The 44751-nt window shown below is 65.1% G+C and carries 34 protein-coding genes and 2 pseudogenes; 18 read left to right on the plus strand and 18 right to left on the minus strand.

From position 1 onward, the window contains the following. Positions 1–520: 520 nt before the first annotated feature. Positions 521–1798: a M20 metallopeptidase family protein gene (locus tag QWI33_RS25805; RefSeq protein ID WP_289959723.1), complete on the plus strand. Its 1278-nt coding sequence runs from the start codon at positions 521–523 to the stop codon at positions 1796–1798. Between the two features lie 247 nt (positions 1799–2045). Here QWI33_RS25805 and QWI33_RS25810 read toward each other — a convergent pair whose 3' ends face one another. Further along, positions 2046–3263 carry a glycosyltransferase gene (locus QWI33_RS25810; protein ID WP_289959724.1) on the minus strand — a complete coding sequence of 406 codons (1218 nt, stop codon included), beginning with the start codon at positions 3261–3263 and terminating at the stop codon, positions 2046–2048. 904 nt (positions 3264–4167) lie between these two features. On the opposite strand from QWI33_RS25810, the gene QWI33_RS25815 reads away from it, so the two are divergent. Further along, a complete protein-coding gene (locus tag QWI33_RS25815; RefSeq protein WP_289959725.1) occupies positions 4168–4767 on the plus strand; it encodes an NADPH-dependent FMN reductase in 600 nt (199 codons plus the stop codon). A 67-nt stretch (positions 4768–4834) separates the two neighbouring features. Here QWI33_RS25815 and QWI33_RS25820 read toward each other — a convergent pair whose 3' ends face one another. After that, positions 4835–5062 carry a hypothetical protein gene (locus tag QWI33_RS25820; RefSeq protein ID WP_289959726.1) on the minus strand — a complete coding sequence of 76 codons (228 nt, stop codon included), beginning with the start codon at positions 5060–5062 and terminating at the stop codon, positions 4835–4837. A gap of 325 nt (positions 5063–5387) precedes the next feature. Between QWI33_RS25820 and QWI33_RS25825 the strand changes: the two genes are divergently transcribed. From QWI33_RS25825 to QWI33_RS25840, 4 genes are all read left to right on the plus strand, one after another. After that, complete coding sequence (locus QWI33_RS25825; RefSeq protein WP_289959727.1) at positions 5388–6092, plus strand: TetR/AcrR family transcriptional regulator; 705 nt, start codon at positions 5388–5390, stop codon at positions 6090–6092. A gap of 159 nt (positions 6093–6251) precedes the next feature. Continuing rightward, positions 6252–7439, plus strand: coding sequence for an alpha/beta hydrolase (locus tag QWI33_RS25830; protein WP_289959728.1), 1188 nt, complete (start codon positions 6252–6254; stop codon positions 7437–7439). A gap of 883 nt (positions 7440–8322) precedes the next feature. Continuing rightward, entirely contained in the window at positions 8323–8718 is a 396-nt protein-coding gene (locus tag QWI33_RS25835; protein ID WP_289959729.1) for a hypothetical protein, read from the plus strand. Between the two features lie 872 nt (positions 8719–9590). After that, on the plus strand, positions 9591–9860 hold the full coding sequence (locus QWI33_RS25840) for a transposase family protein (RefSeq protein ID WP_353895555.1): 270 nt from the start codon (positions 9591–9593) through the stop codon (positions 9858–9860). Positions 9861–9871: 11 nt separating this feature from the next. On the opposite strand, the gene QWI33_RS25845 is transcribed toward QWI33_RS25840, so the two are convergent. The 3 genes from QWI33_RS25845 to QWI33_RS25855 all read right to left on the minus strand — a co-directional run bounded on the left by QWI33_RS25845 (position 9872) and on the right by QWI33_RS25855 (position 12536). Continuing rightward, a complete protein-coding gene (locus QWI33_RS25845) occupies positions 9872–10360 on the minus strand; it encodes a lamin tail domain-containing protein (RefSeq protein WP_289959730.1) in 489 nt (162 codons plus the stop codon). A 284-nt stretch (positions 10361–10644) separates the two neighbouring features. After that, on the minus strand, positions 10645–11397 hold the full coding sequence (locus QWI33_RS25850; protein ID WP_289959731.1) for a GNAT family N-acetyltransferase: 753 nt from the start codon (positions 11395–11397) through the stop codon (positions 10645–10647). Positions 11398–11783: 386 nt separating this feature from the next. Continuing rightward, complete coding sequence (locus QWI33_RS25855) at positions 11784–12536, minus strand: class I SAM-dependent methyltransferase (RefSeq protein WP_289959732.1); 753 nt, start codon at positions 12534–12536, stop codon at positions 11784–11786. Between the two features lie 525 nt (positions 12537–13061). On the opposite strand from QWI33_RS25855, the gene lanKC reads away from it, so the two are divergent. Both lanKC and QWI33_RS25865 read left to right on the plus strand, forming a co-directional pair. After that, positions 13062–15761: a class III lanthionine synthetase LanKC gene (gene lanKC, locus QWI33_RS25860; RefSeq protein WP_289959733.1), complete on the plus strand. Its 2700-nt coding sequence runs from the start codon at positions 13062–13064 to the stop codon at positions 15759–15761. Continuing rightward, on the plus strand, positions 15758–17059 hold the full coding sequence (locus QWI33_RS25865) for an MFS transporter (protein WP_289959734.1): 1302 nt from the start codon (positions 15758–15760) through the stop codon (positions 17057–17059). The genes lanKC and QWI33_RS25865 overlap by 4 nt, the downstream gene beginning before the upstream one ends. Positions 17060–17077: 18 nt before the next feature. On the opposite strand, the gene QWI33_RS25870 is transcribed toward QWI33_RS25865, so the two are convergent. From QWI33_RS25870 to QWI33_RS25885, 5 genes are all read right to left on the minus strand, one after another. Then, entirely contained in the window at positions 17078–18538 is a 1461-nt protein-coding gene (locus tag QWI33_RS25870; protein WP_289959735.1) for a class I adenylate-forming enzyme family protein, read from the minus strand. Further along, a complete protein-coding gene (locus QWI33_RS25875) occupies positions 18535–19542 on the minus strand; it encodes a protein-L-isoaspartate O-methyltransferase family protein (protein WP_289959736.1) in 1008 nt (335 codons plus the stop codon). Before QWI33_RS25875 ends, QWI33_RS25870 begins: the two co-directional genes overlap by 4 nt. A gap of 182 nt (positions 19543–19724) precedes the next feature. Next, complete coding sequence (locus tag QWI33_RS29520; RefSeq protein WP_353895556.1) at positions 19725–19829, minus strand: class III lanthipeptide; 105 nt, start codon at positions 19827–19829, stop codon at positions 19725–19727. A gap of 149 nt (positions 19830–19978) precedes the next feature. Next, positions 19979–20794 carry an AfsR/SARP family transcriptional regulator gene (locus QWI33_RS25880; protein WP_289959737.1) on the minus strand — a complete coding sequence of 272 codons (816 nt, stop codon included), beginning with the start codon at positions 20792–20794 and terminating at the stop codon, positions 19979–19981. A gap of 89 nt (positions 20795–20883) precedes the next feature. Further along, positions 20884–22707, minus strand: coding sequence for a condensation domain-containing protein (locus QWI33_RS25885; protein ID WP_289959738.1), 1824 nt, complete (start codon positions 22705–22707; stop codon positions 20884–20886). A 359-nt stretch (positions 22708–23066) separates the two neighbouring features. Between QWI33_RS25885 and QWI33_RS25890 the strand changes: the two genes are divergently transcribed. After that, entirely contained in the window at positions 23067–23336 is a 270-nt protein-coding gene (locus tag QWI33_RS25890; protein WP_289959739.1) for an acyl carrier protein, read from the plus strand. Continuing rightward, entirely contained in the window at positions 23320–24990 is a 1671-nt protein-coding gene (locus QWI33_RS25895; RefSeq protein ID WP_289959740.1) for an AMP-binding protein, read from the plus strand. Before QWI33_RS25890 ends, QWI33_RS25895 begins: the two co-directional genes overlap by 17 nt. 28 nt (positions 24991–25018) lie before the next feature. Here QWI33_RS25895 and QWI33_RS25900 read toward each other — a convergent pair whose 3' ends face one another. Together QWI33_RS25900 and QWI33_RS25905 are read right to left on the minus strand one after the other, a co-directional pair. Further along, complete coding sequence (locus QWI33_RS25900) at positions 25019–26218, minus strand: M16 family metallopeptidase (protein WP_289959741.1); 1200 nt, start codon at positions 26216–26218, stop codon at positions 25019–25021. Between the two features lie 1258 nt (positions 26219–27476). Continuing rightward, entirely contained in the window at positions 27477–29354 is a 1878-nt protein-coding gene (locus tag QWI33_RS25905) for a DUF7380 domain-containing protein (protein WP_289959742.1), read from the minus strand. A gap of 419 nt (positions 29355–29773) precedes the next feature. Between QWI33_RS25905 and QWI33_RS25910 the strand changes: the two genes are divergently transcribed. Beyond that, on the plus strand, positions 29774–30232 hold the full coding sequence (locus QWI33_RS25910) for a hypothetical protein (protein WP_289959743.1): 459 nt from the start codon (positions 29774–29776) through the stop codon (positions 30230–30232). Between the two features lie 69 nt (positions 30233–30301). On the opposite strand, the gene QWI33_RS25915 is transcribed toward QWI33_RS25910, so the two are convergent. Continuing rightward, on the minus strand, positions 30302–34066 hold the full coding sequence (locus tag QWI33_RS25915; protein WP_289959744.1) for a hypothetical protein: 3765 nt from the start codon (positions 34064–34066) through the stop codon (positions 30302–30304). 437 nt (positions 34067–34503) lie between these two features. On the opposite strand from QWI33_RS25915, the gene QWI33_RS25920 reads away from it, so the two are divergent. Continuing rightward, the gene (locus QWI33_RS25920; protein WP_289959745.1) at positions 34504–35829 is read left to right on the plus strand and encodes a hypothetical protein; all 1326 of its coding nucleotides are present in this window, start codon (positions 34504–34506) and stop codon (positions 35827–35829) included. Between the two features lie 166 nt (positions 35830–35995). Continuing rightward, positions 35996–36316, plus strand: a complete 321-nt coding sequence (locus QWI33_RS25925; protein WP_289959746.1) for a transposase family protein — start codon at positions 35996–35998, stop codon at positions 36314–36316. 36 nt (positions 36317–36352) lie between these two features. Here the strand turns inward: QWI33_RS25925 and QWI33_RS25930 are convergent, their stop codons facing one another. Further along, entirely contained in the window at positions 36353–36886 is a 534-nt protein-coding gene (locus QWI33_RS25930) for a hypothetical protein (protein ID WP_289959747.1), read from the minus strand. Positions 36887–37462: 576 nt separating this feature from the next. Here QWI33_RS25930 and QWI33_RS29525 point away from each other — a divergent pair. Both QWI33_RS29525 and QWI33_RS25935 read left to right on the plus strand, forming a co-directional pair. After that, positions 37463–38000, plus strand: a pseudogene (locus QWI33_RS29525) (helix-turn-helix domain-containing protein). Between the two features lie 304 nt (positions 38001–38304). Then, on the plus strand, positions 38305–39012 hold the full coding sequence (locus QWI33_RS25935; protein WP_289959748.1) for a hypothetical protein: 708 nt from the start codon (positions 38305–38307) through the stop codon (positions 39010–39012). Positions 39013–39172: 160 nt separating this feature from the next. Here the strand turns inward: QWI33_RS25935 and QWI33_RS25940 are convergent, their stop codons facing one another. From QWI33_RS25940 to QWI33_RS25950, 3 genes are all read right to left on the minus strand, one after another. After that, positions 39173–39535: a hypothetical protein gene (locus QWI33_RS25940; protein WP_289959749.1), complete on the minus strand. Its 363-nt coding sequence runs from the start codon at positions 39533–39535 to the stop codon at positions 39173–39175. 86 nt (positions 39536–39621) lie between these two features. After that, the gene (locus tag QWI33_RS25945; RefSeq protein ID WP_289959750.1) at positions 39622–40524 is read right to left on the minus strand and encodes a hypothetical protein; all 903 of its coding nucleotides are present in this window, start codon (positions 40522–40524) and stop codon (positions 39622–39624) included. 239 nt (positions 40525–40763) lie between these two features. Further along, a complete protein-coding gene (locus QWI33_RS25950; protein ID WP_289956482.1) occupies positions 40764–41057 on the minus strand; it encodes a hypothetical protein in 294 nt (97 codons plus the stop codon). A gap of 123 nt (positions 41058–41180) precedes the next feature. Between QWI33_RS25950 and QWI33_RS25955 the strand changes: the two are divergent. Both QWI33_RS25955 and QWI33_RS25960 read left to right on the plus strand, forming a co-directional pair. Beyond that, positions 41181–42287 (plus strand): annotated as a pseudogene (locus QWI33_RS25955) (IS701 family transposase). Between the two features lie 161 nt (positions 42288–42448). Then, positions 42449–43075: a hypothetical protein gene (locus QWI33_RS25960; protein WP_289959751.1), complete on the plus strand. Its 627-nt coding sequence runs from the start codon at positions 42449–42451 to the stop codon at positions 43073–43075. Positions 43076–43383: 308 nt separating this feature from the next. Here the strand turns inward: QWI33_RS25960 and QWI33_RS25965 are convergent, their stop codons facing one another. Continuing rightward, positions 43384–43803 carry a hypothetical protein gene (locus tag QWI33_RS25965; protein WP_289953626.1) on the minus strand — a complete coding sequence of 140 codons (420 nt, stop codon included), beginning with the start codon at positions 43801–43803 and terminating at the stop codon, positions 43384–43386. A 121-nt stretch (positions 43804–43924) separates the two neighbouring features. Here QWI33_RS25965 and QWI33_RS25970 point away from each other — a divergent pair, with 121 nt between their 5' ends. Continuing rightward, positions 43925–44695, plus strand: coding sequence for a transposase (locus QWI33_RS25970; protein ID WP_289953625.1), 771 nt, complete (start codon positions 43925–43927; stop codon positions 44693–44695). Positions 44696–44751: the final 56 nt, after the last annotated feature.

Raw genomic sequence — 44751 nt, forward strand, 5'->3', positions numbered from 1 at the left:
CACGAAGCTGCGCACCGACCCGCTCACCGAACCGGCGCGGGGCCGATGCCCTCACCGAGGCGATCCCATCCCGAAACTGGTCCGTCCACCCGATCGGCAAGGGCAGCAGAAACCTGCACGAATACGCCTGCGGCTGGCTCGACCTCGCTGTCGCCGAAGAGGTCACCGGCCGCCCACATCCTGGCCTGGATCCGATGGCGACGCCGGAAGAACAAGGCCGCCAAGCGAAGCCACTACCGCCGCCGCGACCAGCCCGAACAACTCACGGATGGAGCACTAGTTCCTGAAACGACAGCGGCCTTCTCGCGCCGCCTGAAGCCAACCGTTACGAGGTCCGCGGCCAACACCCTGATCCACGTCACGCCTTGCCCGCTGAGGCCCGGGGCCAATGTCCCCTCCCGCGCGGGGGACAGCAGTCCTGCGGATGCGGGGGCTGGCATGACTGCGCCGCACTTTCGTCCACAGCAGAATCATCACTGTCAACACCCCGCGGCCCTGCCGCTGACAGTGAAGGAAACCCATGTCCCACTTCAAGCACACCGCTCTCACCCGGCGGGCCGTCTTCGGCGCGGCGACCGCCGCCGCCGTGGTCGCCGGCGACCCGGCCCACGCCGCAACCGCCGACGCCACCGGCTTGGCTCAACACCTGATCGACTCGACCGCCGCCCGCTTCGAAGCGGATCTCATCGCGCTGCGCCGCGACCTCCACGCCCATCCCGAAGGCCCGGGCGAAGAGACCCGCACCAGCGCGCTCGTGGCCGAGCTCCTGACCGCCGCCGGGCTCGCCGTCACCACCGGTGTCGGCGGCAACGGCGTCGTCGGCATCCTCAAGGGACACCATCCGGGCCGAACGGTGGCCTACCGTGCCGACATGGACGCCGTGCCGCCGCACGATCAGATCGGCGGCGGAGCCGACACGGCGCACCTGTGCGGGCACGACCTGCACACGGCCGTCGGCGTCGGCGTCGCACAGACCCTCGCGCGGTTGCGCCGCAGGCTGAGCGGCACCGTCGTATTCGTCTTCCAACCCGCCGAAGAGGATCTGACCGGCGCCCGCGCCATGATCGCCGACGGTATCCTGAACACCGGCCCCGAGGAGATCCACGCCCTCCACTGCGCGGCGATGCCCGTGGGCACCTTCGGGATCAACCCCGGCGTCGGGCTGCCCGGTCAAGACCGCGGCACCGTCGTCCTCACCGGCCCGGACGCGGGCGACCGAGCGGCCCGGCTGGCCGCCGACATCAACGGGCTCAGCACGGTTCCACTGCCGACGAGCTCCGAAGACCTTGAAGCGCTGGCCGAAGCGCTCCAGATCGAGGACGGCCCCCTCACGCAGTTCGTCACCGCTCAGGCCTGGGTCGAGAGCGAATCCGAGGACGGCGCCGAAGTCGGCCTCGCCTACCGCTGCTGGCCCCAGGAGCGCTACACCGAGGTCCGCGACGGCATCGCCGCACTCGCCGCCGCCTATGGCGTTGCGGCCGTGCACTTCCCGGCCGATCCCTTCCCCGCCATGGTCTGCCCGGAGACGGAGGCCCACGACCTCAAGCGCCACCTGCGCCGCGCGATGGGCCGGGACTCGGCGATCGTGATGCGCGCTTCGTTGCCCTTCAGCGGCGAGGACTTCGCACTGTTCCTCGAACAGGTCCCCGGCACCTACACGTACCTCGGCGTCCGCTCCCCCGGAGCCGACATCGCCACGTCCTTCCCCCACTTCGGCACGTTCGAACCCGACGAGTCCGCCATCGGCATCGGCGTCCGCGCCATGTCCGGCTGGCTCGCCGAACGCACGCGCTGCTGACGACTCCCCCGGCGGTGCTCCCGGCGATGCGAGCCGAGAGCCCCCGCTCCGCATCCGGGGCATAGCCGACGCACGAAGGCACGATCGGCGCCAAGGCGAGTGCGCTGACGCGATGCTCGACGGGCGGGGTGACCTCCGCGAGCTTGGAGTACATCGATGAAACGCGGATATGGCGGAAACTGCCGGAGTCGACTGCGCGCATGCTGAGGAGCCGGGCGGACCTGACTCCTCAGCATGTCCTCGGCGGTCAGCCGGCCATGTCGAGGACGAGGTCCGCTGCGATGTCGGCGCCGTCGGTGCGGACCAACGGGCCGACCTCGGCGGCGCGCGCCCGCGCCTCGGGCGCGAGCGCGATCCCCAGCGCGGCAGTGAGGGTCTCGGTAGTGGGCACAGGGCCGTCGTGGTGGGCGCCGATGCCGAGTTCGGCGACACGACCGGCCCAGTAAGGCTGGTCGACGATCTGGGGCACGACCACCTGCGGTGTGCCCGAGCGGGTCGCGGTGTGGGTGGTGCCGGCCCCGCCGTGGTGGACGATCGCGGCCGCTCGTGGGAACAGCGCCTGCTGATTGACCTCGTCGATGACGAAGCAGTCGTCGGCGTCGTCGATCGGGGCCAGCCCGGCCCAGCCTCGCGAAAGGACGGCGCGGCGGCCGTGCGCGCGGACCGACTCGACCACCGCGCGGGCCGCGTCCTCGGCATCGCGGACCGGGATGCTCCCGAACCCGATGTACACCGGGGCATCTCCAGCATCGAGGAAGACCTCCAGGTCGGCAGGGAGCGGGCGCTCGTCAGGCAGCATCCAGGCGCCGGTCTGGACCACTTCGATGAGGTCCGTCGGCTCCCAGGGGCTGAGGACCGGGTCGGTGGCGAGCCAGCGGTGATCGGTCAAGGTGCGGGTCCGGATGTCGTCGGTCGGCGGCAGCCCGATGGACTCGCGGTAGGCGTTGACCGGTTCACCGAACGTCGCCTGCATCTTCCGCTTGTCCCACTCCCACAGCTCACGGTTGTCGAGCCCCTCGGGCAGCGGCCATCCGGGCATCGGGAACGGCCGCTGGGTGTGCGAGGGCAAAGTGGTGGGTTGGAGGGCGGCGCTGGCGAACGGAATGTCGTAGCGCTCGGCGATGGCTTGAGCGGTGGCGACGACGGGGAACAACCCGGTTGCGATGATCGCGTCGCAGCCCTCCTCTGCCACGGCAGTGAACGCGGGGCCGTGGGAGGCGAGGATCTCGCGGATGTGCTGGTGCATGCTGGGGCCGGTGCCTTTGGCGATGGCCTGGACCATCTGGCGGATCGGCGCATCGACCGGCATGTGCCGTGCGCCGGCACGGTTGGCCAGATCGGTGAACTCCCGGTCCGGCGGCGCGGCGATCGTCACGTCGGCGCCCTTGGCGGTGAGACGAGCGGCGAGTCCGGCGAGCGGTTCGATGTCCCCGCGGGACCCGCGGGAGGCGAGCAGTACGCGCATTCCATGTCTCCTCGGTTGGAGCGATTTCGGTGTCGACCGCCGATTCTGCCCCAGGTCAGAACCCATATCAGGCCCCCGGTGAACCTGGTTTCGCACTCGGGGTGATAGACAATGAAAGGGGCAGGGAACAGCGCGTCATGCGGCCTTGAGCCGGCCCGATTCGGTTTCGTGCCAGAGCGGCACCGGTTGGCCGGGCCTGTAGATTCGCCGCCTTCCTTCTCTCAGCAGAGATTTGGCGCGACACGGGCGCTTGACATGCCCGCTCCGCTCTCTTTCAGCCGCTGGCGAACCCGTCCCGATCTACACAAGCCCACGGCGACGGCAGCCCCGACCTCTGAACTGGCGCGAAGAATGGCGTCGCGATCCCTCTCCCGGTTTGCGCCTGGGCGTCGAAGACGCCCCATGGGATAGCCGGATAATGCCCGAGAGAGCGACCCGATCGAGGGTCGGCGGATGACGAGCAGGTCCGTATCACGGACACCCCCACTCGCCCAGGCACGCAACCACGCCGGCCACAACGTCGCCGCGCTCGTCGACGCCCTCAAAGGAAAACCTGGCAGACCAAGCAAAGCACTCACCCTTGACCAGGCCTTGCTCCTCTACGCCCGCCGGGACCGCCCGTTCCGCGGCTACATCGCGCTCTCAGTGCTCAGGGGCATCCGCACCGAGGAAGCGCGCCGCTCGAATGGCGGCATTTGCATCTCCACCCAGTCGCCTGCAGGCAGGTGCATCCGAGCCCCCTCGCTCCTGGAATGGCATTCAGTCCGCGAGGACGGCGATGGTGGAGTACCGGTCGATTGGCTGGCACTTTCACCAACCGTCGGTAATCGCGGCGGTTCTCTACGACAATCGATCTCGGCGTCAACGGGCCCGTCGACGCCCGCCTCGAAGAACCGGAGACACCATGACCTACCAGATCGGCTACCTCGTCGGCAGCCTCGCCACGGGCTCGATCAACCGCACGCTGTCGAAGGCGCTCATCGCTTTGGCACCCGACGACCTCGAGTTCACCGAGATCCCCATCGGCGATCTTCCGCTCTACAGCTGGGACTACGACGCCGACTTCCCGCCAGAGGGCAGGCGGTTCAAGGAGGGCATCGAGTCCTCGGACGGACTGCTGTTCGTCTCCCCGGAGTACAACCGGTCGATCCCCGGGGCGCTGAAGAACGCCATCGACTGGGGCTCGCGTCCGTGGGGGCAGAACTCCTTCGCCCGCAAACCCACCGGCATCATCGGCGCCTCACCAGGCGGCGTCGGGACGGCGGTGATGCAGTCGTCGATGCGCAGCGTGCTGAGCTTCCTCGACGCGCCACAGCTCAACGCCCCCGAGGCGTACATCACCTACACGCCAGATGACTTCGGCGAGAACGGGTCGGTGACGAACGAGAGCACCGCCAAATTCCTGCGCCACTATATGGAGGAGTACTGCGCTTTCGTACAGCGAGTCCTGGCCGCCAACGCCCCCGGGCACATCGGCGACAGCGACCCCGCCTCGACCAAATAGGCCTGTCGGGTCCCTACAGTGCGGTTTCAGCGGCGCACGCCGCGGCGTACGCGGCCTCGAACTGCGCCTACCCGCCGGGGTCGAAATCGAGGATCGTCTCGCGTCCCCGCAGCAGCTCCCAGCCCTCGTCCATGAGCTGGCCAATGTGCGGGTAGACCGAGAGGTACAGGTTCTCGACCAGGGCGGTGCACGGTACCGGTTCCGGCAGCGGGACGTCAGTGAAGACGACGCCGTCGGTCGAAGGGAATTCGTTCGGCCGGTTGACGAGGTGCATGGAGGCCATGCGATCGGTCATGGCGCATGTCTACCTGCGGTTCGGGTCGGCATACAGCGGTCTGCGCGGAAGAATCTGCCGCTTGCATGAACGGCGCTCATGGAAGTGGCGGCGGAGCGCCGCGGATGCCCGGACGGCGAATGCGTGGCTAGATTCGCTCGGTGAGCGACCTTTCCCCGAGCGAGTTGCGCGTCCTCGTGGCCGTGACCGAAGAGCAGAGCTTCACCCGGGAGGACGCACCAGTGTGCCGGGCGGTCTGTTCGAGTACCAGGGTGTTGCGGCCCCACAAGCAACGCTCGGTGCGCACGGTGTGCGCTATCCTCGCCGGGAGCTGGAGGAGGTTGCCATGACCGAACCGTCGATTCCGTCCGTGTGGGCGCGTGAGCTCGCCGCGAAGCCCGCCGGGCTCAGCCGCGATCGGATTGTGGCCGCCGCGCTGGAGCTGCTGGATGCGGAGGGCTTGGCGGCGTTGAGCATGCGCTCGCTCGGGAAGCGGCTCGACGCGGGCGCGACCTCGATGTACCGGCACGTCGCCAACAAGGACGAGCTCATCGAACTGGTCGTGGACGAGGTGTACGGCGAGGTGGCGGTGCCCGAGCCGGCCGGACGGGACGGCTGGCGCGGCGGGGTCGCCGCTGCGGCGCGGAGCCTGCGTGCGATGGCGCTGCGCCACCAGTGGGTGACCGGCGTCCTCGGGCAGGTGGGACTGGCCTACTTGGGGCCCAATCTCTCTCGGGTCTCGCAGCGGATGCTCGACGTGCTCGGCGCAGGCGGGTTCGACCCGCTGGAGGCCGATCAGGCGATGAGCGCGGTCACCTCCTTTGTGGTCGGCACTGTGACCAGTGAGGCCGCGTGGCTGAGCCTGGTCCACCGCAGCGGCAAGTCCGAGGCGGAACTCGTCGCAGGCCTGCAGGAGGTGCAGGACCACCTGAACGAGACGGCTGCCGCCGAGGCGTACGACGACCCGGCCGTGTACCGCGAGGACGCCTTCGCGTTCGGGCTCGATCTCATCTTGGACGGGCTTCAAGCCCGGCTCGACCGCAAGCCCTGACCTCGACCACCAGGACGGGCGGCGCTTTCGCGCCGCCCGTTTTCGGTGCGCCCCAAGCAGTTCGATGCGAAAACGCGGGCCCCTCTTGCGCGGCGCCCGCTAGGATGCGTACAGTGTGCTCATCAAGCGCACACTGTGCGCAGAACCGAGGGAGACATGATGAACGACGTTGCAACCGAACCGCGCCGATCGCTCGGCCGCCGCCTGATCGGCGGCCTCGGGCGTGGACTCGCTTGGGCCATCGCAGTCTTGACCGTACTGATCGGACTCGCGTTCTTCAGCGGCCCGATCCCGCTCGGCCCCGCCGAGGACACGGTCAGCGTGGTCGCGATGCTCGTGCCTTGGCTGACCGGCACGCTGGTCGTGTTCGGCCTCATCGGCATCGCCACGCTCGTCTACGCGTGGCGGGCTCGGCGCCGGGCTCTCGCGACCGCCGGAATTCTCGCGGGTCTCGCCGCCTCGCTCATGTGCGCCGTCCCATGGGCCGCCGCAAGCCGCGACGCCGACGTGTCCTGGGGCGAGTACTTCGCCGCCGCACCGGAAGCCACGCCGGACGCGACCGAGACCTACGCGACAGTGGACGGCCAGGACCTCCGAGTCGACGTCTACGAGCCCGCCGACGCCTCCGGCCCGGTGCCCGCGATCGTCTACGTCCACGGCGGCGGCTGGTCCGGCGGCTCGCGATCCGAAAGCGCCCCATGGCAGCAGTGGCTGGCCGATCAAGGCTATGCGGTCTTCTCGATCGACTACCGGCTCGCTCCTCCGCCGCGCTGGCAGGACGCGGTGGGCGACGTCAAGTGCGCACTCGGATGGGTGCGCGCCAACGCGACGGCGTACGGCGCCGATCCCGCCGCGGTCTCGCTCGTCGGCGACTCCGCGGGCGGGCACCTCTCGATGATGGCCGCCTACACCGTCGGCGACCCGGAGTTCACGCCCTCATGCGCCGTCGAGGAAGCGCCGGTGACCTCGGTGTCCGCCTGGTTCGCCCCCACCGACCTCACCACGCTCGCCGCCGAGTCGGACATGCCCGCCAGCGCCGAGGGCTACCTCACCCCGTTCCTCGGCGCGAGCCTGGACGAGGAAACCGGCCGTTACGAGACGACCTCGCCGCTGACCCATGTGGACGCCGAGGCGCCCCCGACGATGATCGTGCAGGGCGAGGCGGATCGGCTCGTGTCCCTCGGCCAGGGCGCGGCGCTCGCGGAAGCGCTCAGGGCGGTGGGTGTCCCGGTCACGGAGCTGGACCTGGCATGGTCGCATCACGGCTTCACGGGACAGTGGGGCTCATGGGGTTCGCAGGCGTTGCGACCAGCCGCGCTGGAATTCCTCGGTGAGTACTCGGCGTAGCGTTCGGAGGCGCCACCGCAAAGCCACGACTGCTCTTCGCGAGTCCCGACATGCGAGGTCGAAGGCAGGGTCGCGACTGGCGTCATTGCGGCGAGGGGCCGGACCGAAGCGGTGGTCCAGCGGTCCCGCAGATGTTCACCCTCCTCGCCGCCATCACCACCGTGGCAACCCCTCATTGTTCTGGCGACCGCGACCGCGGCCGAGTTCGAGAGAGCGGACCACTCATCAGCTGGGTACGGATCCAGCTCACCGGTTGCCGTCTTCGCAGATGAGCGATGGCGATCAGCGCGCGGCACCTCGAGGCCGACCCCCACGTTCTCGGCGGGGATCTTCAGGTCCACCTCGCGCGCGAGGAGTTCGTCCACCGTTCCCGACGCCGGGACGGCGAACACCTCCTTCTGCGCTTCGGCCCGGTCCCATTTAACGCTGGGTATGCCAACAAACTTCCGTCGAGCCGTTGACTACACGGCGTTCGGTCGAGGCTTCCACGATCCATCGCTCTTCTTCGACGCCGCGATCGTGTGCGTAGCTCGACTTCGAGAGTCCTTGCCACAGTGAGGAACTGGCCATGCGCCGGTGTCCCCAGAACCCGAGGAGGCCAAGCTCTGCAGACACCACTCCCCTTGGGAGGTTCGATACCGTGGCCAGCACTCCAGATACGACTGTGCGAGCGCCGGGAGGGTGCAACCGGAGCACACGAAACCCAAGGGTCACAGTAGACCGGAGCTCCCCCGCGCAGGGGACATCGCTTCCTCGCGCGAGGGAGCCCGCGGGAATGTCCCGAGCTAGAGTTGGTGCACCACCTTTTAAGAGGACGGACCTCATTGGATCTGCCAAGCGGTGGAAGCCTACGAGGATTCGTGCTCACCCCAGGAGGACATCAGTGAAACGCTTCACCAGCAGACTCGCAGGAGTCACAGGGACCGCGATGATGGTCATTGCCATGCTCGGCTTCTCCGCCGTGCAAGCCAACGCGCAAGATGCCGGGGCAGCTGGCGATATCAGCATCCAGAGCAGCTGCGAGCACTTTTGGCACTTCGCCGACGGCCGCACCGGCTCCACCACTGCCACCGACGTGAACATCCGCTCCGGCCCTCACAACACCAGCCCTTCCTGCACGATCCTCGGCCAGGCCCAACCGTCTCACTCGCTTCGATTCGACTGCTATACCGGCGGCACCGGCGGCACCTGGACGCACGTCTTCAACTACACCACAGGTGTCAGCGGCTGGATCAAGGACGAGTTCCTCACGGGCTACGGCGCTTTGAAATCCTGCTAGGCGGCAGCGTCATCCGCCTATTCGCCCGGGCTTCTCCAAGCCCGGGCACCGCTCGTCCAGAGGCGGAAAGTGCGGGCCTTACTTACCGGCCGCCCCTCGGTCGGGCCGAATTCGATGCTCCCCAAGAGGCTCAGGGCACGGACCCTGCGCTCGCTGCGAGTCCTATCGGCAGATTCCTCGAAGACGAGCACTGGAGCGTTCGGGCCCGTCCGGGCCCTAGCTGGTGTCGTGAATGCGTGACGTGCCGCTCAGCAACGACGATGCTCGCGAATAGTCACCAGTTCGTGAACCGTCGCGGCTGGACGCGCATGAGGTCACCGCGGTCGACGCGGACTTTATCCGCGGGCTGGCCGGATCGGACATCGGCGACGACTTCATGCTGGAGCTGCTGTCAGGCAAGGTCCTGAACGGCGCTGAGCTGCGCCGCTGGTTCGGATCTTCAATCGGATGAGTGAGGGCCCTGCCGTCGGAGTACCTCCACGTGCGTGGAGTTCGGTTCTGAGGCGGGTTCCGAGGAGTAGTTTCCGAGCCGACAGCGGCCCCGGACTCCGCTGGTACCAAGGAAGGACAAAGGACATGGCAACTGCATGGAATGACCTGGACGCGATCAAGGAGACGTTCGCGCAGCTGGCGGCTCCGCGCCGCCTGGCGATGGCCGCTGAACTTCTTGAGTGGACCGTGGGGAACTTCTGAACTCCGTTCAGCGACCTGGCCGTCAGTGACATCGTTTCGCGTTCAGCTGCCGCGGTCCGTGACGCGGTCGGCCGCGGCGCGCTGTGCTTCGACGACCTCAACGCTTTGTAGGCAGCGCCAGAGCATGAACATCGGCGTCGTTATAGAGGAGCACCTGCTGGTCCTGGTCGATCTGGGGTATGAGAAGTTCCGGGCGTTCCCCGCTGTGGTCATGGGGCACAAGAAGCGGCGGCAAGCTGACCGAGGACCAGAAGTCATGGACCTGGCTCATCGGCGCCAAGAGGGCCCTGGCCGAGAAAGCCAACGCCGACCTGAAGACGCGTTTCCGCTGCCTGCAGAAAGTCTCGCTCAACCCCTGGAGGATCGGGACCATCGCCCGCGCGTGCCTGGCGTTCTTCCGCATCGAGCACCCCCGCCGCCTCATCCTCATCAGAGTGCCGCGTGAGTAGCCCGAAGAAGCTCAGTGGAAGGTTACGTAGCCGTTGCCGTCGGCGTCATTGCGCGCCGGGTTGTAGGAGTGGGAATCCGCCCCCGCGCCCGACGGCTTGTACAGATAGATAGAGTCGCCGGTGTTGTTCCAGATGAAGTTGCAGTTGTCCCGGTAGACGACGTTGTTCCCGTCCGAATCGTTGCCGTTGCCGCCGCGAAGCCGAACGTAGTCACCGGGCTGGAGGTAGTGGTCGGCGGTGAACTTGAAGCTGTTGCCGACAGCGTCCTTGACCAGGTAGCCACGGAGATTGATCGTCGCAGTCGTGGAGTAGTTCTTGATGGTCAGGTACTCCTCGGAGGTGTTCCCTCCCACGCAGCGGTTGTCATCGCGGCCGGGCGCGTTGTACTGGATTCCGCGGATCTTGAGGGCCGACTGGTACTCGGCAGCGGAGGCCGGGGTCGCGGTGGCAGCGAGGGCGGCGACGACCAGGCCGACGGCTATAAGCGTCTTCTTAAGCACTAGAATGTCCTGATTGTTGCGAAGTCAAGGGATGGCTCGAATCGCACGTCGTGGGGATGTTCGAGCGACTGAAAACAAATGATAGCACTCATCGGAATTACAGTAGGGGAGCTCGCCTGCACCCCGTTTCCGCCTGTAGCGCCTCCATTCCCGCAGGTTGCCTATCGTAAGATGCGTTTCCGCTGCCTGCAGAAGGTCTCACTCGATCCCTGGAAGATCGGGATCTTCGCCCGCGCCTGCCTGGCCATCCAACGCATCGAGCGACCCCGACGACTCATCCTCACTCAGCACACATGATGCGTTGCCCGAAAAGGCTCAGTGCCACCATGGCCTCTGATCCGACCGGCCTCTCCCGCGCCCTCGGACCCGAGTCCGAACCAAGTCCGGCAGTCGCCGTCGAACCCGGTCACTGTGACCGGGGGACGCAACCGGGAACGCCAGTCGGCTGCTTCCATGCGGAACCTGCGGGAGGTCCGAGCGACACCGCCGTAGACCGCTTCGACGTCGATACCGTCGTCGCGGTAGCCGAGCCGTTCAGACACCCCGACCGACTTGCCGTTCGTTCTGAACGATCTGGAGCGGCAACTCCGGGCCTGCAGCCAGTCGAACGCGAACCCGAGAACGCCGGCGCGCGCTTCGGTGCCGTACCCGTTGCCCTGTTGTGCGAGGGTCAGCCACGAGATCGTGACGGCTTCGCGCGTCACCGGGAAGTGTTTGGAGTACAGGGTTTGGACACCAATGGGTTTCCCGTCGAGCCACACACCGAGTTCCAGGTGCCAGTTGTCGGCAGTCCACCGGGCGACTTCCCCAAGCTGGACCTGGACAACTCTTCTCGCGCGATCTTCAGGCGGTGCGCTCGACCATGACGACCGGGCCGACCCGATCGGGTTCTCGAACGGCTCCTCCCCCACTGCATGGATGGGTTCGCGCGCGCAGTCGGCGAGCAGCGGCAGCTCATCAGGGTGGGGAAGTCGCAGCGCGAGCCGAGCGGTGTTGATCCGGAGCCGGTAGAGCGGTATGACGTCACTGATGGGCATTCGCCCAGTGTCGAATGTACGGCGAGCCGCCGGCAACTGGTTATCCAGCGGGACAATCGAATCGGTGCCCCAAATGACTCCTGAAGGCGGCGTTCAACTCTTTGAGAGCTTCAAACTTGGTGGTTGCACCGGGCTGACACTATGTCTCGCACCCGATATATTCTCACAATATTGCAAGGAACTCCGCTCTCAGTGCTGCGGCTCTACAAAGGCGTCGCGCGGGGCCGCAGGCCTGCCCGAAGGACACGAAAAAGGCCCTGCTACCAGGGCCTCTAATCTGTGTGCGAGGGGGACTTGAACCCCACATCCAAATAGGAGACTAGCACCTCAAGAAAGAAACCGTATGCGATGACTTTGAGAGCACGAGTTCCTGATCATGCCAATAGTCAGGTCACCTTCGACGCCACGACTACCATCCGATCGCTGTCCAGGTTGAAGGCGGCCCCGCTCAGGGAAGCGGACACCTGCACGAGCCGTAGGCCGGCAGAGATCAGCATCTGTTCGATTTCTGAGGCGTTATACAGCCGTATGCGAAACTCACGCCTCTGAGATGATCCGTCTCGAAAGATGGTCATTGTGAGCCGCAACCAGCCCGAGGCCGGATCGAACTGCCGGACCTCACCGAGGTGTGAGCCGTCCGGGAGCAGCGTGAACCGCGACTGCCAGAAGTCCTTCGCCACCGCATCTCGGTTCGGAACCTGCAACAGCAGTCGGCCATCAGTGGCGAGAGCTGCCCGGATTGCCTTCAGTACCTCAAGGTCATCGTTCCGATGCTCAAGGTAGCCGAACGATTGGTAGAGCGACAGCACCGCGTCCAACTCAAGCCCCGCAGGAATATCACGCATATCAGCATGTATCCAGGTGACGTCCACACCGGCAGCCAATTGGTGCGCACGAGCGGCATCAAGCATCCTCTTGCTGAGGTCGAGACCCCGGACCTCGTGTCCGAACTCCGCTATGGCGATTGAGTGACGGCCCTGGCCGCAGCAGAGGTCGAGCACGCTCGAGCGCTCCCTGATTCCCAGCAGCGCGATCGCGTCACTAGCCTCCTTGCGGCTGCCTTCCGGAGAGTGGGCGAACTTGTCCAGATCCAGATAGAACTCGTCGAATGACGTCTCGTACCATGGTTTCTCCTTCATCGCGTCCACCTCTCGGTCCCGAATTCGACAGGCCTTGAAGGATGCCCGCGACGCGCACGGTCTTTGCATGGGAAACGAATTTCGAGATCCTCAGTCGGGCCATCGAACGAGTCCGTCAAGCAGTGTCCATGTGCGTCACCACCTTGGTTGAAAGCGGGTTGGTATGCGGCTCATGCATTGATCATGCGCTCCGGCGCTATCGTCTGTCTCGCGTACAAGCACACCTCCACACGGCCGGTTGCGCAGCATGGGGACCAGAATCCCATGGGCTTCCATCGAGACGCACGCGGCCGTCGAATCGGAAAGGACTGCCATGGTACTCGCCTTGCAGGAACTGGATCCCATCGAACTCACCGGTCCCATCGAACTCAACACCAGTACGAGCTCCTGCATCAGCAACAGCTGCAACAAGTAGCACGAAGCGTGGTGCCGTCGATCGGGTCGCGGTCCATCGTGTACCCGGATCGGCGGTGTCACCTCCGATCTCAAGTCCATCAACGGCGCGATCCCGTGGGAAGTGAATCGATGACACTCTTTGACGCGAAGCTGCTGCAGCTCTACACAAGCTCCTCGAAGCTGTGGTTCACCGACCCATCCTTGCAGCCCGTCTCGCCGAAGTACTTGGAGATCGTTCGCTCCCATGTCGGCCCGAGCGCGCGATTCGACCAGTCCGGCAACTGGACCATGGTCGACCAGGGCACAGGCGAAGGCGTCGAACAAGGGTGGAAGATCCACGTCTCCGCCTTGAACTCCAACGCCGAAGCAGTACTCGATCGAACCGTCGCCGCACTCGCCGAACTCAAGGTGGACTTCAAGTTCCTGTCGGACGAGGCGAGACTCGCGGACAGCAACAGCCGGCTCATGCCACGCGGCAACGGCTGCAAGTTCATCACGGTCTACCCCGTTTCGGAGCTGCAGTGCGGGCACCTGCTCGGAATCCTCTACGAAGCGCTCCGAGATTTCAAGGGGCCCAGGATCCTCTCCGACCGCCGATACCGCGACTGCGCGGTGCTCTACTATCGGTTCGGCGGTCATCGTCCACTTTGGCAAATGACCACGACCGGCGCGCCGATGGCCATGATCCGCAATCCGGAGAACGGCGAACTCGTTCCGGACATGCGGCTCCCTCACTGGTCGCCCCCGGAGTGGATCCGGTATGACCCGTTCGCGGCCGAAGAGCCCGCGGCGGTGCAAGGCATCGTGCTCGCCGACCGCTACCGGGTCGAGAGCGCCCTGCGCTTCACTAACATCGGCGGCATCTATCTGGGCACCGACCTCGAGACCGGGCGGCAGATCGTCGCCAAAGAGGCCCGCCCCGGCACGGACACGCTTCCGGACAGGGACATGGACGCCGTCAGCATCAGGCGGAACGAGTACTCGATGCTGAGCCGCCTGAAAGGCTCGAACGGGATCGTCGAGCCCATCGACTACTTCGTCCAGGACGAGCACGCCTTTCTCATCATCGAGTTCCTTGACGAGTCGGTCCACCTGCTGAGCTTCATCACCGGTAGGCACCCGCTCCTCACCCTGGACGGTGCCGACGCCTACGAGGACTACTTCCGAACCGCGGTCCACGTGTGGATCGAGGTGGCGACCACCATTGCACGCCTTCATGACGCCCGGGTCGTCCACGGCGACTTGAGCCTGTTGAACATCATGCTGGACTGGCGGACGGGCGACGACCTCCCCCACGTGACGCTCATCGACTTCGAATCGGCCGTCTGCCTCGACGAGCACGAGACCTCGTACTTGATCTCGACCGGTTTCACCCCGATGAATCAGCGTCAGGACCGATTGCCGAAGTTCGCGAACGACGTGTTCGCTCTGGGAACACTGATGCTCGCGTGCCTCTTCCCTTCGACCGAACCGGGCATCGCGGATCGAAGGCAGTTCCACAGGCTCATCGGCAACCTCAACGCCGACCTGCCACTTCCCGAAGGCCTCGCGGAACTCGTCACCGCCATGACGGACGAGGACCCGCTGCGGCGACCGCCCATTGAAGCGGTAGTCGCCCGCCTGAAGCAACTCAAGCCGAAGGCTCCAGAAGCGGTCGGGCCCGCGGGCCGGCTCGAGGCCGAAGCGTCGAAACTCGACCTCATGCGCCTTGTATCCGGCATCGGGTTCGCCTCGACGCTCGACAGGTCTGACCGCGCGTACGCCGGGGATCCGATGCTGTACAGCACCAACCCCCTGTCCGTCGCCTACGGTGTGGTCGGCGTGATGCGGGCTCTGGCCTACATGGGACAGACGGATCTCAGCGGTCCTCGATCGTGGCTGCTGCAGCGCCGCATTCACGCCGACGACCTGCCTCCGGGCCTGTACCTCGGAATGTCCGGGATCGCGTGGGCCTGCGACGAACTCGGTATGCGCGAGTACGCGCACGACGTGATGGCGCTCGCGAACGGCCACTCGCTCATCGGCGAGAGCAGCACCGTGTTCGACGGAGACGCCGGAGTCGTCTTCGCCAATCTGCACTTCTGGCACCGGAGTGGCGACACCACGTACTTGGAGACCGCCGCGCGACTGGCCGAACGAGTCCGCCAAGCGCTCGAGAGCTCGCAGTTCGACCGACCGGGGTTCGCCTTCGGCGCCAGCGGGTCCGCGCTCGCGCTGCTGTACGCCGGGACGGCCACCGGAGACGACAAGCTCGAGCTCGCCGGACTCAACCTCATCCGCGAGGTCATGTCCCACGCCCGCGCGATGGACGCGGGCTACCGCAGCATCCCTGAGACCCTGGATGTCAAGTACCGAGAGACCGTCAGCCCCTATTGGCTCTCCGGCTCCGCCGGCGTCGGCGGCGCGGCGCTCCGATTCTGGCTCCGTTTCCAGGAGGAGGACCTGCAGAGGTTCGTCGACGACCTGGTCGTCGACGCCTCCCGCAAATACACGATGATGCCCGGCTACCTGTCGGGCCTGTCAGGAATGGGGGACTTCCTGCTGGACGTCCACTCCTTCACCGGGAAGGACGAGGCGCTCCGGGGTGCTTGCCGCGTTGCCGAAGGCATCGCGATCTTCGCCCGGGAGGAGGACGGGCACCTCCTCTTCCCAGGGTCGCAGCTGCTGCGCCATTCAGCGGACTTCGCCACCGGCGCAGCGGGAATCGGCATGTTCCTCCACCGCCTCGAGGGGGTTCGAGCCGGCGGCGACCCCGGCCCTGTCCAGCTGCTTCCGGACCATCTGCCGCAGCGTGCGAAGCCGCGTCCGACTCCAGGCGAACGCCTGTGAGCTCCGCCGGGCCCGACCGGCCGACCGCCCTGTCCGCCTGGCAGGTATTGAAGATCCCCGACTACCGGGCGATCTGGCTGGCGGACCTCGTGAGCGGGATCGGCTCCGGCGCGACCGGGCTCGCAATGCTGCTCATGCTGACGGACTGGTCCGACGACCCCGGCATCATCGCCGTCTTCACCATCGCCAGCACCGTTCCGATGATCCTGGTGGGCCCGTTCGCCGGGGTCCTGGTGGACCGCTGGAACCGGATGGCGATCGTGGTGGTCGGCCGTCTGATCCAGGCGGTGCTCGTGCTGTCGCTGATGTTCATGGAGCCCGATCTCCTCTGGCTCGCGGCACTGGTCATCGCCGCGCAGTTCACCGTGTCCACGTTCACCGCCCCCGCAGCCGGTGCGATCTTCGGGCTCGTGATCCCGAACCACGGCCGCGCAGGTGCGTCGGGCCTGGGCGGAGCGACGGGGTTCGTGGTCGGCACGATCGGGGCGGGAGTCGCCTCGACCATGTACGCCACCGACATGCTCGACGCCGTGTTCGTCCTGGACGCGGTCACCTTCATCGCCGCGGCACTGCTGTACCTGCGAATCCGCCGCAACCCCGCGGTGGGCAAGCCCCCAGTAGCGGCCACCAGGCCGGCGTTCAAGGAGGACCTGACCGAAGGGATGGTGTTCTTGTCGCGGAACTCGGCCATGCGGTACCTGCTGTTCGGTTTTGCCAGCATCTCGATCGCGACGGCGGCGATCAACGTCCTCTACGTGCCACTGGCCGTGGACGAACTGCACGCCGACGGATTCGGGATCTTCGCCGTGCAGGCCACCGCGGGTCTCGGCACCGTGGTCGTCGGTCTGCTCGCCGGCCATCTCTCACGGGTGCTCAGCGACCTGGCCTGGTTCAGGATCGGCATCCTCGCCTTCGCCCTCCTCGGAATCGGATACGGCCTCTCGCCCAGCCTCTGGCACCTGGTCGCCCTGCATTTCCTCTTCAACTGCGTCGGCGTCAGGCTCTCCGCCAGCATCGAGTCGCTATTCCTGGCGATCACTCCGAACCACCAGCTCGGACGGGTCGGCTCGGCGGTCAACGCCGTCGAACGCGGGTTGTACGTGGCGCTCAACGCCGGTGTTGCCGCCTTGACCGGACTGATCGAGGTCCGCACCGTCCTCATCGTCTACGGCGTCGTCGCGGCAGTGGTCGCGGTCGTCGCCGGGTCCCTCCTGACCTCAGCGCGATTGGCGAGCACGGCAGTGGTGGACGACGACGAGGAGCCGCAACCGCAACCCGCCGAGCGCGAAGCCGCTTGAGCTCCGGGCGAACCTGACTCAGGTCAGCTGGCGCTCGTCGAATCGCCGCCTTAGCAGCATCTTCGCCACCTCGCCCTCCGCGTTCCTCGGCAGCTCGCCGACGAATTGGAAGTGCCGCGGCACCTGGTTCGGCCGCAGCCTTGCGAGGAGGAAGTGCAGCAGGTCATCCTCGTCGACCGCCGAGTCGACCACGACCGCAGCGACGACCTCCTCACCCACGCGGGGATCGGGGACGCCGTAGACAGCCGCCTCCGTCACCTGCGTGTGCTCGGACAGGACCGTTTCGACCTCGGCCACCGAAACCGAGGTGAAACCGCGGTAGATCACCGCCCGCCAGCGGTCAAGCAGATGCAGCCGTCCCTCGTCGTCGACGTAGCCCCGATCGCCGGTGCGAATCCAGCCGTTGGTGAACCCCTTGCGGTCGTCCGTCGTCCTACCGACGTATCTCCGTGCCGGACGCGCGGGGAACAGCCAGACCTCGCCGACCTGGTTCGGCAGTAGGGCCGAGCCGTCCGCCCCGGTCACCCGAATCTCGCTGCCCGTCGTCGGCGTGCCCACAGCGTCGGGACGACTGCCGTCGTAGACCATCATCGCGCCCTCTGGCCAGGTCTCGGTCTGCGTGTAGAGGTTCAGTATCTTCGCCTTCGGCACGACGGCCTGGAAGCGGGCGATCGCGTCCGCAGTCGGCGGGCTGCCGGAGACGAAGATCGTGCGCAGTCGATCGAGTCCGCCGGGCGGCCGGCATTCGTCGGCGTTCAGGCGGGTGATCCCTCTGGCGTACAAGGAGGCCACGCGGACCTGGTGCCTCACGGCGAGATCGAGGAAGTCCGGGACGTTGAAGTGGGGCTGCCAGACGATCGTCCAGCCGCGGCACATCGCGTCGATGAGCATGCCGAGCGCGTCCCGCGGACTGACCGCGCAGAGGTAGTCGGTCTTCCGGCGAGCCTCCCAGATGCACTTGCCCCACAACAGGTTATCGCTGCTGCAGGAGACCCATTTCGGTTCCCCGGTGGAGCCGGACGTGTGCAGCACGAGGGCCGCGTCGGCCGGCAGCACGTCGGACGATGCCGTGGGCGGGTGCTCCAGTGGTTCCATGCGGACTTCGAGCGGGCACTCGCCTGAGACCTCGTCCGTCGAACGTTCAAGGCGATGGATGACGGCGACAGGACGGACGGTCTCGATGCCCCGCCTGAGCGCGCTCGGCTCAAGACCCGTGGCCAGCATCGGCACGGCACCGCTCAGGGCGACGCCGATCCACGCCACGGCGATCTCACCGAGTCGTTCCTCGCTCAAGGCGATGGCCACGGCGCGCCCCGGTGGAACCCCGCGGCCCCGCAGGTCGGCCGCGAGTCTCGTCGCCTCGCTCCACCATCTCCCGTAGGTCATTGCGCTGCCGTCGAACTCGCTCACGGCTCGGAGCTCCGGATCCCTTGCCGCCCGCTCCTCGAGCAGGCCGGGAATCGTCAGCGGTGTTTTCATGCCGGCTCCTTCAAACGCGGTTCGACGCCTTCCCAGGCCGGGACCAGGCAGTCTCCGACGGGCGAGGACGCTTCGCCCCATCGGATCGGAAGGTCGGCGGCCCGTGGAGATCCTCGGTCGAGCCAGTCGGCGTACTCCTGCTCCATGGTTCCGATGCCGTCGCCGCTTCCGGCGACCTCGCGCCGCGCCAGGCGATATCGGGCCCAATGGTCACCCCCGCCGTTCTCGAGCCACATGACCTCTGGTCCGGCCTTGGGCCACAGGAAGGCGGCGTGCCCGCGCCAGAGTAGCCATGCCCAGAAGTCGACGACACGACCGGCGGGACCCTCCGTCCATGATCGTGTGGACGTCGCAGCGCCCTGACGCGCCACTCGGTCCACGACGGCTGTCAGACTTCCTGCCACGGGCGTCTCATGCTGGACGAGGATCTTGACGAGTCCGACACTGAAGGAGTCCGATCCACGCCTGACCTCCGCGCCCACTTGCAGGTCCGGTCTGTCGAATATGCACAGCGCGCGACCTTCCGGAGCGAGGGACTCGCAGAGTCGCATCGGCAGCATCGCGATGGAGGGCCAGACGACGATTCGGTCGAAGTCGCGGCGACCAGGTTCGAGCGCCAGGCCGTCGCCGCAGCGGCGGTCGATTTCGGTGACGCTCGCGGTCGAGAGAGCCGTTGCCGCTCTCTCGACCCGAGTCGCGTCGAGCTCGATGGTCGTCAGCCGGCCGCTGGCACCGATGCAGTGCGCGATCAAGGCGCTGGCATAACCCGACCCTGTGCCGATTTCCAGCACCCTCATGCCGGACCGGAGGTCCAACAGGTCGATCATCCCGATTCGGGTCGCCCGCGGCGTCGGGATCAGACCTGACGAGCCGTCGATGCCGTCGGACCCGAAACGGCACGGGTGCACCGACTCGACGGCCGCTCGGGTGCTTCTCCTCACCGCCGCCCCGGCTCCGTGCAGCGCAGCGAGATAGCGGTCGCGGTAGCAGTCTTCGTGGGCCATGGTCGGTGTCGACTCCATTCAGTTCACCGATGTGAGCGAAATCTGGAGGTCCTCGGGTCGGTGGAAGATCCGTGCCGCGACTCGCTCCTCAGGCACGACGTGCAATCGGGGCACCGCCGATCGCCCGTCACGGCTTGATCGGGGTGATCGGCGATGCCCCTCAGATCTCCCTGAATCCACTTCTACTTGGAAGTGCAGCTGCCGAGGGCGCAGGAGGTCGAACTGAAGTTGAGCTCGATCGGGCCGGTAACGTCCACCGGTTCCAGCTCTTGCAAAGCGAGAATCATGGCTTTTCCTTTCCTGTCGTGATGCGAAGCGACGCCTTCGAGCGGCAGTCGGTCATTCGCCCTTGCAGCAGACAACGCTTTTGCATGCCACCGTCATCGACCGTAATCAGCTCGCGTACAGGCAACGCATCACTCGCATACCGTGCAGTTCAGCACCGGCAGACCTCGTTGTGGATCAATGCGCGGACGCGACTCGCATCCCGATTGAGCGCGGCATACTGCAGCGAAGCGATTGATTCGGGCATGCCCACCCCGAGTTCGTCGAAGTACATCATGCAGCGCTTGATCGATGCGAGCGCTCCCTCGAGATCACCGACGAGGAATTGAGCGGCGGCGTGGAGCAGCCGAAGTCGTTCCCGGTGGGGCGCTTGGGACACGGCGATGCTGAGCTCGGGAAGCCGAGCGGTGATCTCCGCTCCTTCCAGCAATGACGCCGAAAACAGCGTTTCCAAAAGGGATTCGTGCTGCAGGACCAGGGCGGTCTCGTGCGTCGAGACCGTGGGAGTCGAGGGCAGATCCGTGCTGAAACCGCCGGACCACAGCGCCTCGGCCTGCAGGCAGTACCGGGTTGCCATGGGCCAATCGGCGGACTTGAAGCGCCGGTGCGCCTGGCTGCACAGGTGCTCGAACTCGATCACGTCGACCTGGCCGGGGTCGATTGCCAGCCGGTATCCTCCGCCGCTTCCTCCTCGTGCCCCGCGCTGCGTGGTGAGCAGGCCGGACGTGCCGGGTATGACCTTCTCGAGGTCGGTGCGGAGCCCTGAGACGGCCGATCGAAGGTTGGGAAGAGCGGACGCCGGCGCGTCCACCCAGCACCAGTGCTTCATGGCTTCGAACGTGACCAGCTTGCCGGCGTTCAAGGACAGGGCGGCGAGGACGCCTCTCCTGATGTGGTGGGAAGGGGTGTGCGTGATGCGTCCGTCACTGATCGCGACGCTGTCGAGCAAACGGATGCGAATGTTCAAAGGGGTCTCCTTGCCGACTTGAGGCGCAAGTGCTCCTGGGAAGGGGGATCGGTCGGGACGAGTCTGGTCTCTCGCAGGTTGCATCGGTCTCAAAGCGACGCCTCTCGCCGCATGCGCTTCGCGAGTGAGGCCATGGAGCCGAGACCGAGGAAATCTCCTGGGTCGAGGCCGGTGTATCCGCTGTTGCGCAGCAGTTCCATCATCCCCGCGATCATCAGGTAGCTGCCCCCGAGTGCACTGTACGACCTCGTCGGATCCACATTCGACGATTTATTGCACTCGGTGAAGACCTGCTTCAGGACCTCGAAGCGCTCGTCGACGAAGACTCGTGCCGGGTAGTCGTCGATGGGACTGAACTGGTCGATCACGGGGCTCGCCTGCCAGGAGGCTGCACGATGCGCGGACTCCGGCTGTTCGGAAGTAAGGACGTAGAGCGCGGGGATCTTGACGAGCGGATCGTGGGAGGACTCGACCAGCAGCCGTTCGTGGATCTCAGTGAGATCCACTTCGACGCCCGCGACATAGGCGACGAGGCCATCGGTTCCGCTCACGATGACCATCGCCGCAACGACACCCTCGCAGCGTTCGATGAGCGCTTCGATGCGGTTCGCGGAGAACCGCGAGGCGCCGAACTCGAGCCACCTGGTCTCCGGCGATCCAGCCCACGCATCCGAACAGTCCCCAGAGCGCTGGACCGGACGATCCAACCCGTTCGCCGCCCGTTGAATGAAGTCGACGAGTTGCCGCAGTATCTCGATGGTGTCCGTCTCGGAGAACACTGCCGCATCCGAGTTCACGTTCAGACTGGTCGCGTTTCGGTAAGGCGAGATGTTGAACCAGAGATGATCGGTGCGGGCCTCTCCTACCCCGGGATAGATGTCCTGCCCCTCATGGGGCCACACGATCGCGACGTTGCTCAAGTAGTCGAGGTACTCGATGAGCACAGGACTGGCCAGGGTCGACCCTGCGGTCTCACTGGCCCTTGCGTTGTCCATCATGCAGGCGCCGATGTCGCGATTCGCGAAGAAGTACGCATTGATCAGCGAGCTGTGGGTCCGCTTGAGGACTGAGCGGTAGGTGTCGTCGGGAGCGAGTTCGAACCGGCAGTCCACGGTCGAAGCGAGTCGGCCGACGTAATCGCGGACCTTCTTGTTCCACCGGTTCGCGACCGCGGTCGTGAACAGGAACCGAGGGGTTCGCGTCCAGTCGCTCACCACCTTGCAGACCGCTGCGTGGAATACCGAGGGAGTCGAGACGGCGCAGCGATCCGCGACCGAGGTGGCCGCTTCCATGATCGTCTTGTCCAGCAAGGTGACGGACCTGGTGTTGCCTGAGCCGTACTTCCAGCTCAGCGAGGGCAGAAAGTTCCGAGGAGCGTCTTCCCTGAGCTCCCGGAAGTACTGGACCGCGCGCTCTCCTCGAACTGCGGCCCTGAAGTCCGAAGCGAGTTCCGAGGTGGCGACGTCGATGGGCTGGAGCCTGTCGGCCGCGATGACCGGACGCGATCTCCCGCCGGAGAACAGGAAGACCTCCACCTCCCGGCCGATCATCGCCATGGAGGTCCCGTCGAGGTCTACCTGGTTGGCGACCAGCATGGCCGCCAGCACCGTGGCCCCGTCGACAGTCGCCTGGCACCGGAAGCCGGGCCGATCGAACATGCTCACCGGCTGCACCGCGTCAGGCGGGCCGATCGTGACCTCGGGCCGGTAGGCGGCGAGCACCGACTGCCTCGGAGCCTCGCTTCCAGGACGCTCGTAGAAGGTTCGCAAGGCCTCATGTCGCTCGGCGCTTGCCGAAAGCGCCGCTTCGAGGTTCGCGATCGAGGTTCCGTCCGGCAGCCGGATCCTCTGCGAGATCCGCGGCTCCGCGCCCCAATCCTCCATGAAGTAAGGATCGTTGTAGAACCAGAACATGTGCTGCGCCCAGGTGAGAGGTCCCGTGCGAGTTACCTGCATCTTTACCTTTCCTCGCTGCCCCGGGGTCCGGGGCCCGAAAGTTTCGAGATTTTCCCGGTAATTTTCGAGCCTAGCAGCTTGAGTAGTGAAGTCAAGATTCCTTTAGTGACCTAAGTGGTAATTGCACCGCCCACTTGGCCACTCTCGCCACTCTGGAATCATTGGTTCATCCATTTCGCTGCATCGTGCGTTGAAAATGCGAGGTTCATACTCTCCGTCTTTACCTTCGGGTTCCACGTGAGCACGACGACCCTAGGTGGGGAAGGCGCAGTTTCCGGAGGCCTCCCCATCCTGGCGACCGTGAAGGGAACCTGTGAATGACTGAAGCATCCGCCGCACCCGCCTTGGAACTCGTATTGCCCCGGTTGATCCAGCAGTGCGTGGAGATCCTGGAGATCGATGGCCTTGAGGCCGACGCGAACTTCTTCGACTTCGGAGGGGACTCCCTGGCGGTCGTCGAGTTGCTGGGCGCGATCCATGACGAATGGGGCGTGGAACTGGCCGTCGACCAACTCCTGTCGGCTTCGGACCTGACCGCGGTCGCGATCATTGTGACGAACGCATTGGCCCATGCTCGACCTGCTTGACGGGAGCGGCCAACCTACGTCGCTCATGGACCGGGTGGCCCTTCATGCCGACGTTGATCCCTCAAAGACCGCGATGCGGTGGGTCTCTGGGAAAGACGGGCATGCCGAGACGCTGGATTACGGAGGGATGCACCGGGCCGCGCTGATCCTGGCGGCGCAGATCGAGGGCAGCGTCGTCGATGTGCCGGTCGGTATCGCCTGCGCCTCACCGCTGAATGCGGCGGTCGGAGTCCTGGCTTGCCTTGCTTCCGGCCTGGCCTGCGAAGTGCTGCCGTCCCCAGCGGAGGTGCGCGGGACCGATACTTTCTCATCCGATCCGCAGCGCGCCTGCAGCACCGACCAGGTCCTGAGCGACCGCGTGATCGGCGGCGCCGGCTGGCGTCAGGTCGCTTTCGGCAAGAGCGAGTTCAACCTCTTCGCCCGGCCCAAGAAGACCCCGTCGTTCGCGCGATCGCTGACCGACATCGCGTTCATCCAATCGACGTCGGGCACGACCGGGAATCCCAAGACCGTCTTGGTCTCACACCGAAACATCGAGGCGGCCTGCGAACAGGCGGCCGAGGCGTACGGGCTGACTGCGGAGGACCGGTTCGTCTCGTGGACCCCGATGCACTACAGCATGGGCATAGTGAACGCTCTGCTCCTGCCGCTCACGCTGGGGGCCACCTCCACGCTCGTAGCCTCCCGAGGTTTCGCAGAGGACCCGATGGCCTGGCTCCGCGCCGTCCAGCGGTACCGCGGCACCTATTCCTCCGCGCCGGAATTCGGCTACTCGCGCTGCGTCGACCGGATCGGGCCGGAGCTCGCGGCCGGACTGGACTTGAGCTCCTGGCGGGTGGCGAGGGTCGCTGCGGGGCCCTTGTGGAGTGAGGTGCTCGACGGCTTCGTCGAACGCTTCGGTCCGTCGGGCTTTCGCGCGGAGGCGTTCTGCCCCTCCTACGGATTGACCGAGGCCACCCTCTTCGTCTCCGGCACGAGGCCGGGCGAGCCTTATCCCCCGCGGGCGGCTCTCAGTTCCTGGTCGCAGAACGAGGTGGTCGCCGCAGGTCGGCCGATGCCGGGAACCTCGATCACCATCGTCGATCCAGAGACCGGCAGTACGTGCGCACCGGGCGCGGTCGGCGAGATACGGGTGTCGGGGCCGCAAGTGGCGATGGTCGTCGGTGAGGACGAGAGCAACCGGTCCGCTCAGGAGCGTTCGGCTGCGGCTGCCGTTTCTCTCGTCACCGGAGACCTCGGCGTGTTCGAGGACGGCATGCTGTGGGTCGTCGGCCGGCGGCGGGACATCGTCAAGATCCGAGGCGTGACCCACTCGCTGTCGTCGATCGACCATGAGATCGCAAAGGCGGCGGCAGAACTCGGTGTCCGGCGGTGGTGCGCACTCGCCGGTGGCGGGCTGAGGTCCGAGCAGCTCTGGGTCGCCGCGGAGCCCGGGGACGACTTGGCTCCTGACGAGGTCGTCCGGAGAATCGCCAGGTTCATTCCGGCTGTGACCGGCGTTCGCGCCCACCGGATCGTGCTGGTCGGGCCCGGCGAGCTCCCTGTGACCGACAGCGGTAAGCCTCGGCGGTCCGAGTGCGTGCGTCAGCTGCTCGCCGATTCCATGACCACCCTGTGTTCGTGGCCGGAAAGCCGCGCACGGGTCGAGCGCTAATCGGCTGCGGCGAAGCCGGCCTGCGCACCTACTGCGGCTCGGCTCCCCGATACCGGGCGAGGGACTCGGCGACCTGGTCGACGTCCGCGAGGATCACCACGACCGCGTTGTCGGGACCCATGCGTTCAGCGGCGACCCGTCGCACATCGCCGGGCGTGACACCCCGCAGCTGCTCGGCGTGGTCGGCGAGCCAGGAGAGCGGCAGGCCGCAAGCGGCGAGGGCCTCTATGCAGTTGGCGAGTCCGGCCTGCGTGGCGATGCCCATCTTCATCGCGCCGAGTGCGAACCCTCGCGCAGAGCGGAGTTCCTCCTCGTCCACCGGGCGCTCGGTCATTCCGCGGAGTTCACCGAGAATCTCCGCCAGTGCCGCGGCGGTCACGTCCGTGGCGACGTCCACCCCGATCAATTGCACCGACCCGACCGGGAGTTGGTCGACGTACGCCCAGAGTGAGTATCCGAAGCCTTTGGTCTCGCGCAGGTTCGATACGAGCCGGGAGATCGAATAGCCGCCCAGCGCCATGACGGCGAGGTGCTGGGCGGCGTTGTCGGGATGGGTGCGGCCGACGGCGCCGCACGCTACGCGGATCGACGACTGCACCGAGCCGGGGCGGTCGGCCAGGACCAGCGGCCCGGGCTCCAGTTCGGGCAGCGGCTCCGGGAGGCCGGGGCCCGCGGAACCGCTCCAGGATTCGAACGCCTTCTCGACGTCGGTGGCGGTCTGCTCGGGGTCGATGTCGCCGACGATGACCAGCCGGGCGCCCTTGGGCTGGAGCATGGACCGGTGGGCGGCTATGACAGCCTCGCGTTCGACCGCGGCGATTTCATCGGCGGAGGGTGTGCGGCGACCGTAGGGGTGTTTTCCCCAGAGGCGTGCGTTGAAGGCCCGGTCAACCTGGAAGTCGGCTCGCTGCTCAGCCACCGAGAGCCAGCTGATCACCCGGGCGCGTTTGGTCTCGAAGGGCCGTTCAGGGTAATCGGCGGTGGCGAGCAGGTCCCCGAGGACGGCTAGGAGGTCAGGGAGTCCTGAGGCGAGGCAGTTGCCGGAGATCGTGAGCTCGCCCGGGCCGGTGTCGGCGCGGAGCGTGCCTCCTGCGCCTTGGATGCGCTGCGCGAGCTGGGTCGAGGTCGCGTTCGCCGTGCCGGTGAGCAGTGCGGCGGCTGCCATGTCCTTGACCGCCTGGTTGATGCGAGCGGTCGGGATGGAGAGCCGAAGTTCAGCCAGTGGCACGCCTGGACGCCGGGCCATGATGAGTCGAAGCCCACTCGAGAACCGAGATTCGATCACGTTAGGCAGTCGAAGGGGCGCTTCCTCAGCAAGCGGTGGGATCTTCTTGAAATCGTGCTCGCTCACTCGCGTCGGCTCCCTTGGACGATTCTTGCTGCCCGACAGAACTTTTCATCGCTGGCCGGTGCCGAGAATCCTATCCGTAAAGATGCCTCGTCTTTACCAGCTCATGCGTTGCCTGTAGATCATCGTCGTCGTCCGACGGACTGTGCGGTCGTCCTACCAGTGGTGCATCACCGTCAGCACGCTGGACAGGCGCAAGACGCCTTGACCGAGTCCTAACCCCATCGAATGGCGCTTTAACGGCCACCGATGGAACCACCGCTGGGGGCCGCACTCTCCCCCGACCCACGAAATGACACGATCACCCGGACCCGATCGGCTCACCGACCAGCAACCACGGAACGAGCGAACGCCCCGATCAAGACCCCGAAGCCAACAACCACCCGCCACCACTGGCTAACGCCCAGCATTGACCAGCAAAGGCCGATCCGCAACGGCGCCTTCGCGAACGGCAAAAGGCTCCAATGGCTCCCCTATTGGCTCCCCGAGGCCCTCTACAAAGGTGTCACGCGGGGCCGCAGGGCTGCCCGAAAGACACGAAAAAAGGCCCTGTCACCAGGGCCTTTCGTCTGTGCGCGAGGGGGGACTTGAACCCCCACGTCCATAATAGGACACTAGCACCTCAAGTCTATTTTATGGCCTTCAGAGTCCAATTTGCTGATCATCCTCGCAGGTAGATCATACCTCGCGTTAGTCATCAATAGTCATTGTCCGGCAACATTGAGCATCGTTTTCCGCAGCGAATGGCTCGTAAATTGGCTCCGCAAACCCGTCCATAATCGACTAACGTCTACGGCCGTGGGGGCATGGGACCCGCCCGGGTCATGTCACAGACCCGTATGCCTCTGAACTGGCCGAACACGACTCCTCCCCGAGTTTCCTCGTCCGGTCGACGTATGACAGGGACGGCAACGAGCTCACCGCCGCGGTGACCTCAGCGTGAACGCCCCGCCCCTCCCCCGGCCACGGTCGCCACCAGGCTTCCCGGACGACCGTGGGCTGCAGGTAGCATCGCTCCCGGCCTGACCACCGGTACCGGCCCTACTACTCCAACTGGCAGAGAGAGCGCGGACTCAAGACCTGCAATCCCAGGTAGGGCACACACTTGCGAGAGTGCATTCCATATCTGTGGATCGGGTCAAAATGCGACTGTCGCGTGAGGTTGTGTAAGCGCAGAACGAACCGTGTCGGCGTCGTGTCGGGCAGGTGCGCTCGGAGTGATGAGGACCAGCAGTGCACAGGCGCGCAATGCCAGCGCCGCGTAGACGGGGTCGACTTCATCCACGAAGCCATGCGCGATCAGGTTGCGGAAATTCGAGCCTTCGGAAAGCAGGAAGGTGCGAAAGTATCGTTCCCAGTTCGGGTCGAAGTCGTTTTCACATAGCAGCGGGAGCAACGCGCCCAATCCGAGGAAATGTCCATCGGTGTCGCCGACTTGCGTCCGGTAGATCGGTTCGTTCAGATGGAGTAGCAGCGCCCGAGCGGCGGCTTCGATCTTGGGGACGGCCAAGTGAACGGCGGCTTCGAACTCGCCGAACAAAAATAGCCGCAGCGCCTTCGCAAGCGCGCGGGCGTAGGGAGGATGAACATCCTTCGCTCGGCTGCGGATGAATGTTTCCAGTTCCACTTCGGTCGGGATCGCGAAGCGGTTCTTGATCAATTCCAGTGCTTGGGCGAGCAGGACGCCTCGCACTGTCATAGAGAGCGTTTCGGCGCGGGCGAGTTCCTGGTTGAACACCGCGTCGGATCCGGTCAGTTTCCGGGATGGCATGTCGCCGTCGCGGTACGTCACGTTGGTCATGAGGCTACGGATTGGCGATGCCTCGGTGGCCGCGCGGGCCGTTTCGCGGTTGGATGCGACGTCACCACTCGGGGCATCGGTTGAGATCCAAAGGGCAAGAACGTCCTGCCAGGTTTGGGCGAGTTCGAAGCTGCGCATGAACCGTCCGGTGACGGCGTCAGGGACTTTGAATTCGAACTCCTCGACCACCCACTCGATGGGTGGTGCCTGTTGAAGGCCGACCTCCGCTTGCTCGGCGAGGTCGATGATGCCCAAGCGCCGCGCCTCGGTGGCGGCAATTTCTAGGTGGTGGCGAACTCCCATGCCGTCTTTGGCAGCCTCGGCTTCGGCAAGAACCGCCTGCACTTGGACCCGGCTGGCGTGCTCGATACGGGCCTGGTCATCGCCGGCGCGCCGGCGGACCAGCTCCGCGAAGTTCTTGACTACGTGCGAGGGGTGGTAAGCGAGCAGGGCTCTCTCGAGCAAGGCATTCGCGGCGGGGAGCCAAGGGGTTCCTCCCTTGGCTCGCGGCATGGTCATCGCCTGGAGTACTGGCAGCACCGCATACGGCTCCTCCTTGGCGTCCACGCGAGCTTCGGTGAACACCAGCATTGCGTCAATGGTCTCGGCTTCCAGCTCGCTCAGGGCGACCTCACGGGTGATGCTCCAGGCCCGAACCAGATTCATACCCTGGTCGAGGCGGCTCAGCTCACCTCCGACAGTCTCGAGGTATGCGCGGATCGCGCGGGATCCGGCCTCTCGGGAGTTGTCGGCGAGCCGAAGCGAGAAGACTATGTCCGCAAAGCGTGCCCTGGCAATTGGGTGCGTAACAACCTGTTCCAACCCGACCCAAAGCTGGCGGATGTCCTCGCTCGCCTGACGTAGCGGTTGCGGGAACTCGGAGTCTCCCTCCATAGGCTGCAAGGTCGCGGCGAAGCGTTTTGGCCGTTCCTGTTCGCAGGTCAGCCGGTAGTCGAAAGTGGCCGACAGCCCCCGCAAGGCGTTTGGGTCGAACTCCGGCGGCATGCCAGCGCTGGTACGCCGAATCCGGTCTGGCACCAGGTACATGTCCTCAGCACCCTCGCAGGCACCATCTACCAGGGCGGCCAACTCGGCGGTCTGGCCGGGATCGAATCCATATGCCGCCGCCGTGCCGCTCGCTTCGATGTTGGCATGGTCCCGCTGTGCAGGCACATCCCGGTAGCCGCTAGGCGATGCGGAGCTGGACTCTTCCATCTTTGCCTCCGAGGTTTCAAGTAGACGGAGCCTACGCCGTCGGTCCGACACGGACAGTTCCCGATATCCGCCTGCACTATCCACGACCGCGAACTCAACAAGCCCACGCGGCGGCGTGCTCAGTGGGTGATGTCCGGGCGAAGGATCCCTGAACGTCACCGTCTTACTACACCCGCAACCCGTGGACCTCATCCGCGGACGGAAGGATGGCGTGACCGGGATCTAGCCGGTCAGGACTGGATACAGCCCTTCGGGCTTTAGCTGGTTCAAGATCGACCTTGATGCCACCGCGCCGAGCGCCCCGCAGACGAATCCGCGCCCGTTCGGTGGATTGGCAGCGTTGGGCCAAGGTTCTAGATTATGGGGGTGGTCTTGGAGATACTATCGCTATCGTAGGTGCGGTTATTTCGCTTGGGGCAGTGTACTTCTCCTGGAAGTCATCGCGCGCCTCCGAGGCTTCCGCCGAAGCGGCTGTTCAATCTGCCGGCGCCGCGAACATCTCCGCAGGCGCAGCGGTCCGCTCGGCGGATGCGGCTGAGAAATCCGCGCATGTGGATCAGGAGCTGCTGCAGATAGAACTTCGTGACCGCGCGGCTGCGGAAGAAGAACTTCGCCGACGGCCGTGGAGCTTCGAAGGGATCACGCGCCGGATATTCGAGGCCACGTTCAATGGGGAGGTCGCGGTCGATGTTCACTTCAAGGTCATAAACGCGCGGTTGGTGCAACAGCGCCGTGACTCGAATGATGGTCCTATCCAGAATGGCGAGGTTTTCCAACTGACAGTCATTCCGGCTATGGGCTTCGACAATCGGATATGGGTGTTCTGGCGCGAGACTGGTGGAGATGGATCCGGACGGAGCCAGGCGTTCTCGATCTAGCACCTACCTACACCGCGGGAACAGCTTCCGTCACCCGACCTACGGAATCTCCCTTGCTGCATATTTGCCTCATGAAAGCCCTCGTCGAAATTGCTCATCTCGAATGTCATGATCCCGAGCGAAGCTCTCGTAGCTGCCCGCGAGCCTTTGAAGTACTCTCCGAGTTCGCGGCCAAGGGCCGGCACCAGCGGCAGCAGCTTGGAAGGCTGCGGCCAACTCTCGTTCGCTGTCGCCTCCGGAGCCGATAGACCGGCTGACCACGCCACGTTTATTGAACAGCCCCACGCTCAGACCAGAGTCGAGATCGTCGTCATTGATGTCCTCGAGTAGGTCTCGGACCGCACGAGGTGGCGCCATGCCATCTGGATCGGACGGTGCGTGCGCGAGAATGCCACCGAGTCGCTCGATGCCGAGTTCGAGCACACCGGCGTCGCGCAGCCCGGCGACGGCTTCCTCGACCCACCCTCGCAGGAGGTCCCGGTCCATCGTGCCGTCCTCCAGGACACCGGGGCAGAGCCTCCAGGACCTCAGGACTTGGAACGCCTGGTTTCGCTGCTTGGATGAGGCAGAGTGATCACCGAGCAAGGTCACCAGTTGCACGAACAGCCCGGCCTCGGCGGCCATGGTCCGGTGCAGTGAGGGTGCCTGTGCATCGAACCTGAGAACTGGATACAACTGCCATTCCAGGTCGAGGGCGCGGCTCCCTCCGAGTTCGGCTCGATGCCGGTACATCAGTTCGAAGAGATGCTCGAAGTCATAGGACGACAGGCGCTGCAACTCAGGATCCGCAACATCAGCGGCGATCATCCGCTCGCACGCGACTGCGGCGAACTCAGCGGCTTCGGCTGTTTCAAACGTCCCGCGGTGAACACTGAGAAGATCCAACACAGCGGCGTACCGGCCCACTCCAAGGAACCCGGCCGCGATGGCGCGGATCTCGCCTGGGGTGCTGCCGAGACCTTGGAATCTCTGCCAGTAGGCCCGGTTCACATCAAGCGGGTGGGCGTTGACCCGATGCCACGTCTCGGCGTTCGCCCCTGCCGCGAGGAGCACGACGACTTGTTGGTCGGCGCTGTGGGTGGCCTCCAGGAGGTTGTCGAGGAGCGTCGCGCCCTCCTGGGAGAGTCGTCGCGCGAAGTAGGCCGAAGCGGCGACACGTTCCGGACTAGGGGAAGCAGTCCATCCGAGTATCGCCCGGTCGTGGTCGTCCTGGCTTGTGCTGCTGGCGAGTGCGACTCCGACGATGTAAGGAAACTCCGTGGTTCTCGCCAGTTCGGCAATCGATGCGATTCCCCCTTCGTTGAGGATCTCGGTGATCGCTTCGGTCCGTCGATGGGCGACCTCGACACGGTGGACGGCGAAGTCGGTCGCTGCAGGCCCGTCTCCGAGGTACACCACCTCGGAAGCGAACAGCCATGCGTTCCGGGCGACGACGCTCTCTGGCTTGAGTGCGTTCAGTGCCGATTTCAACGGTTCGAGTTCTTCGGCGGACATCGCCCATGGGGCTTCGGCATGATCGCGATGGTTGGCGTAGACGTCGTGCAGCGCCTGCCACTCCTGTGCCCGCTCGAGGTCGTTCTGCGCCGGCGCTTGTTCGATGAGCCGCTCGAGGAACTTCTGCCGTTGTGAGGGCGGCAGGAAGCCGATCTTCCGGGTGGTCGCGTCGTAGCGGCTGAAGTCGGTGCCGAGCATTTCCAGGAGGAGATCGCTGAGCTGCAGCACGTTGTTATCGAATTCCGTACGAGTCAACCGAGCCGGCGCCTCCCACGACCGGAACCGTGGACCCCTGTGCACGACCTGGTTCTGGGTGCCGTCGGGGATGAGGTTGAGCACGAGCTCGAATGCTCGTGCAGGGCGCTGGCCGGCGAATCTGCGGAGCGCCCTCATGCGCTGCTCGATGTCAGCGGTCGTTTCTGGGGCCCAGGTGCTGAAGATGTCGGCAAGGCTGCGGTCGGGTCGGTTGGCCCAGTTGCCCCGTCCAGGGTCGAGTGCGTCAAGGCGGAAGAGCACGTCCACTGTCTCGTCGAAGTGCTCAGCAGGTCTCGCGAGAAGTTCGAGGGTGTGCATGAAGGTGGGATAGATCGGGGTGGATCCGAACATGGCGTTCGGCCCGGCTTCTTCGAACATTCGGCTGTGGAGCGGATTGTCGCCATCGAGGCCGCGGCGGACCGCTTCGAGGAACTCTTCGGGAGCGGCTTCTGCTAGAAGGTCGAGGACGTCGGCGAGGGCTCCCCACCGCTGGTAGGTGCGGTCATCGTTGGCGTTGGTCAAGAGCATCCATACGAGTCGACGACTGAAGGTGGCGCCGTTGTGGTTCGGTGGCGGGGCGATCGCCAGGAGCGCCAGCGATTGGGCGAGACTACGCCGCAGCGTGTCGGAGTAGCGTCGGCGCGATCCTGTGAGTTGCTCGGTGATGCGATCCTGCGCTTCCATGCCGAGGAAGGGGTCGGGTTCTTGAAGGACCTGCTCGATCATAGCCGCGAGGATGTTCAGATCCTCAGGAGTGATTGTGGGTCGGATGAGCTTCCAGGTGTCTTCTGCCGAAAGCGAGTACCAGCGGCCGTCAAATCTGCCGAGGGCGGGAATCGTGGCCTCGGCGAGCACGGCTGCCCGGTCCTCGGCATCGCTGTAGTTGCAACCGAGGTGCTCGGCAAGCAGGGCTCGATCGTCTTGGTCGCTGCCGTTCCAGGCGCCCAGCAGGAGCAGTCGTCGGCTCATGGCGTCGGGTTGGGTCGCCCATTCTGGGTGCATGTTCGCGGGACGCTTGGCGATCGCTCGCCGCACCGCCGGCAGGCTCTCCCTGGCCAAGACACCGAGGCGCTGCGCTGCGTCCCTCGGTAGGCCGGCCGCAGTGAACGCCGAAGCCGCGGCATCAGAATCAACCCGCCCGATCGAGACATCAGCATCGTTCCCCAGAGGTGCAAGCACGATCAGTTGATGCGGCAGACCGTAGGGGATCTCCGCGGCCATCGCGGCGTCAGGCACGACGAGCAGCAGTGGCGATGTCTGCTGCCAGACCTGCGGCAGGCTCTCGCGTGCGCTCACAACCAGCGCTCGTGAGAACCATGCTTCCCGATGCGCGGCATCGGATGTTGCGATAGTGCTTGCTACGAATGCGGTGAACTCGTCAGGGCTCAGAGCACCGACGCTCGCGTGCTGTGATGTCACATCCCCGGCGACCGAAATGTACGGGGTCGATGACCGCAACGTCGTCCGGAGCTTATTTGCGCTCGCTTCGCGACCGGCAAGGACGAGCGCCGGGCTCAGTGCCGGTTCGGTTGAGGGCAGCCAGTTGCGCTCGAACCAATCCGCAACCGATCGGACACCATGAAGCGGCTTGCCCAATTGGTTCGCCAGCCACACCGTGGTGCCCGGAGCGCTCTCGAGCCATTGGTGGATGCTATCGAGATTGATCGCCCTGACCGACTTCCACCGGCCCTCAGCAGCACGATCAGTGGCCCAATCGGGCCCTTTCGCCCAAACCCTCAAACTGACCTGTACATACGTGAAATCACTCGGATCGGCGTCATGCGGCCCGGACTTGCGCTTCCCGTAGTCATCGTCCGCCTTCACGCCCGGACTCTGCTGGACAGACAGCTCCCACACCGAACGCCCTGAGGGCACCCTCGAAGTCGCACCACTGGTGGCGACGACGCCGTCGAAGCCACCGACCGCGGTACCTCCTTCGCCCGGCATCTCCAACTCTTCAAGACCGACCGCTGTCTCCGCAATCAGCCGACGAATCAGAATCGGGAACAAGGCCGCGAACCCATCTCGGTCCGCCGCGAGAGCTAGGTCCGTGCGAGAGATGGGCGGCCACACTGCCTCAACCATCACTCCACTTTACGCGTAACGAACGACAGCGAAGCTCCTGCGAGCCTCCTCATCGAGCCGCTCAGCGGTATTCCAACGCCGCCACCTGACCGTAAGTCCGCTGAATCTCTGGGAACCGGTCGGAGAGGCTGTGGCTTGGGGCCGCGGAGCTGGCTTCGTAACGGGATTTGAGGATGCATAAACGGCATCCGGTTGAGTGTGCCGCGAAGCCGCGCAAGCCCCTGCTCACGCTCATTGAACCTGATGGCATGCTTGCGCACTATCAGACGTGAAGGCAGCGACGTTGCATCCGAGTGCCGGGAGTGTTCAGTCTCGAGAACCGGGAACCGACGCATAGACATGAGTGTCGTCGCCCGGCTCGGGTCGGGACCCCTCCCGCCGCTGCCGTGCGAGCATCGTGTCGAGGCGGGACGCTGATCGGTAGAGGAGAGGTCCACATGGCGGCAGACTTGGAAGGGCTCATCAACGACCTGGAGCGCCCGCAGTCCGGGTACAGCGAGGTGAGCCCGCGGGATCGCGCGATCGTCGCGCTCCAGGAGCGCGGCTCAGAAGCCGCGCCCGTGCTGATCTCGAGGCTGGACGGGCTACTGACCGAGTGGGCCGAGTACTTCGCTCGAGTCGACTCGGTGCTCAAGGTGTGGCGGCAGTGGTACGACGAGAGCGAGCAACTCTCGGCCGTGCATGGCGTCGGCGCCGACGTCGAACGGTATCGCTCTATCCCGACATCGTCGCTTCCCGACCGACCGGCGCGCCCCGTTGACAACAGCCTGCTGGTTGACGGCCTAATCACGGCCTTGCACCGCATCGGGGATGTGAGAGCGGGAGCCGTCCTCTGCAAGGCGTTGGCCGACCCGGTCGGCATCGATTCAGCAACATTGGCATTGCGTGACATCCGGGTCGAAGGCGCGAAGCGGCACCTGCTCGATGCGGCGGCCCGGGTTAAACTCGACGACAGGCAGTTTCGAGCACTCGTCGAGACCGTCCGCGACTATGGTGTCTCCGTGTCCCATGCCAGGACGCGCCTCGCTGCGGAGACAAGCCCTGAGGGCCGGGTGCGCCTGTGGCGCTTGGTGAACGAGCTCGCGACCAGCAACGCTGACCGCCTCGCGCTCGCGGATATCCGAGATCCGCTGGTGTACATGGCGATGGACTCGCCGCCGGACCGGTGGGAGGCGATGCGCCAGTTGAGCGAGTCCGGACTCCTCGGCGACGCTAGGGACCAGGAACCCTGGAACCGCGAGTATGAGGCGCCGCCGTCGCCGGGGATCGTGAGCGCGGCGATCGTGTTGGCCGGACGGGACAAACCTAAAGGGTTCGGGTACGAACTGCGGCGCCGGATCCGGCAGGTGGTCCAGAGCGACAACAGCGAGTCGGCCGCGCCGGGCGTCCTCGCGGCGTTGCACGAGCAAATACCCGGGGCATCAGCCGCGGAACTCGTCTTCACGTTGGAACTCGCGAAGTTTCTCGCGGCCAGGAACGACTTGATGGATGATCCCATGGACCTGGTCAGGCCGCTCTATCGGCTGAGTCTCCACTCCGAACCGGAGATCAAGGACCGCGCACTTGGCGCCCTGTACCACGGCTGGATGCTTTTCGAGCAGATGGCGCAGCGAGACCAGGCCCGCAGCGAGGAGGCGACCATGATCTTCGAGGAGACGGCCCGGCCCGAAGACCGGGATCGCTACCAGGACTTCCTGTCCGTCAACCGTCCCTGGTGGAAGAAGCTCCTTCGTCTCACAGGCGCGGCGCCTCGTCATCGGTGAGCGCGTCGACCGGGACCCGCCAGGCGACGCTATTGAGATTGTTGCGTCCTGATCGGAGGCCGTTGGGGCGCAGCGGATTTGGTGGACCCAGGTCTTCGGTGCCTGCAGGAAGCTCCTGGTAGAACGGCGAATACCACTTCAACGGATCGAACCCAGGAGCTTCCCCTTGCTGTTCTACCCTGCCGCCCTCCCGCTGTCCACCTCGACCCTCCAGCAAGTCGCCGTCCTTATCCGCGGCCACCGCCGAGCCATCGGCTCCAGATGGCGGGCCCTCGACCCAGGTGCCCAGGCCCTGCTCACCCTGGCCTACCTGTGCAAAGGCGAGCGACTCCGCGACCTCGCCGCTGGCTCCGGGATCTCGCCGGCCACCGCCTGGCGGCGCACCCGCGAGACCATCGCCCTCCTCGCCGCCCACGCCCCGGGCCTGCGCGACGCCCTGCGCCACGCGAAGCGGACTACTCCGGAAAGCACAAGAGGCACGGCATGAACCTGCAGGCGCACGCCGACGCGCACGGGAACCTGCTCAAAAGGTCTCTGAAATACTAAGAGCTTGGATTCTTTCACGAAGTTCGCCGTCGGGCCCGATCCACTTGAAAGTGACCCTAGCTGGCAGACTCGTGCCGAAGCCGAGGTTTGCCGGGATCGTGCAGTGCTCTCCAGGCAGCAACTCGGATCCAATGAGGATCTCAATCTGATCTCGCCGCAATATATAAGGTTGGTCTGCCGCAATACCTTCGACTCGGACAGTTTGCGGACCAATGTTGGCGACCACCAACATCCCGATGCCACTACGTTCAACCAAGCGCCCCGTGAGCAATCCAGTCATGGGAACAGGTGAGCCACTCGACCGTTCTGGAATCCGCAATGATCCTGCAATTGCTTCCAAGTGCTCGCTCATTTTCCATTGGGCATCAGAGGCTTTGTCACGAGCGGTTTTGGAGTCTTTGGAAGCTGATCTACTTTGCATCAGTCCAATAAGGCTAATAACGAGTGCGAGAAGTGCGATCAGGGCAGATAGGAGGGCGGCATTATCGCTAAGCTGCTGGAGAAAGCCCATCGCAGAACCATAGCAGACTTGACGGGGCTGGCAGGGCGGTGCAGGCGGCTATCCGGGTGAGCGCCTCCACTTCAGCCACCGTGTCTGAACCTCGGGGCCCCCAAACCCGTTCAGGCGGCTCAACAGCTCGCAAGGTCGTCATCCACCCCTGCTGGGTGTGTACTCATGTGACTGTGCTGCAAGAATGTTCGTATGAGACCTCGCAAAGCCCTATGGTGGTCTTTCCGAGCCAACCTCATCTGTGGTCCAGCACCGTGGTCGCCGCCAGCACCTGGTGGGAGCGACGCCCGTGTCGCGGATGGAAGGACGGTGTAATGGCGAAGTCGAAGTCCCGCAAACCAAAGCGCTCGGACCGGCTCGTCCCTCACATCCGCGCGCATGAGCTTCAGCGCTCAATGAAGGGATCGTGCCGAGCGTACCTTCCATCGGACCCTGTCGCGCTTCTCGCACCGCGGCTTCCCTTGGCGTCGTGGGCGTGGAGGGCACCCGCTCGCAGCGATGGAGCTGCGCCTTCGCGGCTGGGGCCTGGGCCTTCAGCTGGCGCCGCCGACTCGATCGGGAAGGCGGCCCACCCCGATTGGAGGCTCCTGTGGAGCTCACCCAGTTCAATCTCCATCCCCACGACAGGATCAAACTAGAGCCTCTCAGCTCGCGCGGGGACTGACCGACGACCTCCCCTACGCGGCGATCGCCCGCCAGATCAACCGTCCTACATCGACGGTGACGCGCGAGGTGATGCGAAACGGCGGGCCGGGAGGCTACCGCCCGGATCTGGCCCACCTCGCCGCCGAACGCCGAACCCGCCAAGGCAAACGCACAGGGGCTCATCAGCAGGGAACGCGGCGAGGGTCGCCGCGAGCGCTACTTCGTCGACAGCGACGTCTGGTACCAGTCCACGATCGACAGCGCCCGCGGCACGGCCGAACTCGCAGACGTCGCCCGGCAGGGCGTCACCGTCCTCGGCCGCGACACGTCGGCCGGCGTCCGCCTGGAGAACATGGCCCGCTTCGGCGACCACATCAGCGAAGCCATCCAGCGCGCCGCAGAACAAGTCCGCGAACTCCTCCAAACCCGGCCCGCAACCGACCTGACGGACAACGCCACCACCGACTGAGAGGGGCCCGGCGGGAGATTGTCGCGCCGGGCCTATCTCATCGAGGAGCCCCCTGGTGCCGCTCCGGCCTTTACCGAACTTTCATGGTGCGGCGAGGTACAGGGCGGGTAGAAGAAAGCCAATCTCCGCTGCTGAGCTTGAGAACCCAAAGGTGGACAGCGCTCATCTACTCTGGTGCTGCAGCCAGAAGAAATGGGGCAAGCTGATGCCGGAAGTGCTGAGAGATCAGGAAACTCCTGGGGCTCCACGGTCAACGCCAAACGGAAGGGGCTTGCGTTCATGGTGGCGCAGGCGCTCTGAAGCGATGCGAACCACTATGGTCTCTGGTGTCATCGCCGTTGTCGTGGCCCTGGGAACCCTCACTGTTCCACCTCTCATCAAAGCACTCTCGGATGACCCGCCTGCGCCTGAAGTGCGGCTCGCGAGCGTGATTGTCCATGAACCCGACGGCGATGTGGCGTCTATGGAGTTCACGATCCATAACACCGGTAGCAGCCGTGGGATCGTGGAGGAAGCGGTCTTCACCGTAGAGGAGGTCATCACCGTGGTCCCCTGTGTCGGCGGCGGCATCGTTGAACTCTCGGCGGAGTATGACCTGCTACTTCCTTCGAGAGCCGAAAAAGGCGACCAGTTCACCGTACCCGTTAGTCAGCAGGTCGGTCCTGACGAAGCTGACCGTTTCGCTATCAACGCCCGCTTGGACCAAGCTGCCATGGGCTTTGAGACGTTGTTTCGGTTGGATGTTCAGCTGGCCGTTGACGGGCCGGCAGAAGATCTAGCCGTCGGGACCGTCATAGTCTCTCTGCCCCACTCACCAGCGAACAGTTCGTTGACCTACTGGGGTGGCGAGCATACCGAGATCAACTTGCAGTGGATGGAGAGTCAAGGGGAAGCCGCACAGGGCGTAAAGGAATGCATCGACGAAAACACACAGATCTTGCATGATTTCTTGAAGGCTCCTGGAGAGCGTCCGCCCTCGCTTGTACGCCTTTTCGACGAGCTCGACTTTTGATGTCACGGCCATCGAACAATGCGTCACGGCCTCAGCGCCGCCGGCGGCCGTGAGGCGGCAGTCGTGATCACTGTCGGCAAGCCCTCGAAGGAACTCGAGGAACCCCTCGATGGCGGCATCGTTGTCCCGGAAGTAAACCGAAATAGGTGCGGCGTGAACGTCACCGCGGATCGCTGTCGTCGGCGCTTTCGGCCTCGTCGTCTTCGACGCGTGACCGGGACGCTGCTAGAAAGTGACGAGCAGCGAGGCAAAGGAAGAGAACTATGGCGACACCAGCCGTGACCGTCCCGACGAGCTTCATTGGAGAAGCAGGCAACGTCACAAACACCGCCAGCAAGCCGACCACGAAGCCCATCATCGCTACCGATAGCGCGATCGTGGAAAGACTGGCGCCGTTTCGGACTGCATGCTCCGACAATCGGCGCTGACGCTCCCACGCAAGCTGGTGTTGTTCGATGAGTTCGGTCAGCAATTCGTTCGTTCGCTGCTGCTCGCGAGCCAGCGCGTGGACCTCATCATGCAAGGACCGCACCTGATTGCGAGTAACGAAAGGATTCACACAAGCACCTCGCGCTCTTGGGATTCACCGTATCCAGTTCGGAGGGCTGATCAACTGAATTCACACTCAAACACGTTGACCATTTCCACGTAGCCTGGGTCTTCTTCTTCCCCCCAGCCGGATTCCGGATTTCCAAAGAACCGGTCTTGGGCGCACGACATCGAGGTCATTCGAAACGGTGTGCCCCCGTTGTCGATCGTCACCGATCCCAATTCGCCGTCGACCTCGTAGTCGACTACCAGCCGATACTCGTACGCGCCACCGGGCAATTCGTGATCCAGCGTCACCTTGACCATGACCGCCTGCTTATCGCCAGGCGCCACGTTGATGACCTGCTCCTCGAAGAATGCACGATCGGTGGGGTATCCGGATTCCTCATCGATCGTGTAGGGGCCCTGATCCGGTGCGTTCAGCAGCAGATGCATCTGGTCAATCGGATCCCCACCGCACGGAGGAGGTTCAACAAACGTGCCACCTTCGATCGTTTCACGTTCGGAGATGATCTCGGCCCGGATGTCCTTGACGGTCACCTGCTGCGCCAGGTCGGTTTGGAGGGTGAAGAAGACACTCATGGTGCCTTCGAGGTACGCGCCCGCAGTCAGCATGGTTCCAACGAGTTCAGCGTTGTTCCGGTAGTACGGGAGGCTTTCGAGCATCACGTCAGCTTCGGCGCTCAAACTCTCGTCGAACACGAAGTTCCGGCAGTCATCGCCACCGCCGAGCTGCGTGACCGTTGCCAGCAGGACCTCCGTGTCCGCTGGCGAACTCTCACTTGAAGGTGCGGCTTCGATGGGGGTTGTCCCCGACGCCTCCGGTCGCACTTCGCCCTGCCTAAGCGCTCCGACGACGGCGGCGACCACGACAACGAGGACAAGCGCGGCCGCACTGACTACGAACACGGTAGTTCGACTCGGCATGCGCGGCTTCAACGCAGAGGCTTCGAAGGTACGCAAGACCGCTCACTTTCGTCGAAGGGACCCCTATCGTATTACGAGCCATAAACATCCGAAGTTCCTCGCTTCCGCGATCACAATCAATAATGGAACAGGCTCTGAAGCTGGTCTGGTCGACGCTCCGTGGGTCCTCGACTCACCGACTACGACAGATTCGCCCTCGATGGCGAGCGCCTTGGGCGAGCAAGGTCCCCTTTGGACCGATGGCATGCGCGTCAGAGGAACTGGAGTGGGTCGTCCTAGAGGGTGATGAGCACGGCCAGGGCCATGACGACCAGTGCGCCGAGCCCGCTGAAGAACCCGCCGGCCGCAGTGCTGCGGTTGGTGGCGAGGCCGGTGCGGGCCCGGTTGAGGCCGATGGCGCCGAATACGACCGCCAGTAGGCCGACTGGCCAGGTGAAGAGGTAGAGCATGGGCACCCACAGGAGCGCAAACGCGATCAACCCGAGGACGAGCGCGGTGATGCCGATGCCGTTCTCGGGGGGTCGATCGCCCTGGGGCGGAATGGGTGCGTCGGTGAAGGGGTCGAGCATGGCGGCGCGTCCGGATCTCTAGTACTGCTGCGACACTTGGCGTTACCGGTTGCGAGGCTTGCTCGTTCTCCAGTCATGGAGAGTGTGAATCTTGCTCGCTGGAGTGCGGAGTTTGAGGACTTGATGGGCCGGATCGGGCCACGGTACGTCCGCTCGGAGCCGCGGGGCCGGGTTCGTGACTACATCGCGGGGCTACTTTCGGGCATCGCTCGTAAGAACTCGTGGTGGCTGGCCGAGCACGCCGGGGAGGCCGGACCGGAGGGCATGCAGCGCCTGCTGCGCAAGGCCCGCTGCGACATCGACGGCATCCGCGATGACCTGGCAGGCTATGTCGCTGACCGGCTCGGCGAGTCCGACGGTGTTCTGATCCTGGACGAGACCGGGTTCGTCAAGAAGGGCCGAGCCTCGGTCGGAGTGGCCCGACAGTACTCAGGAACGGCGGGCAGAATCGAGAACTCGCAGATCGCTCTGTTCGCCGCCTACGCCTCCTCGCGTGGGCATGCCCTGGTCGACCGCGAGCTCTATCTGCCCAAAGAGTGGATCGACGACCCTGCTCGATGTGAGAGCGCGGGGGTCCGCTGAACGCGTCGCGGCGGGCACGCTCACGAAACCCCGGCCCAGACCGTGATCGAACGCGCCGAGTCGTCGGGGATGCCGTTCCGATGGGTGACCGCCGACGCGGCCTACGGATCGGCGAAGTACCTCAGAGTCTGGCTTGAGGAACGCGACCGGTTCAATGTGCTCGCGTTGCGTGGCAAGGACGACGTGGTCATCGGCTTCTCCCAGCAGCGCGCCCAGGCCGTCATCGCCGCTCTTCCCGCGAGAGCCTGGCAGCGACTCAGCGTCGGGGCCGGCTCGCATGGTCCACGCCGCTACGACTGGGCCCGGGTCCCGGTCCGTTTCCTGTGGCGGCCTGGCCGGGGCCACTGGCTCCTGGCCAGGCGCTCGATCTCGGACCCGACCCAGATCGCCTACTACATCTGCTACGGGCCCCGCCGCTCCAGCCTGACCGATCTGGCGTGGATCGCCGGGACTCGCTGGAAGGTCGAGGAGTGCTTCCAGCAGGCCAAGGACGTCTGCGGCCTTGACCAGTACCAGGCCAGGACTTGGCGGGCTTGGCATGCGCACATCACGTTCGCGATGATCGCCCACGCTCTGCTCGCGGCCAGCCGCGCTACGAGAGCACAAAAGGGGGTGTCTCGGATCCGGGAGAGGAGGGCATTCCGTTGACCGTCCCCGAACTCCGGCGACTGTTCTACGCGCTTGTCCTTGCGCCCCAACCGGATAACGAGCGAATGCTTGCCTGGTCACGGTGGAGGCGACGAAAACAGCACCAGGCCAGAGAAAGCCACTATCGAAGGCGTCGTCTCGCGGCACTAGCATGACAGCCTATGGACCAGCAGACGCGAATCGCGAGGATTCGCAGCGTCGTCGACTCGGTGCCCTGGAAGAACTTCCCTGACCCACTTGGCGCCGCCGTCGATCTGAGCGAGCCCTTGCTGCGGATCGCGTTGGACCGGCGGCTCCCTCAGGAAGAGCGGTACTACTGCTCTGGACTCGTCAACCACATCTGCCTGCAGGGCACCATGAGCGAGCTAACCCTGCCGACGGTCCGCACCGTCAACCGCCTCCTTGCGATGGACTTGGCGGTCAAGCCCGACCTGCTTTATGAACTACTCGAGGTGCTCACTTCATCCCGGACTGAACTCGAGATGACCGATCCCGAGACCGGCGAACGGGTGACCATGTGGCAAGCGGTGTTCCGTGAGCTGTACGAACACAAGGATCTCTACCTCCGCGACCTCCAGCAAACAACCCCGTCGGCAAGCCCTGCGCTGCTTGACCTGCTCTGGTTTCTCGCACCGAAGTACCCGGACATCATCGACCAGTCCACCGCCAGGGCCGGGGCGCTTGACGGCGCCGAGCGCAAGGCCCTCGAAGCCAAGATCGAAGCGATGCGCGAAGCGGTCGACGAAGACCAGACGGATCATGACTCCCGATACGACCTCGAACCCTAAGCCCGCAGCCGCAACTGCTGAGTCCTCAAGTCAAGTGTCGCAGCAGTACTAGAAGCCGAGGCGGCCGCGGACCGGGGCCGGGGTCGAGTTCGACGTGGCTGACGGCGTGCATCTGTGCGAGGGCGGCGCAGCCTCGATTTCGCGGAGCAAGACGGGGCTCGATTGGATCTCATCCAAGGTGAGCGAGCTCCGGTATGACTCCGAAATCTGCCGCGGCAGGCCAGGCTTTGAGGAGCCGGTAGCGATCGGGTTCATCGAGAATGAACGCGACGCTGTACCTAAGCGATGTCCCGGAAGCTTGGGGTCGGTCAGTCCGCATCCGTGTCGGTGCCTCTGGCGCCGGCGGAGCGAAGGGACTGACCTAGAGATCCGGTGAGGATACGGGGGTGGCGACGCCACCACCACATGTCGTGGTCGGGCAGTTTGTGGAACTGGTCGAGTGCCAGACCATCGTCATCGATCGTCGCCGCGCGGAAGCGGTCATCGAGGGTCTTGATCTGCGGAGTCCAGCGTCGGACGACATCATCGTGCAACAGGATCCATGCCTCGTGGAGCCAGTTTCGGCAGTAGAGGTCGTTGGCGTACTCGTAGATGTCGTCGCCGTAGCCGCGTTCGACGTCGGCCACCAGGTGCGCCCACCGATTGACCCGCTCGGCAACGGTGAATGCTGTCCGCCAGCCACGCCGATGGAGCAGCTCGCCGACCTCGGCTTCGTCGAAAGTACTCACCGAGGAAGGGTCGCACGTTGATGACGCTGCGATCGAGGTGCCCGTAGGAGCCCGCACGCTTCACGATCGGGTTCAACTGGACCGGCTCGGATGCTGTTGGAACACAAGGGATCATAGGCGAGTGGCAAGTGTGATCAGTGCGGCGGACGAGACGATGATCGAGCTGTTCAGCGGCCTGCCGGCCCGGCAGTTCGCCAAGCTCTTGCGGCAGTTGCGATCCGAGGGCGCCGAGCCCGCCCTCAAGGGCCGTCCCTGGGGACTTGCCTTCGAAGACCGGGTCCTGCTGGTCGCCGCGTACTGGCGCACCAACCTGACCATGCGCCAGCTCGCGGCGCTGTTCGGGACTTCAAAGTCCGCCGCGGATCGGATCATCGACGACCTGGCACCGAAACTCGCGCTTCGGCCCCGACAGCGCTTCGCGCCCGAGACCGTCCTCATCGTTGACGGCACCCTGGTCCCCACCAGGGACCACGCCGTAGCGGCTAAGTCGAAGAACTACCGATACTCCACGAACCATCAGGTCGTGATTCACGCCGACACCCAGCTCGTGGTCACCGTCGGGACGCCGCTACCGGGTAACCGGAACGACTCGATCGCCTTCGCCGCTTCCGGTATCGACCACGCCACGCGCACCGCGACCGTGATCGCTGATGGCGGCTACCCGGGAACCAGGGCGGTCATTCCGCACCGGCGCAAATCCAAGGACGAACCACTGGTCGGGTGGAAGGAAGAGCACAACGCGTCGCACCGGCATGTCCGCGCCCGGATCGAGCACACGTTCGCGAAGTTGAAAGTCTGGAAAGTCCTGCGCGACTGCCGCCTCCGTGGCGAGGGCTCCGCCGAGGCAATGGCCGGCATCGCCCGCCTCCACAACCTCACCCTTACAGGCTGACACCCGCGAAACCGCCGCGCCTGGGCGCACCCACGAGCAACTAACGGGACATCGCT

The organism is Glycomyces tritici, from assembly GCF_030403505.1.

Coding starts and splice junctions, on each gene's coding strand:
- QWI33_RS25935 (WP_289959748.1), top strand. CDS start 38,305: ATGCGAACCACTATGGTCTCTGGTGTCATCGCCGTTGTCGTGGCCCTG.
- QWI33_RS25820 (WP_289959726.1), bottom strand. CDS start 5,062: ATGACCGATCGCATGGCCTCCATGCACCTCGTCAACCGGCCGAACGAA.
- QWI33_RS25805 (WP_289959723.1), top strand. CDS start 521: ATGTCCCACTTCAAGCACACCGCTCTCACCCGGCGGGCCGTCTTCGGC.
- QWI33_RS25825 (WP_289959727.1), top strand. CDS start 5,388: ATGACCGAACCGTCGATTCCGTCCGTGTGGGCGCGTGAGCTCGCCGCG.
- QWI33_RS29520 (WP_353895556.1), bottom strand. CDS start 19,829: ATGATTCTCGCTTTGCAAGAGCTGGAACCGGTGGACGTTACCGGCCCG.
- QWI33_RS25875 (WP_289959736.1), bottom strand. CDS start 19,542: ATGGCCCACGAAGACTGCTACCGCGACCGCTATCTCGCTGCGCTGCAC.
- QWI33_RS25905 (WP_289959742.1), bottom strand. CDS start 29,354: ATGGAAGAGTCCAGCTCCGCATCGCCTAGCGGCTACCGGGATGTGCCT.
- QWI33_RS25885 (WP_289959738.1), bottom strand. CDS start 22,707: ATGTTCTGGTTCTACAACGATCCTTACTTCATGGAGGATTGGGGCGCG.
- lanKC (WP_289959733.1), top strand. CDS start 13,062: ATGACACTCTTTGACGCGAAGCTGCTGCAGCTCTACACAAGCTCCTCG.
- QWI33_RS25930 (WP_289959747.1), bottom strand. CDS start 36,886: ATGGGCTTTCTCCAGCAGCTTAGCGATAATGCCGCCCTCCTATCTGCC.
- QWI33_RS25850 (WP_289959731.1), bottom strand. CDS start 11,397: ATGCCCATCAGTGACGTCATACCGCTCTACCGGCTCCGGATCAACACC.
- QWI33_RS25895 (WP_289959740.1), top strand. CDS start 23,320: ATGCTCGACCTGCTTGACGGGAGCGGCCAACCTACGTCGCTCATGGAC.
- QWI33_RS25870 (WP_289959735.1), bottom strand. CDS start 18,538: ATGAAAACACCGCTGACGATTCCCGGCCTGCTCGAGGAGCGGGCGGCA.
- QWI33_RS25855 (WP_289959732.1), bottom strand. CDS start 12,536: ATGAAGGAGAAACCATGGTACGAGACGTCATTCGACGAGTTCTATCTG.
- QWI33_RS25915 (WP_289959744.1), bottom strand. CDS start 34,066: ATGGTTGAGGCAGTGTGGCCGCCCATCTCTCGCACGGACCTAGCTCTC.
- QWI33_RS25840 (WP_353895555.1), top strand. CDS start 9,591: ATGAGAAGTTCCGGGCGTTCCCCGCTGTGGTCATGGGGCACAAGAAGC.
- QWI33_RS25920 (WP_289959745.1), top strand. CDS start 34,504: ATGGCGGCAGACTTGGAAGGGCTCATCAACGACCTGGAGCGCCCGCAG.
- QWI33_RS25830 (WP_289959728.1), top strand. CDS start 6,252: ATGAACGACGTTGCAACCGAACCGCGCCGATCGCTCGGCCGCCGCCTG.
- QWI33_RS25810 (WP_289959724.1), bottom strand. CDS start 3,263: ATGCGCGTACTGCTCGCCTCCCGCGGGTCCCGCGGGGACATCGAACCG.
- QWI33_RS25890 (WP_289959739.1), top strand. CDS start 23,067: ATGACTGAAGCATCCGCCGCACCCGCCTTGGAACTCGTATTGCCCCGG.
- QWI33_RS25815 (WP_289959725.1), top strand. CDS start 4,168: ATGACCTACCAGATCGGCTACCTCGTCGGCAGCCTCGCCACGGGCTCG.
- QWI33_RS25960 (WP_289959751.1), top strand. CDS start 42,449: ATGGACCAGCAGACGCGAATCGCGAGGATTCGCAGCGTCGTCGACTCG.
- QWI33_RS25950 (WP_289956482.1), bottom strand. CDS start 41,057: ATGCTCGACCCCTTCACCGACGCACCCATTCCGCCCCAGGGCGATCGA.